This is a genomic window from Amaricoccus sp. (genome assembly GCF_047602525.1).
GTDB lineage: Bacteria > Pseudomonadota > Alphaproteobacteria > Rhodobacterales > Rhodobacteraceae > Amaricoccus.
The window spans coordinates 2,715,241-2,771,218 of the sequence record NZ_JASGHB010000001.1; the positions used below are offsets into that span (position 1 = coordinate 2,715,241).

Here is a 55,978-nt window from a genome sequence, read left to right on the forward strand (position 1 = left end):
TGCAGGGCGTCACCACGTTTGATGGACAGGACGGGCTCGCCGCGGTGAAATCCGCGCTCGGCATCTGAGGCGGTAGCGGGGGCGCGGCGCGATGGAGTGGATCGAAGGCACGAAAATTCCGGTCGGCAAGTGGGCGGGGCAGGCGGTCGACTGGCTGACCGACCACGGCGCGTGGTTCTTCGACGGGCTCGCTGACATCGTGAACGCGTTGATCGACGCAATCCTCTGGACGCTGCAGACGCCGCCGGAATGGGTGGTGATCGCGGTCTTCGCGGTTCTCGCCTGGTTCCTGCAGCGCAGCTGGACCGTGGTCGCCCTCGTGCTGATCGGCTTTCTCTACATCCTGAATCAGGGCTACTGGCAGGAAACGACCGAGACGCTGACGCTCGTGCTGTCCGCCGTCATCGTCTGCATGGGCATCGGCGTGCCGGTCGGCATCGCCGCCGCCCATCGCCCGCGGCTCTATGCCGCCATGCGCCCCGTGCTCGACATGATGCAGACGCTGCCCACCTTCGTCTACCTGATCCCGGCGATCGTGTTCTTCGGCATCGGCATGGTTCCGGGCCTGCTCGCGACGACGATCTTCGTCATTCCGTCGCCGATCCGGCTCACCTACCTCGGCATCACCACGACGCCGAAGGAGCTGAAGGAGGCCGGCCTCGCCTTCGGCGCCACGCCCGGCCAGCTGCTCCGCAAGGTCGAACTGCCCTGGGCGATGCCGCAGATCATGGCGGGCCTCACCCAGACCATCATGCTGTCGCTCTCCATGGTGGTGATCGCCGCCCTCGTCGGCGCCGACGGCCTCGGGGTGCCGGTGGTGCGCGCGCTCAACACCGTCAACACCGCGCTCGGATTCGAGGCGGGCCTCGTCATCGTCGTGGTCGCGATCGTGCTCGACCGTGTGTTCCGCAGGGAGGGCTGAGAGATGGCCGCTACCGACGCCATGATCGAGTTCGACAATGTCTCGATCGTCTTCGGATCCGACCCGCATTCCGCCCTGCCTATGATGGACCGCGGTCGTTCCCGGGCGGAGGTCCAGCGCGAGACGAGCCAGGTTCTCGGCGTCCACAACTGCACTCTCACGGTGCAGAAGGGCGAGATCTCCGTGCTGATGGGCTTGTCCGGCTCGGGCAAGTCCACCCTGCTCCGGGCGGTCAACGGCCTCAACCCGGTGATCCGCGGCAGCGTGCGCGTCCGCGGCAAGAACGGCGCCCTGGTCGATGTGGTCGCCTGCCCGCCGAGCGAGCTGCGCGCGCTGCGGCGCGGCGGCGTCGCGATGGTGTTCCAGCAGTTCGGCCTGCTGCCGTGGCGCACCGTGGTCGAGAACGTCGCCCTCGGCCTCGAACTCGCGGGCATGCCGAAGGAGACCCGTCTCGCCAAGGCCCGCGAGGTGCTCTCCACCGTCAACCTGCAGGACTGGGCGGACAAGCGCGTCTCCGAGCTGTCCGGCGGCATGCAGCAGCGCGTCGGCCTCGCGCGCGCCTTCGCCACCGACGCCGAAATCCTGCTGATGGACGAGCCGTTCTCCGCCCTCGACCCGCTGATCCGCAACCGCCTGCAGGACGAGCTGCTGCAACTGCAGGAAAAGATGCACTGCACCATCGTCTTCGTCTCCCACGACCTCGAGGAGGCGGTGAAGCTCGGCAACACCATCACCATCATGGAGGGCGGCCGCATCGTGCAGAGCGGCGCGCCCGATGACATCGTGCTGAAACCGGCCAATGGCTACGTCGCCGATTTCGTGGCGCACCTGAACCCGCTCAGCGTCCTCACCGCCGCCGATGCCATGGTGCCCGACGCCGGCCCGGGCGATCCGGCCCGCAGCCTCGCGCCGGGCGCCTCGCTGCGTGACGCCCTGCCGCTCTTCGCGGCCTCCGAGGCGCCGGTCTGGGTCGCGGTCGACGGCACGACCACCGGCCGCATCACGCCGCAGGCGGTCTGCGCCCTCCTCGCCCCCGGCGCCGCGGCGGCCTGAGGCCACATCCGACAGCCTGACGCGGCCGGCACCGGCTGGCCGCCACATGTGTCATATTGACGCTCCCGACCACAGCGGCCATGTACGGCCTGTCCGTGGCGACCCACCGAAGATCAGGCAGGCAGCCCCCCCCCCGAACTCTCCGAGGGACTCCCATGCATCGCCTCCTCGTCGGCACCGCCCTGCCCCTGCTTCTCGCCCTTGCCTCCGCCGGCCGCGCGCAGGACGCCGCGCAAGACGCGGACGAGGGCCTGGTCCTGCCCACCCTCAACGTCGACGCCGTTGCGGATGCCGGCATGGTGCCGCTCTCGTCCGCCATCGCCACGAAGACCGACACGCCGATCGAGCGCATCCCGCAGGCGGTGTCGATCATCACCCAGGAGTCCCTCGTCCAGCGCCGGCCGCAGACGCTGGAACAGGCGGTGTCCTACGCCCCCGGCGTCGTCCCCTCGCCATGGGGACAGGACGACCGCTTCGCCGAGTTCCTGATCCGCGGCTTCGACATCGGCACCTACGGCGTCTATCGCGACGGCCTGCCGCAGAAGGTCATCGGCTTCTCCGGCTTTGCCATGGACCCGTGGAGCCTCGACGGCATCGACGTGCTGAAGGGCCCGAACGCGGTGCTCTACGGCGAGACCGATCCGGGCGGCATCGTCAACGCCACCACCAAGCGCCCGACCTTCGACCCGCTGCGCAAGGGCTTCGTCGCCTACGGGCCGTTCGACACCTGGCAGGGCGGCCTCGACGTCGGCGGCCCGGTCGGCGAGGACGGCACCCTCGCCTGGCGCCTGACCGGCCTCTACCGCGGCGGCGAGACCGGCTTCGCCAACTCGTTCAACGACCGCCAGTTCATCGCCCCGGCGCTGACCTGGCGCCCGGATGCGGCCACCGAGATCACCGTCCTCACCAACATCCAGAAGGACAAGACCACGCCCGCCCTCAGCCTGCCGGTGGCGGGCGAGGACTATCCTGCCGCGTCGGGCGCGCTGCCGGACTGGATGTGGCGCACCAACCCGGATGAAAGCTACTACAAGGCCGACATCGCCTCGGCCGGCTATCTCTTCTCGCACGAGTTCTCGCCGACGCTGACCGTGCGCCAGCAGACCCGCGTCGCCCGGCAGGAAACCGACTACCGCGAGTTCTACTTCAACGGCATGTCTTCCGACACGGAGATGAACTATGCCGACTTCACCGTGAACGAGACGGCGAAGACCGCCGCCGTCGACACGCAGGCGCAGATCGACTTCGACGTCGCCGGCCGGCCGAGCACGCTGCTCCTCGGCGTCGACTACAGCCGGGCGGAAGCGGACTCGGCCTATGGCTTCGATGACAGCTACACGATCCCGATCGCCGACCCGGACGTGTCGTTCACCCGGCCGCGCCCGGCGATCTACTACGACGGCGTGCAGACCGTGGAGCAGTACGGCCTCTACGCCCACAACCAGATCTCGCTGACCGACCGGCTGTTCGCCAGCTTCGGCCTACGCCAGACCTGGGTCGAGAACCGCTTCGACGACCACCTCGGCACCGACGACACCTCGCAGGACGACCACAAGCTCGTCTGGGACGTCGGCGCCACCTACGACCTCGACCACGGCATCACGCCCTACGCGAGCTATGCCACCGGCTTCGTGGTCAACACCGGCGCCGACTTCGACGGCAACCTCTACAAGCCGACCGAGGCGGAACAGATCGAGGTCGGCGTGCGCTGGCGGCCCGAGACGGTCAACGCGCTGATCTCCGCCGCGCTCTACTCGATCGACAAGACCAACGTCCTGACCACCGACCCGGATCACAACAACTTCTGGGTGCAGACCGGCGAGGTCCGCCACCGCGGGCTCGAGTTCGAGGCCAACGTCGACCTCGACGGCGGCTTCTCGGCGGTGGCCGGCTACAGCTACATCGACGCGAAGATCACCTCGAGCAACGACGGCGACGAGGGCAACCGCCCGGCGCTCGTCCCCGAGCACGAGGCCTCGCTCTGGGGCAACTACGCCTTCCAGTCCGCCAGCCTCGACGGCCTCAGCCTGGGGGCGGGCGTGCGCTACGTCGGGTCGAGCTTCGGCGATTCGACCAACACCCGCGAGACCCCGGCCCACACCCTCGTCGACGCCGCCCTGCGCTACCGCCGCGGCGCGGTCGAGGGGGCGCTCAACGTGACGAACCTCCTCGACAAGCAGTACTACGCGATCTGCCGCGCCGGCGGCGGCTGCGCGCCCGGCGACGAGCGCGAGGTCCAGCTGACGGTCAGCTTCGACTTCTGACCTGCCCTCCGGGACGCGGCGAGGGCCCGCGGAGGCCGCCGCCGCGCTCCCCTCGGGCCGCTCGCGCGACCCGACGGGTCTTCATACGGCCTTGAAACCTGGAGAGCAGGCGTTTTCCGGCAACAGCCGGAAAACCGGAAAAGAAGACTGCGCGCACCAGCGCGCTCCTTGTCGCGGCAAAGGCCGCGTCCCGCCCGTCGATCTCCCGGGCGCGCGAGACGCGAACCGCTCAGCCCGCCACGTACTGTCGCCAGTCGTGCTCCTCGCGAAACCCGAGCATCCGGCGGATCTTGGCGTTCGAGAACAGCGCCTCGTTCTCGCCCATCGGCCGCGTCACCGGCACGCCGGGGAAGAACCGCTCGATCAGCTCCGCCGTCGGTATGTTCATGCCGTTGGTGTCGTTGCCGGCGTTGAACACCTGATAGCCGAGCCCATCGGTCTTGAGGCACCTGTCGACGATCTGCCCGAGATCCCGCGCGTCGATGTAGCAGAACGCGTTGCGTCGCCGCACCTCCGGCGCCGCGAAATAGCCCGGGAACAGCGTCGCATACTCGTGCGGCTCGACGACGTTGCCGATCCGGAGCGAATAGATGTCGATCCCCGAGCGGCGCTGGAAGCTGCGCGCCGTCACCTCGTTCACCACCTTGGAACAGCCATAGCTGTCCATCGGGTCGACGTCGTAGTCCTCGTCCAGCGGCAGCGCCTTGGGATCGGTGATGCCGTCGGAGAAGCAGATGCCGTAGGTGGTCTCGGACGACGCGATCACCACCTTGCGGATCCCGAGCTTCACCGCCGCCTCGATGACGTTGTAGGTGCCGATCGTGTTCACCCGGAACGTCTCGTTGTCCGGCTTGATGAGGATGCGGGGGATCGCCGCGAAGTGGACCACCGCGTCGAACCGCGGCACGCCGGTGCCCGCGTCAAGCTCGCCGAGATTGCCGTACGAGGTCAGCACGTCGAAGACCTGCCCCGAGTCGGTGATGTCGGCCGAGAGGGTGTCGACCCCCGGCACGTCGAGCGGCGCCAGGTCGACGTTTACCACCTTCCAGCCCGCGGCAACGAGATAGGGCACAACGTGTCGCCCGGCCTTGCCCGAACCGCCCGTGAACAGCACCCGTCTGCCCGCCATTTCCATCCTCCCGAAGCAAGACCGTTTTGCCGTGCATGGCCGACTTCCGCGCCGGGGTCCAGCCGGGCAATCCGCTGTGCAGAAACCTTCATTGAAGGCTTGCATTCCGCCGCCCGCCGGCGTATCTCGCGCCCCGACGGATTGGTAGCTCAGTTGGATAGAGCACTTGACTACGAATCAAGGGGTCGGGGGTTCGAAATCCTCCCCAGTCCGCCAAACCTACGCTATTGTGCGCCAGACTATCCGGCCCTGGCTGGCGATACGATGCGGTTGCCGCTTGGCGCCGTCCGCACGCAAGACAGCGTAGGGGGGATAAGCAAGCTACTTGGACTGTTCGGCCTCGCGGGTAGCAACTGTCATTGCTGCAACGGTCACGACTATCACGGCTTCGGTAACGTCGTCGCAACGGACCAATGCCTCGTGCGCAAGCTCTGCGAGGCTATTGGCCGATTCGGGAGACTGAGGCCGCCATTGAACCTTCGCCAACTGTGTATCAACCATTTTCGACTTCACCTCGTCGATCAACTGGAGGATGCGGACAACAGTTTCGAGTGGGTTTGATACGCCCATTTGACCTCCCGATAGAACGACGCTTGACAAGTGGCGGAGACCTCACGCTAGAGCTTCTACTACTATAGTAGCGCTATAGCGTAAACGTAGTGATCATCATTGTCGGTCGCGACCCGCCACTTCCTCCCAGCGACATCTCTGAACGCGTAGCTACGCCGTCCCCGGGCGGAGGCGCGCGCGTGCATCAGCGACTCGCCCGGCGGGCTCCGCTGCGCATTTTCCCGATGCGGGTGTCCCCGACCCGTGCCGGTGTCGGCACGGGTCGGGGATCGAGGCTCAGAACTTCAGGGCCTTGGCCTGACGGATCTGCGGCAGCGTCGCGAGGGCCGCGAGCGCTTCCGGGGCGACCGCCTCGTCGACGCCGAGGAGCGCGATCGCCTCGCCGCTCTTCTGCTCGCGCCCCAGGGCGAAGGTCGCGATGTTGATGCCGAGCGAGCCGAGCTTCGTCCCCAGCGCGCCGATGTAGCCCGGCGTGTCGGTGTTGGTGGTATAGAGCATGAACTTCATCGGCTCGGCTTCGAGGTTGATCCCCTTGATCTGGATGAACCGCGGCTTGCCGTCGGAATAGATCGTGCCGGCCACCGAGCGGGTCATCGTCTCGGTGGTGACGATGAGGCGCATGTAGGAGCCGAAGGCGCCCTGCGCGTCCTTGCGGCTCTCGGTGATGAGCACGCCGCGCTCGCGGGCGACGACCGGCGCCGAGACCATGTTGACCCCGCCCTCGCCGACCAGCGGCTTCAGCAGGCCCGCGGTCAGCGCCGCAGTCAGCGGCTTCAGGTTGAGCTGCCCGACCTCGCCGACGAACTCGATCTCGATTTCCTTGATCGGGCTGTCCGTCACCTGCCCGGCGAAGCTGCCGAGCATCCCGGCGAGGTCGATCCACGGCTTCAGGATCGGCGCTTCCTCGGCGGTCACGGAGGGGGCGTTGATCGCGTTCGAGATGGCGCCCGCCATCAGGTAGTCGGACATCTGCTCGGCGACCTGCAGGGCCACGTTCTCCTGCGCCTCGGTGGTCGCGGCGCCGAGGTGCGGCGTGCAGACGACGTTGGGCGCGCCGAAGAGCGGATTGGTCTTGGCCGGCTCTTCCGAGAACACGTCGAAGGCGGCGCCGGCGAGGTGGCCCGACTTCAGCGCCTCGGCGACCGCCGCCTCGTCGACGAGGCCGCCACGGGCACAGTTGATGAGGCGCGCGCCCGGCTTCATCTTCGCGATGCGCTCGGCCGACAGGATGTTGGCGGTCTTCTCGGTCTTCGGCACGTGCAGCGTCACGAAGTCGGCCCGCGCGAGCAGGTCTTCGACCTCCTCGATGCGCTCGATGCCGAGCGCCTGCGCGCGCTCGGCCGAGAGGAACGGATCGTAGGCGATGACCTTCATCTTCAGCCCGATGGCGCGCGCGGCGACGACGGAGCCGATGTTGCCGGCGCCGATCAGGCCGAGGGTCTTGCCGGTGATCTCGGTGCCCATGAAGCGCGACTTCTCCCACTTGCCGGCCTGGGTCGAGGCGTCGGCGGCGGGGATCTGGCGGGCACAGGCGAACATCATCGCGATGGCGTGCTCGGCGGTGGTGATCGAGTTGCCGAACGGCGTGTTCATCACCACGATGCCCTTGGCGGAGGCGGCGGGGATGTCGACGTTGTCGACGCCGATGCCGGCGCGGCCGATCACGCGGAGGTTGTCGGCCTTGGCCAGCAGCTCGGCCGTCGCCTTTGTGGCGGAGCGGATGGCGAGGCCGTCGTAGTTGCCGATGATCTCGGCGAGCTTCGCCGGATCCTTGCCGAGCTTCGGCTGGAAATCGACCTCGACGCCGCGATCCCTGAAGATCTGCACGGCGGCATCCGACAACTCGTCGGAGATGAGAACCTTGGGCATGGGTATGGCTCCACGATCGGCGGGCACGCACGGCCCGCCGTTGTCAGGGGATAGGGTCAGGATCAGGCGCGGGCGGAGGCGAAGGCCCAGTCGAGCCACGGGCCGAGCGCCGCCACGTCGGCGGTATCGACCGTCGTGCCGCACCACACGCGCAGGCCCGGAGGGGCATCGCGATAGCCGGCGATGTCGTAGGCCACGCCCTCGGTCTCGAGCAGCTTGACGAGCTTCTTCACGAAGTCGCGCTGCGCCGCCTCGTCGAGCGCGGCGATGGCCGGGTCGACGATCTTCAGGCAGACCGAGGTATTGGAGCGCGCGGCCGGATCGGCGACGAGGTTCTCGACCCACGCCGTCGCGTCGACCCACTCCTGGATCGCCGTGAAGTTCGCGTCGGCGCGCGCCCGGGTGGCCTCGAGACCGCCGAGCTTTTCCATCCACTCGAGCGCATCCACCGCGTCGGCGACGCAGAGCATGGAGGGGGTGTTGATCGTCTCGCCGGCAAAGACCCCGTCGATGAGCTTGCCGCCCTTGGTCAGGCGGAAGATCTTCGGCAGCGGCCGCGGCGGGGTGAAGGTCTCCAGCCGCTCGACGGCGCGGGGGCTGAGGATCAGGATGCCGTGACCGCCCTCGCCGCCCATCGCCTTCTGCCAGGAGAAGGTGGTGACGTCGAGCTTGGCCCACGGCAGGTCCTGCGCGAACGCCGCGGACGTGGCATCGCAGAAGGTGAGCCCTTCGCGGTCGTCGGCGATCCAGTCGCCGTTCGGCACGCGGGCGCCGGAGGTGGTGCCGTTCCAGGTGAAGCAGACGTCGGCGTCCCTGCGCACCTGCGCGAGGTCCGGCAGCTCGCCGTAGGGGGCGGTCAGCACGCGCGCGTCGGCGAGCTTCAGCTGCTTCGTGGCATCCGTGGCCCAGCCCTGACCGAAGCTCTCCCAGACCAGCATGTCGACCGGCCGCGCGCCCAGCATCGACCACATCGCCATCTCGAAGGCGCCGGTGTCGGACGCCGGCACGATGCCGACGCGATAGCCGGCCGGCACGCCGAGCACGCGCGCGGTGCGCTCGATCGCATCCTTGAGCTGCGCCTTCGGCTTCGCGGCGCGGTGGCTGCGGCCGAGGAAGGCGCGCGCGGCGACCGCTTCGGCGGTCCAGCCCGGGCGCTTGGCGCAGGGGCCCGAGGAGAACTCGGGACGGACGGGGGTTGCGCTGGGTTTGGCGGGCGCCGTGAGCACGGCGGCCTCGGGATCGCTCATCCTATGAGCTCCACTGTCAGGGCGATGTTCCTGAGTGCGCCCCGCTCGCCCTCATCGGGAACGCGCCCGGGGCCCGGATAGGCGATTTCCGTGCGGCTGTGAAGGGGGTCTGTTCCGAAATCCCGCCGCGGTGATCGCCGACGCCGCGGGCGCGTCTAGGACCGGGCGTCCGGGTCCGCCGCGTCGCCGGCCTCGCGCGCACCCTCTGCGGGACCGTCCTCGTAGTGGCTGTGCAGGTGCACGGGCTTGTTCTTGTGGCGATACAGCATGTTGATCGACTCGATGAAGACCGAGAAGATCATCGCGGTGTAGATGTAGCCCTTCGGGATATCGACGCCGAAGCCCCCCGCGACCAGCGCCATGCCGATCATGATGAGGAACCCGAGCGCGAGGATCTTCACCGTCGGATGTGCCTCGACGAACGCGGCCACCGGCCCGGAGGCGACCATGAGCACGATCATCGACAGGATCACCGCCACCGCCATCACCCAGAATCTCGTTCGCCATGCCGACCGCGGTGACGATCGAGTCGATCGAGAAGACCAGGTTGATGAGCGCGATCTGCACCACCACCGCGGTGAAGCTGCCCATGACCCGAGCGCTGCCGTCGCCTTCGTCGCCCTCAAGCGCCTCGTGGATCTCCATCGTCGCCTTGTAGATCAGGAACAGCCCGCCCGCGGCGAGGATCAGGTCCTTGCCGCTCACGTCGTGGCCGAAGGCATGGAACAGCGGCTGGGTCAGGCCGATGATCCAGCCGATGAACACGAGCAGCACCAGCCGCGGCACCAGCGCCAGCGTCATGCCGGTGTAGCGCGCCGCCGCCTGCCGCTCCTTCGGCAGCTTGCCGACGAGCACCGCGATGACCACCAGATTGTCGATGCTGAGCACGACCTCCAGCACGGTCAGGGTCAGGAGGCTCGTCAGGGCATCAAGCATGGGGTCGTCCCGTTGGTTCGGAGAGCGCCGGCGCGGGGTGTCATGGCGCCTGCCGCTCCGCCCCGTCGCGTGATAGTCCCCGGCGGGCCGGCTGGGCAAGGCCGGGCGGCATCTGGACAAGCCGACGGCGCGGCGATAGTGCGGCGCACATGAGCGATCTCACCGAAGGCCGCCGCATCTACGCGATCGGCGACATGCATGGCCGTCTCGACCTCGTTTCGGCGATGTTCGACCGGATTCGCCGCGATCTCTCGCGCCGGCCGCACCCGCAGCCGCTGGTGATCTGCCTCGGCGACTACATGGACCGCGGCCCCGAATGCCGCGGCGTGCTCGAGGCGCTGATGGCGCTGCGCGATTCGGCCCTGCCGGCGCGCTTCCTTCTCGGCAACCACGACAGCTACGTGAGTGCCTACCTGCGCGATCCCGACTGGTACGACCGGACCTATCACTGGCTGCACGACGCCATGGGCGGCAACGCCACCCTCGCGTCCTACGGCGTGCCCGACGCCAGCGACCTGCATCCGGCGGCGACCCGCGACGCCTTCGCCGCGGCGTTCCCGGCCGAGCACATGGCATTTCTCGACGCCTGCGAGCTGGGGTTCCAGATCGGCGGCTATTTCTTCGTCCATGCCGGCATCCGCCCGGGCGTCGCGCTCGACGCGCAGGAGCGCGACGATCTGATCTGGATCCGCGAGCCGTTCCTCTCCTCCAGCGCCGACTTCGGCGTGAAGGTCGTGCACGGCCACACCATCGTGCCCGAGGTCGAGCACCATCCCAACCGCATCGCCGTCGACACCGGCGGGTTCCGCACCGGGCGGCTCTCCTGCCTGCTGCTCGAGGGCGAGGAGGTCGGGCTGCTGACCGAGGCCGGGCCCGAGCCATTGCCGGTCAACGCCGGCAAGCCCGGCTGGCGCACCCTCTGGATGCGCCGCTGACGCGTCAGCCGACGATGAGGTGCGCCGGGCCGTAGGGGAAGCCGGTGATGTTGCGATTGCCGTCCTCGGTGAGGACGAGGATGTCGTGCTCGCGATAGCCGCCGGCGCCGGCCGTCCCCTCCGGGATGGTGATCATCGGCTCCATCGACACCACCATGCCGGGCTCCAGCACCGTCTCGCAGTCCTCGCGCAGCTCGAGCCCGGCCTCGCGGCCGTAGTAGTGGCAGAGCACGCCGAAGGAATGGCCGTAGCCGAAGCTGCGGTACTGCAGCAGGCCCTGTGCCGCATACATCTCGTTCAACTCGCGGGCGATGTCGGAACAGCGGTTGCCGGGCACCAGCAGCTGCTTGCCGCGATCGTGGACCGCACAGTTGATTTCCCACAGCCGGATCGCCTCGTCCGTGGCCGTTTCGGCGAACAGCGTGCGCTCCAGCGCGACGTAGTAGCCCGCGACCATCGGGAAGCAGTTGAGCGACAGGATGTCGCCCCGCTCGATCCGGCGCGAGGTGACGGGGTTGTGCGCACCGTCGGTGTTCAGGCCCGACTGGAACCAGGTCCAGGTGTCGAGCAGCTCGGCGTGCGGCCAGCTCCGCGCGATCTCGCGCACCATTGTCGCCGTCGCGTGCAGCGCGACCTCGTGCTCCGGCGTCCCGACCCGCGCCGCCTCGACACAGGCGGCGCCGCCGAGGTCGGCAATGCGCGCCATCTCGGTGATGTGGGCGATCTCCTCGGCCGACTTCACCATGCGCAGCCGCATCGCGGGCGCGGCGATGTCGACGAACTCCATGCCCGGGAACTCGGCCTTGAGCAGCGCCAGCGTGTCGATGGTCACGTGGTCGAACTCGATGCCGAGCCGGCGGACGCCGCCGGTCAGGCCGCGGATGGCGTGGAACCAGTTGTCCTTCTGCCAGTCGGTGTAGGTGACGTTGCCGCCGAAGGTGCGCCGCGCCGGCTGGCCGCCGTCGATGCCGGCCGAGATCGAGGTGGCCGCCTCGGGCGTCACGACGAGGCCATAGCGACGGCCGAACGAGCAGTAGAGGAAATCCGAGTAGTAGTTGATGTTATGGTAGGACGTGAACAGCGCCGCGTCCGCGCCCACCGCCGCGACGGCGCCGCGCACCGCGTCGAGCCGGCGCCGCATCTCCGCCGCCGAGAACGTCGGCGTCACCTTCGGGCCATTGCGGGTGAAGTCCTGAAGGCGGGCGCGGGGGAGCAGGCTGCCGTCCATCGTCGTGGTCTCCTGTCGGGGAATGGGCCGGAGTGTCGCGCGGAGGTGGGGTCTTGTCAAAAGACCTCTTCTCGCGCCAGCATGAGCTGGCCTCATGGAGAGCCGCCATGTCCCAAGCCCCGCTCGGCGCGCTGCGCGTGCTGGAAGCCGTCGCGCGCCACGGCAGCTTCAGCCGAGCAGCCGACGAGCTCTGCGTCACGCAGTCGGCGGTGAGCCATCAGGTGCGCGGCCTCGAGGACTGGCTCGGCGCGCCGCTGTTCGAGCGAAGCGGCAACCGCGCCACGCTGCGGCCGCACGGCGCCGAGCTGGCGGCGGCGCTGTCTCGGGCGCTGGGCGAGATCGACGCCGCCTGTCGCCGCGCCCGCCGCGCGGGCGGGCCGCCGTCGCTGACGGTCGCGGTCATCCCCTCGGTGGCGATCTGCTGGCTGATCCCGCGGCTCGGCGGCTTCCGGGCGCTGCTGCCGGACGTGACGGTGCGGATCGTCTACGCCATTCATGGCCAGCCGGTCGATTTTCGCGACGCCGATCTGGCCGTGGTCTTCGCCGAGCGGCCGCTGGACCCGCCGGGGATGGCCGTGGCGCGGTTCCTGCCGGGCCGCACCGTGCCGGTCGCGGCCCCTCACCTCGGGCGGCCGGAGACACCCGCGGCGATGCTGGCGGCCGGGCTGCTGCACGACACCGACCTCTCCGGCTGGCGCGGCTGGCTCGACGCGGCGGGCGCGGCCGCCCTGCCGGTGGCCCCCGGTCCGGTGTTCGAGGATTTCAACCTCCTGCGCGCCGCCGCCCTCGCCGGGCAGGGCGTGGCGCTCTGCCCACTCGCGATCATCGCGGACGACCTGCGCGAGGGGCGCCTCGGGCAGCTCTCGGAGATCGCCGTGCGCGACACGTGCGGCTATTACCTGCTGTCATCCCCCGCACCCGCCGCCGACCGGGCCCCGGCGGTCGCGGCGTTTCGCGACTGGCTGCTCGCGACGGCGGGTGAGCCCCCTTCCCTCGCCCCCGGCGACTCGTCTAGAGGTTGCGCATGACCATCGGTGTGTTCGACAGCGGCCTCGGCGGCCTCACCATCCTCTCGGCGCTCGCCCGGGCGCTGCCGGGGCAGGATTTCGTCTATCTCGGCGACAACGCCAACGCCCCGTACGGCTGGAAGGCGCCGGCCGAGATATACGAGCTGACCATCGCCGGCGTCGAAAGACTGTTCCGCGAGGGGTGCGGCCTCGTCGTGCTGGCCTGCAACACCGCCTCGGCGGTTGCCCTGCACGACCTGCAGGTGAACTGGCTGAACCCCGCCACCCACCGCGTGCTCGGCGTCTTCGTGCCGGTGATCGAGCACCTGACCCGGCGCGACTGGGGCGACAATACGCCGCCGACCCACACCGGGCTGCGCGACGTCGCGCTCTTCGCCACGCCCGCAACGGTGCGGAGCGGCGCCTTCCCGCGCGAGCTGCGCTTTCGCGCGCGCGATGTCACGGTGGTGCCGCAGGCCTGCACCGGGCTGGTCGAGGCGATCGAGGCGGGCGAACTCGACCGGGCCGCCCGTGTCGCGCGCGAGCATGTGGCGGCCCTGCTCGCCCGGTTGCCGGCGCCGCAGTCGGCGGTGCTGGGCTGCACCCATTATCCGCTGGTCGAGGCCGCCTTCCGCGCTGCCCTGCCCCCGGCGACCATGCTCGTGTCTCAGCCCGAGCTGATCGCCGCGAGCCTCCGCGACTACCTGAAGCGCCACCCGCGCTTCGCCGGCGGCACCGGCAGCGCGCGCTACCTCACCACCGGCGACCCGGCGACCGTGGGCGCCCGGGCGGCGGTCTTCACCGGCACCCCCCTGCCGTTCCAGGCCGCCTGATCGGACGGCGATCGGTCAGAGCACCCCGCGCCGCCGCACGTCGAGCGTCGCGAGCACCCCGAGGACCGCACTCGCCAGCATGAGCCAGACGAGGCCGAGCGCGCCCGCGCTCGCCCCCACGAGCGCACCGGCCGCGACGGAGAGCAGTGCCCCGCCGCCAATCATCAACCCCCCGGCGAGCCCGGACGCCGAGCCCGCGAGGTCGGGCCGGACCGAGACGACGCCGGCGTTGGCCGACGGCAGCACGAGACCGTTGCCGACGCCGGTGAGCACCATCACGGAGAAAAAGCTGAGCGGTCCCGCCACATCGGCGAGGAACAGCCACGCAGCGATCACCACGCCAACCAGCGTGACGACACCGCCCGCCAGCATCATGCCGCCGAGCCCGACGCGGCTGGCGTAGCGCCCGGAGAGGAAGTTACCGACCAGATAGCCGAAGGCCGGAAAGCCGAAGTGCAGCCCGAGCCCGGCCGGCGACATGCCGAGCACCTCGCGCGCCACCCACGGGCCGCCGCCGAGAAAGGCGTAGAACACCCCGGCCCCGAAGGTCGCGGTGAGCGAATAGCCCCAGAACGGCCGCGAGCCCAGAAGCGCCGGATACTGGCTGAACTGCGCCGCCAGGCTCTCGCTCGGCCGCGCGTTGGTCTCGCCGAGGTCCGCCCAGACCAGCGCGAACACCGCCGCGCCGGAGACGAGACTGAAGACGAAGACCGAGCGCCATCCGAACGTCTCGTCGAGGATGCCGCCCAGCATCGGCGCCACCATGGGGGCGAGCGACATGCCCATCGTCACGTAGCCGAGCAGGCTGGCGGCCTGCAGCGGCGGCACCATGTCACGCACGATTGCCCGGCTCAGCACGAGCCCGGAGGCGACGGCAGCCTGCGCCATGCGACAGGCGAGGAAGACCGCGATGTTCGGCGCCACGGCGCAGCCGAGGGAAGCAAGCAGGAAGATCGCGCCCGTCACGAGCAGGACCGGACGCCGGCCGTAGCGGTCGGACAACGGCCCGAGCCCGAGCTGCAGGACGCCGGTCAGCCCGAGATACCCGGAGACCGCGGTGGCGACGAGGGCATAGTCGGCGCCGAATTCCGCGGCGATGCTGGGCAGGGACGGCAGGATGACGTTGAGGCTGAGCGCGGCAATGCCGGCGATCGACACCACCGTGACGATGTGGGGCGGCGTCCTGCGGTCCAGCCAGACCCCGGCTGCGGACGTCGCCTCCCCCTCGGCCTGCATGCGCCTTTGCCTTCACCCGAACATGAAAAGCCCGGCGCGCTCCGTGGGAGCCGCCGGGCGCGCTTGCCGGGCACCGTCAGGCGCCCCGCAGGTTCACCGAACCAGCGTGATCGACCCCGCCGAGGTGCGGCCGTCGCGACCGGACTCGAGCTCGTAGTTGATCTTCTGGCCATCGGCGATCGAGCTGAGGCCCGCGCGCTCCAGAGCAGACACGTGAAGGAAGATGTCCTTACCGCCCGCGTCGGGCTGGACGAAGCCATAGCCCTTGGTCGCGTTGAACCACTTCACCGTTCCGGTCGCCATGCATCACTCCTTGGCAACTCCCGCCCGCGAGAGTGCGGCGGCTCGGGTAGGGTCGTACCAGGATCGAGAGGCCGACCGGTCGTAAGACGTGGAGCAGACCGAAGGGGCAACACTACCGCCGGAGGCCATACGGCAAGATCGGCGAGAGAACAAGCCGTGTCGTGCTCGCCCCGCGCGCCTCCCCTTACTGGCCGCCGCTCTGCTGCTGTTCGTCGGCGAGGCGCCGCCGGCGCCGGACGCGCTCGCGCCAGAACACGCTCAGGCGCCGCCGGCTGCGGATCGAGTTGGCGGCCACCGTCGGACGGATGAAAGGCACGTCGACCGCGAGCAGCATGATCCCGAGCGGCAGCATCCAGATGCCGAGCACCGGCAGGAACGAGAAGCACCCGCCCAGAATCAGCACGAAGGCAGCAGGCAGGCGAACGACCCGCATGCCATCCCTCAAAAGCCGTTCGGTCACGGGCCGGGTCACGGGCATGGCCCGGGCCAGAGCCTCGAACTGACGGTGCAGCCGTCGCTTGTCCTTGAGCACGCTTCTAAGCATCTCCCCCTTGACCGGGAAGGTGATACCATTGCCGGCAATCATCAAGGCTTTCTCACGAGGCCGCGACCATTCGGTGAATCGCCTCTCAATCGGATTGGCGCACGATGTCGATCAGCGGCTGAAATGCGTACATCGCCGCCCGCCTCCCCGCGCCTGGCGCCACCTGGACGAGCAGGCCGGCATCCCGCAGCTTGCGCGTGATATCCATCGTCACGTGCGACGGGATCCCGCTCGACGCCGTGAAGCGGTTGTTGCGGAAGGCAGGCTTTCGGGCGAGATCGGCACAAAGGAGATCGACCGCCGCCGGCTGTCCCCGATGTAGTTCTGCTGGCTCTTGTATGAGCCGGGCTCGAGGCCGGCTCCGCGGCCGAACGACAGCAGGATCTGATGTGCGCTTCGGATCAGGAATTCCGAGAGCGGTTGCCCGTCCGCCATCTGGAGCTGAATCCGGCGCATTGCACGGGCATGGAGGAAGGTCTCGACGGCTTCCGATCTGGCGTTGGAGAATGCCTCCTTGTCACCGGCATCTTCTTCCCCCTCGATCCGCAGGATCTCCTCCAGCGTGGAAATCGTCCCCTCCATGCGCGACGATACAACCGCCTCCTGGCTGCGGAGGGGCGCGAGCAGGATCTCACCGTCGTGCATCGAGGTCGTAGCGCGCGAGTTCTCGGGAGCTTGAAGCACATCAAGACCGCTCGCCGTATCCGAAAGCGCCTCCCGACAACGACAAAGCCCCGCCAGTGGCGGGGCCTTGCCTTACCTCAGGTGAGGTTCGCCCGGCGGATCACTCCGCGGTGGCGTCCGCCTCGGCCTTCTCCTTGCCGGTCTCCTGGTCGACGACCTTCATGGAGAGGCGAACCTTGCCGCGCTCGTCGAAGCCCATCAGCTTCACCTTCACGGTCTGGCCTTCCTGCACCACTTCCTTCGGGTGGCTCACCCGCTCGCTCGAGAGCTGGCTGACGTGGACGAGCCCGTCGCGCTTGCCGAAGAAGTTCACGAAGGCGCCGAAGTCCATGATCTTCACCACCTTGCCGGTGTAGATCTTGCCGATCTCCGGCTCGTCGACGATGGCGCCGATCAGCTCGCGCGCCTTCTCGATCGCCGCGGCGTTGGCCGAGGCGATCTTGATGGTTCCGTCGTCGTTGATGTCGACCTTCGCACCCGACTCCTCGACGATCGAGCGGATGACCTTGCCGCCCGAGCCGATGACTTCACGGATCTTGTCGACCGCGATCTGCATCGTCTCGATGCGCGGGGCATGGGCGGAGAACTCGGTCCGGCCGCTGGTCAGCGCGTTCGCCATCTCGCCGAGGATGTGCATCCGGCCGTCCTTCGCCTGGGCGAGGGCCTGCTCCATGATCGCGGGCGTGATGCCGGCAACCTTGATGTCCATCTGCAGCGACGTGATGCCGTTGGCCGTGCCCGCCACCTTGAAGTCCATGTCGCCGAGGTGATCCTCGTCGCCGAGGATGTCGGTCAGCACCGCGAACCGCTCACCCTCGAGGATCAGGCCCATGGCGACGCCCGCGACCGGCGCCTTCAGCGGCACGCCGCCGTCCATCATCGAGAGCGACGAGCCGCAGACGGTGGCCATCGAGGACGAGCCGTTCGACTCGGTGATCTCCGACACGACGCGGATCGTGTACGGGAAATCCGTCGCGGCGGGCAGGACCGCCTGCAGCGCGCGCCACGCCAGCTTGCCGTGGCCGATCTCGCGCCGGCCGGGCGAACCCATGCGGCCGGTCTCGCCCACCGAGAACGGCGGGAAGTTGTAGTGCAGCAGGAAGTTCGAGCGATACGTCCCGTGCAGCGCGTCGATCATCTGCTCGTCGTCGCCGGTGCCGAGCGTGGTGACGACCAGCGCCTGCGTCTCGCCGCGGGTGAAGAGCGAGGAGCCGTGCGTGCGGGGCAGCACGCCGACCTCGGAGACGATCGGGCGGACGGTGGTGAGATCGCGCCCGTCGATGCGGCGGCCGGCATCGAGGATGTCCCAGCGCACGACGTCGGACTCGAGCTTCTTGATGACGCCATCGAGCGCGGGATCGGCCCGCTCGTCGTCGGAGAGGCCGGCCTTGATCTGGTCCTTGGCGGCCGAGACGGCGGCCTGGCGGTCCAGCTTGTCGCGGATGCCGAAGGCGGCGCGCATCGCCTCGCCACCGGCGGCCTTGGCCCGCTCGTAGAGCGCGGCGGTGTCGGCCGGCTGGAAGGCGAAGGGTTCCTTCGCGGCCACCTCGGCGAGGTCGATGATGAGGTCGATCACCGGCTGCATCTGCTCGTGGCCGAACTTCACCGCGCCGAGCATCTCGGCCTCGCTGAGCTCATAGGCCTCGGACTCGACCATCATGACCGCGTCCTTGGTGCCCGCCACGACGAGATCGAGCCGCTGCTCGGGGTTCTCGCGCAGCTTCTCCATGTCGTCGACGGCCGGGTTCAGCACGTAGGAGCCATCGACGAAGCCGACGCGGGCGGCGCCGATCGGGCCCATGAACGGCGCGCCGGAGAGCGTGAGCGCGGCAGAGGCGGCGATCATCGCGACGATGTCCGGGTCGTTCTCCATGTCGTAGGAGAGCACGGTGGCGATGACCTGGACCTCGTTCTTGAAGCCCTCGACGAACAGCGGCCGGATCGGCCGGTCGATCAGGCGCGAGGTCAGCGTCTCCTTCTCGGAGGGGCGCGCCTCGCGCTTGAAGAAGCCGCCGGGGATCTTGCCGGCGGAATAGGTCTTTTCCTGGTAGTGCACGGTCAGCGGGAAGAAGTCCTGGCCGGCCTTGGCCTTCTTCTCGTAGACGACGGTGGCGAGCACGCTGGTCTCGCCATAGGTGGCGAGCACGGCGGCGTCGGCCTGGCGCGCGATCTTCCCCGTCTCGAGCGTGAGCGTGTCATGGCCCCACTCGATGGATTTCTTGACTTCGTTGAACATATCTCTTCCTTCGGTCTCGGCGATCGGACCCCCTGGTCCGGGCCGTGCAACGCGGGGGATCATTTCCCGCGGACCCCGCTGCTTCTCGGACAAGGGCGCTCCCTTGGGGTCGGAGGGGCCCGGCGGACATGGATGGCTTTGGGGTCGTCGGCGCACCATCCCGGCGCCGGACGCGAAGGGCGCGCCCCTCGGGGGAGCGCGCCCTCTTTCGTCAGCGGCGGATGCCGAGGCGGCCGATCAGCGACTGGTAGCGCGCCTCGTCCTTCTTCTTGACGTAGTCGAGAAGCTTGCGGCGCTGGGACACCATCTTCAGGAGACCACGGCGCGAGTGGTTGTCCTTCTTGTGGGCCTTGAAGTGCTCGGTCAGCGTGTTGATGCGGCTGGTCAGGATCGCGACCTGCACCTCGGGCGACCCGGTGTCGCCGGCCTTGGTGGCGTAGTCCTTGATCAGCTGCTCTTTCACGTCGGGCGTGATCGACATCGGGAAATTCCTTCTCGTGAGCTTTGCGAAACCGCCGCTTTCACTGGCGCCAGCCGGGATGTCGTCCAGCAGGGTCATGAAAACACGGACCGGCCGGGACGGATCCCAGCCGGCGGCTGGCATATAGACGGTTCGGGCGCTGATGGGAAGAGCCTCGCGCGGAGCGGGTCGGCCGCCACCCGGCGGGGCAGAAGCGTCCCTGGCCTCAAATATCCTGATTCGACGGCAGGATCACCAGATCCCGGATCGTCACGTTGGCCGGCCGCGTCAGCATGAACAGCACCGCGTCCGCCACGCCCTCGGAACGCAGGCCCTCGCGGGAGGCCACCTTGGCGTCGATCACGGCCGGGTCGGAATATCCCCAGAGCTCGTTCAGCACCACGCCCGGCGCCACGGCACCGACGCGGACGTTGGCGGGGCCGACCTGCCGGCGCAGGCCGTGGACGAACGACTGGATGGCGTGCTTCGAGGCGGAATAGATCGGCTCCCACTGGATCCCTGGTGGCCGGAGACCGACGAGGTGACGATGATGTCGCCGTCCTGCCGTGCGACCATCTCGGGCAGCACCGCACGGACGAGGCGGAAGATGGCGTTCACGTTCACCGTCAGCAGTTCGTCCCACTCGTCCGGGTCACCGTCGGCCACGTCGCCGGGGATGTGGAGGCCGGCGTTGGCGAAGAGGATGTCGATCTGCCCGAGCGCGGCACGCGCCCGCTCCACGGCACCCTCGGCGGCGCCCGTCCGCGTCAGGTCGGCCGGCACGACGACCGCGCCGTTGCCCGCCTTCATCGCCACCGACTCGAGCCGCTCGCGCGAGCGCGCCACCCGGGCACCGGCCGTCGCCAGCGCCAGCGCCGTGGCCCGGCCGATCCCCGAACTGGCGCCGGGACGAGCGCGGTGCGGCCCCTCAGCGGCTTGTCCGACACCTCATCCCCCGATCATCAGCTTCACCACCTCGTCGTGGGTGGTCTCGGAGATCTTGCGCTCGCCGGCCTTGATGCCACGGCGCATGACGATGATCCGGTCGGACACCGCGAAGATGTCCTGCAGGTTGTGCGAGATGAAGATGATCCCGCGGCCCTGCGCCTTCAGCTGATGAATGAGCGAGATCACCTTGCGCTGCTCGGGCACGCCGAGCGCCGCGGTCGGCTCGTCCATGATGAGGATCTGCGCGTTCCAGTGCACCGCGCGGCCGATGGCCACCGCCTGCCGCTGGCCGCCGGAGAAGTTCGAGACCGGCGCGTCGAGGCGGGAGACGTGGAAGTCGAGCAGCGCCATCGTTTCCCGCGCAGCCTCGCGCATCGCCTTGCGGTCGAGCACCGGCAGGAAGCCGAACTTCTTCGTCATCGGCTCGCGACCGAGGAAGATGTTGGCGCCGATCGACAGGTTGTCGGCGAGCGCGAGGTCCTGATAGATCGTCTCGATCCCCTTGTCGCGCGCCTCCTGCGGCGTCTCGAAGCTGACCGGCTGGCCCGCCAGGCGGATTTCGCCCGCGGTCGGCTGGAAGACGCCGGAGATCGTCTTGATCATCGTCGTCTTGCCGGCGCCGTTGTCGCCGGCGAGCGCCACGACCTCGCCGCGGTGGATCGTCATGTCGAAGTCGTTCAGGGCGCGGATCGCACCGAAGTGCTTGGAGAGGCCGCGGACCTCCAGCAGGGCTTCACTCATCGACCCGGCCTCCCGAAAAGCGGCGCTGCGCCTGGTCGATCAGCACCGAGATGATGATGACGACGCCGACCGAGATGAACTGCCAGAACGGCTCGACGTTCACGAAGACGAGCCCGTACTGGATGACGGCGATGACGAAGGCGCCGGCGACGGTGCCGAGGATGGTGCCCGAGCCGCCGAAGAGGCTCGCCCCGCCGATGACGACGGCGGCAACGCAGTCGAGGAGCAGAGGCTCGCCCGCCTGGGCGGCGCCGGCGTTGAAGCGGGCGGCGTAGAGCACGCCGGCAAGCCCGGCGCAGGCGGCGGACAGGACATAGAGCCGGAACAGGTGGCCCTTCACGTCGATGCCGGCACGGCGGGCGGCCTGGACGTTGGCGCCGATCGCATAGTTGTGCTGGCCGAATTTCGTCTGGCTGAGCAGGTAGTGCATCCCGAGCATGAACACCGCGGTGATGAGCACGATGTAGGGGATGCCGAAGACGCGACCGTTGCCGATGACCGCGAACAGGCTGTTGCTGATCGGCACGGTCGTGCCGCCGGCGAGCAGGAAGGCTGTGCCGCGCGCCACGCCGAACATGCCGAGCGTGCCGATGAACGGCGGCACCTTCAGCCGCGAGATCAGCAGGCCGTTGATGATGCCCGGGCCGCAGGCGACGAGCACGCCGACGATGAAGCCCGAGAGCACGCCGACGAGCAGGCCGGCGCCGGGGGTGACGAAATTGATCGTATGAGCGGCGACCACGGCGGCGAGCCCCATGATGAAGCCCATGGAGAGGTCGATGCCGCCGGAGATGATGACGAAGGTCTGCCCAGTGGCGAGCAGCAGCGGCGCGACGGCGAAGATCGCGATCGACTGCAGGTTGAAGGTGTTCAGGATGAACGTACCGCCAAAGGCCACCCGCGCCCAGATCTCGAAGCCGGCGATCAGCGCGGCGAGAAACAGCCAGGCGCGCAGGTCGGCGATGCGCTGGACAATGGTGCGGGCCTGATCGGCATGGTCGGCCTGGGGCTTGCCGTGACCGGAGGTGGTACTGGAGTTCGATGGGTGTGGACATGCGGCAAAATCCCCTGCGCTGCACGGCCCGGGGGGATCGCGCGGTGAGTGGCGTCGGGCGGACGGCGCCCGCGGTGAGGCGGGCGCCGGGGGACGGGATCAGTTGGAGTAGATGTACTTCGCGACGTTCGGGTCGCCGACATTGTCCTTGTCGATCACCGTGAAGCCGGTGCCGATGGCGGTCGGGATCGACTGGCCGGTCAGGTGGGCGACGGCCGAGACGACGCCGTAGTAGCCGATTTCCGCCGGATGCTGGGCGATCGCCACGTCGACGAGGCCGCTGTTGATGTTGTCGACGATCGAGGTGGGCGCGTCGAAGGCGACGACGCGGACCTTGCCGGTCTGCCCCGCCTGCTGCACGCCGTTGCCGGCGCCGAGCGCGGAGAAGAGGTTGGCGCCGAACACGCCCTTCAGGTCGGCGTTGCGGGCGAAGACCGCCTGCAGCTGGCTCGCCGCCTTGTTGGCGTCGTTGTCGTTGAACTGGGTTTCCAGCACGGTGACCTTGGGGAAGTTCTCGGCCATCTCGGCCTTGAAGCCTTCCTCGCGCTGGTCGGTGGTGGAGATGCCGGGCTTCACGTTCGAGACGTAGACCTTGCCCTCGCCGCCGATCGCCTCGGCCAGCGCACGGGCCGCCATCCGGCCGCCGAGCACGTTGTCGGAGGCGATGTAGGACAGCGGGAAGTCGGCATCGCCGGCCCCGGTCTGGTACTTGCCGGTGCCGATGAAGGTGTCGACGGTGATGACGGGGATACCCGCCTCGGTCGCCTTGCGCAGCGGCTCGACCAGCTGGGTCGTGTCGGTCGGCGCGATCAGGATCGCGTCCGGCTTGCGGGCGATGACCGCGTCGAGCACCGGCACCTGCAGCACCGGGTTGAAGTCGGGCGCGCCCTGGAACACGAGGTTCACGCCGAGCGCGTCGGCCGCGGCCTGCGCGCCCTTGCGCATGGTGATGTAGAACGCGTCGGTGGTCAGGCCCGGAATGAGGGCGATGGTCTTCTTGTCCTGCGCGTGCGCGGGCGCCGCAACAAGACTGCCGAGGCCGATGGCGATCGCAAGGCCAGACGCGGCAACGGTCTTGAGGATGGAACGGCGGTTCATGTGTCCTCCCAGGAGCAGCGCCTTGGCTTGATGCCGGCGCTTGGCGGCGATCAAACGCGCGCGGTGCCATTCCGTCAAGAGAAATTTGTTCCTGAAACTTATTTCTATGGTTTGTTTGAGCTTGCCGGAGGCGTGGCGCCCCGGCGCGGTTCCCTCTGCCCAAGGCGAGGATGGAATTGCTCCAAGTCTGCCGGGTTTTCCCGAGCCGTGCCCGACCGCGCCGGCCGCATCCGCCTCACTTCGCCGGCTCCCGCCCCAGGACCGCCTCGGCGGTGCGGGCGTCGGTGACGAGGGCCGTGACGAGGCCGGCGCGGACGGCGCCGAGGATCGCCTCGGCCTTCTCCGGGCCGGCGGCGATGCCGACGACGAGGCCCGCGCGGCGCAGCTGCTTCGGCGAGGCCGCAATCATCCGGCGCTCGCCCTCCCAGTCGACCGGCGCGCCGGCGGCGTCGAAATAATGGCGGATCACATCGCCGGCGGCATGGACCAGTGCCTGTTCGTCGGGGGTGGCGGCGCTCGCCTCCGGCGAGCCTCTGGGCGTGCGGCAGGCCGATGCCCACCAGCGCCACATCGATTCGGTCCCAGAGCGCGACGCTCGCCGCGATGGCGGCATCGGTGAGGAAGGCCTCGCGGGTGCCGGCGGACGGCAGGTAGGGCGCATGGATGAAGTTCGGCGTGCCCCCCATCTGCTCGGCCGCGAGGCGCACGAACTCGTTCACCTGGAAATGCGGCAGGTGCTGCTGCATCCCGCCGGTCGCCGAGACGGTGAGCACGCCCGGCACCGGCGGCAGACCGGAATCGAGCATGGCGCGAATCGCCCGGCCCCAGCCGATCGCCACGACCGAGCCGACCCCGAGCCCGGCCGCGAGCAGGAGTTCGCCGACGGGCGCGGCCAGCGCCGGCAGCGGCGCCGCGGGCGGCGCCTCGACGACCCGCGCCGCCCGAAGCCCGAGCCGCTTTGCGAGCGCCGCGGCGAGATCGTCGGCGGCCACCAGCTCGGCAATCTCGATGCGGACGATTCCGTCGGCGCGCGCCCGCTGCAACAGGCGCGAGACGGTTGCGGTCGACACGCCGATGCGCTTGGCGATATCCACCTGGCTCATGCCCGCCTCGTAGTGCATCCGCGCCACGCTGTGCAGCAGCGCGCGGGTTCCCGCCGGGTCGGACGCTGGGGGTTGAGGCATGTTGCAATTCCTTTCTGAAATATGCTACACGACACGCAGAGGAAACGCTAGCACGCGCCGGGGCGTCGGGCACCCACCGCGTTGCAGGGAGAGGACAACGCCATGACTGCCATGACCACCGCCGAGCGTCGCGGCTACCAGCAGATCTGCGGACCGGACGGCGCGATGATGGTGATCGCCGCCGACCAGCGCGGCGGCATGCGCCAGGCGCTGACCTCGGACCCGGCGGAGCAGAAGACGATTTCGAACGCGATGCTCGGCGAGACCAAGGCCGACATCACCCGCTATCTCGCCAGCGTCGCGGGCTGCATCCTGGTCGATCCGCTGTGCGCGGTGCCGATGCTGGTCGACGATGGCGTGCTCGACCGGCAGACCGCGCTCCTGATCGGCCTCGACGCCTCGGGCTGGGACACCTCCGCCGAGGACTACCGCGTCTCGGTGATGTGCGAGGGCATCACCGCCCGCCGCGTGCGCGAACTGGGCGGCACCGGCGGCAAGATCATGATCTACCTCCGCTCCGACACGCCGGCCGCGAACGTCGAGAACCTCGCGACCCTCGACGCGGTGGTGGCCGACTTCGCCGCCGAGGACATGCTGCTCGTGGTCGAGTTCCTCACCTACCAGCTCGAGGGCGAGAGCAAGGAAGACTACAAGGCCAGGACCGCCGAGCTGATCGAGGGGGGCTCGCGCCTCTGCCTCGAGCACGGCGCGAAGCTGCTGAAGATCCCCTACCCGGGGTCGGCCGAAGCCTGCGCCGCGATCACCCGGCTTTCGGGCATCGTGCCCTGGGCGGTGCTCTCGGCGGGCGTCGACCACCAGACGTTCCTCGGCCAGGTCGAGATCGCCATGGCGAACGGCGCCTCGGGGGTCATCGCGGGCCGTTCGCTCTGGAAGGACTGCATCTCGCTCGACCGCGCCGTGACCAGGGAGCGCCTGACCACCATCGCCGTGCCGCGCCTGCGCGAGATCCAGGCGGTGATCGCCCGGCACCGGGTCGCCGCCGCAGCCTGACGCGCATGTCGAGCGCCCTTGCCGCAACCGCCATCGGCATCGACATCGGCGGCACCAACCTGCGCGCCGCCCGTGTCGCAGCCGATGGCACGATCCTCGCCCGCGGCCGCGCCGCCAGCGACCGCGACCCCGGGGTGGTGCTCGACCGGCTGATCGCGCTGATCGAGGATCTCGACGACCCGAGCGTCGCCGCGATCGGTATCGGCGTGCCCGGCCGCGTCGACTTCACGCGCCGCGCGATCCTGTCGGGCGGCTATGTCGACCTGTCGGGCATCGCGGTCGCCAGCCGGCTGGAAGCGCGCTTCTCCCGGCCTGTGGTGGTCGACAACGACGCCAGCATGGCGCTGGTGGCCGAGGCCCGCATCGGCGCCGGCAGGGGCGCGCGGCACCTCGCGCTCCTGACCATCGGCACCGGCATCGGCGGCGGCCTGATCGAGGACGGCCATGTCGTCCGCGGCCGGGCCACCGCGGGCCAGCTCGGCCACATTCCCGTGGATCCCGCCGGCCCCCCCTGCCTCTGCGGCCGGATCGGCTGCGTCGAAGCCATGAGTTCCGGCACCGCCCTCGGCCGGCTGATCCGCGACGCCGGCCTGCCCCCGGGCACCACCGCCGCCGACCTGCTCGACGGCCGGGTCGACGGCGCCGAGACGGTGCTGGCCGCCTGGGCGACGCCGCTGCGGCGGGCGGTCGACGCGCTCACGGTCAGCCTCGACTGCGAGCGCGTGATCCTCGGCGGGGGCCTCGGGTGCGAGGCGGCCGAGGCGGTGTCGCGGCTGCCGGAGCTGTCGCGCTGGTATCGCAGCGAGGTTGTGGCCGCAGCACTCGGCGACGACGCGGGCGTGATCGGCGCCGGCTTTGCCGCGCTCGACGCCCGCCCGCGCGGCCGGCGGGTGGTACTGGTGAACGGCGTCCCTGCCAGCGGCAAGAGCGGTGTCGCCACCGCCCTGTCGGGCCTCACCGGCTGGCCGGTCTACGCCCTCGACACGGTGAAGGAGCCGTTCCTCACCGAGATCGCCGCCGCGCAGGGGCCCGTCGAGCGCCCGTTCAACCGGGTGCTCGGGCGTGCCAGCTACAAGGCAATCTTCGCCCTTCTCGCCGCCGCGCCGGCGGGTACGACGGCGATTGTCGACGCCTGGTTCGGCTTCCAGCCGCGCGAACTGCTGGCCGAGCTGCTCGCCACCGCCGGGATCGACGAGGTGATGGAGATTCGGTGCGCCGCGCCGCCCGAGACGGTGGCGGACCGCTACCGCGCCCGTGCCGCCGTTCGCCTGCCCGGCCACCCCGGCGCGGGCTACGCCGACGAGCTGCGCGTGCTCGCCGCCCGCGCCGGGCCGATGCGGGTCGGGCCGGTGCTTGAGGTCGACACGACCGTGCCGTTCGACGCCGCCGCCGCCGTCGCGTTCGTCACCGGCTGCCGGGCCTGACCCGCCGCCGGCGTCAGCCTCTGGAGAGGCGGCCGAAGTCGGGCGCGGCGGTGTCCTGCCCCGCGTCGATGATGCCGCGGCGGATCGCCCGCGTGCGGGTGAAATAGGCGTGCAGGTGCTCGCCGTCGCCGAGCCGGATGGCGCGCTGCAGCGCGAACAGCTCCTCGGTAAAGCGGCCGAGAATGTCGAGCGTCGCCTCCCGATTGTTCAGGAACACGTCGCGCCACATGGTCGGGTCCGAGGCCGCGATGCGCGTGAAGTCACGGAATCCGGCGGCGGAGTAGTTGATGACCTCCTGCTCCGTGACCCGGCGCACATGGTCGGCGACGCCCACCATGGTGTAGGCGATGAGGTGGGGCACGTGGCTCGTCACCGCGAGCACCAGGTCGTGGTGGTCGGCGTCCATGCAGTCGACGCGCGCGCCCAGCGCCCGCCAGAACTCCTCCAGCGCCTCGACCACCGCCGGCGCCGAGCCGGGCAGCGGCGTCAGCAGGCACCAGCGGTTGTCGAACAGCGTGGCAAAGCCCGAACCAGGCCCCGAGTGCTCGGTTCCGGCCAGCGGATGCCCGGGGACGAAATGCACGCCGTCGGGCAGGTGCGGCGCCACCGCGTCGATCACCGCGCGCTTCACCGAGCCCACGTCCGAGATCGTCGCGCCGGCGGCGAGGTGCGGCGCGATCTCGGCCGCGACGCTCGCCATGGCTCCCACCGGCACGCAGAGGATCACCAGATCGGCGCCCTCGACCGCCTCGCCGGCGGTCTCGAAGATCGTGCCGAGCCCGAGCCGCGCCGCTTCCGCCCGGGTCGAGCCGCTGCGGGCATAGCCGCGGACCTCGACCGGCGCGCCGGTGCGGCGGATGGCGTGCGAGATCGACGAGGCGATGAGTCCGAGGCCGATGAGCGCGACGCGGCGGTAGCGGATCATGCCTTCACCCGCAGGAAGTCGGCGACCGTGGCGGCGACGCGGGCGCAGGCGGCGGCATCGCCCACGGTGATGCGCAGCCCCTCGGGAAAGCCGTAGCCCGCCACGCGGCGCACGATGATGCCGGCGTCGCGCAGCGCCCGGTCGCACGCCTCGGCCTCCGCCGGGCTGGCGAAGCGGGCCAGCACGAAGTTCGCCTCGCTGTCGTCGCAGGCCACGCCGCTCGCGCGGAGCGCGGCGGTCAGGGCGGCGCGGTTCGCGGTGTTCTCCGCGAGGCAGCGCGCCGTGAAGCCGGTGTCGCGGATCGCCGCCTCGGCCGCGGCAAGCGCCGGGGCCGAGACGTTGAACGGCCCGCGCACCCGGTTCAGCACGTCGACCACGTGCGCCGGCGCATAGCCCCAGCCGACCCGCAGGCCGCCGAGCCCGTGGATCTTCGAAAAGGTGCGGGTCATCACCACGTTGTCGCGCGCGTCGACCAGGCCGGCATGCCCGTCGAAGCCCGCGACGAACTCGGCATAGGCGCCGTCGAGCACCAGGAGCGCCTGCGGCGGCAGCCCCGCCGCCAGCCGCGCCACCTCGTCCGCCCCGATCATCGTGCCGGTCGGGTTGTTGGGGTTGGCGATGAAGACCAGCGCGGTGCGCTCGGTGCAGGCGGCAAGGATCGCGTCGACGTCGGTGCATCGGGCGCGCTCGCGCACCTCGACCGGCGTCGCGCCGGCCGCGAGCGCCGAAATGCGGTACATGGCAAAGCCGTGCTCGGTGTGGACGACCTCGCGGCCCGGCCCGGCATAAGCCTGGGTCAGGAGGGCGATGATCTCGTCCGAGCCGTTGCCGCAGACGATGCGGCCGGCGTCGAGCCCGTGCACCTCGGCGATCGCGGTCCGCAGCGCGCGGTGGTCGGTGCTCGGATAGCGATGGAGGCTGACCCCGGTCGCGCGGTACGCCTCGATCGCCCGCGGCGAGGCGCCTGCCGGATTTTCGTTCGAGCTGAGCTTCAGCACCTCCGCATGACCCGCGAGGCTCGCGTCGCCGCCGACGTAGAGCTCGATGTCGAGGATACCGGGCTGCGGGCGGATCGTCGGGTGCTCGGACATGTCAAATGGCTTTCGGTTCCGGTCCCGCGCGTCTCTATCCCGCAGCGGGCGCGAATGCCAGCCGCTTCCGGCCGCGCGCATCGGTTTCAGCCTCGCGGGAATGTGCCGTTGCCGGAACGGGTTCTGCCGGGATAAGACACGCGCGCGCCCCCGGAGTGGGCCAGCCAGAAAACGAGGAGCAGATCAATGCGGATGGCAACCCTGAAGAGCGTGACGCTCGCGATACTCGGCGCGGCCGCCCTCGCGGCCTGCGCGCAGCCGAGCGGCAATTCCGTCTCGGCGAACCAGGCGCAGACGGCGCAGTCGGTGCAGTTCGGCACGGTGATTTCCAGCCGCAACGTCACCGTTCAGGGCGGAACGGGCGCCCAGACCGCGGGCGCGGTGGTCGGTGGCGTCACCGGCGCGGCGCTCGGCCAGAACATCGGCGGCGGCACCGGCCAGGTGCTCGCGACGGGTGCGGGTGCGACCGCGGGTGCGGCCGCCGGCATGGCCGCCGGCAACGCAATGGGCAGCCATCAGTCGATCGAGTGGACCGTGCGCCTCGAGAGCGGCCAGACGATCTCGGTCATCCAGGCCTCGCCGACGTTCGCCGTCGGCCAGCGCGTGCAGGTGATCGGTGGCGGCAACAACACCCGGCTCGCCCCGGCCTGACCGACAGACGCGAGGGGGTGCCCGGCACCCCTTCGCGACCGCCGGGGACCGACGCGGACCGCGCCTGCATCGACCCGACGACAACCTCTGATGCGCCGGCTGGACGGGCGGCCTCCGGGCAAGCGGATGCCCGGCCGGAGGCGCCCTCAGAAAAAGCTCTGCGGATCGACGTCGACCGTCACCCGCACCGATCCCGGCAGGGGCACGGCAGCGATCCAGGCGCGCAGCGCCGGCTGCAACGGGACGCCTTTCGCCGCGCGCACCAGCAGGCGGACCCGGTGGCGGCCGCGCACCCGCGCGATCGGCGCCGGCGCCGGACCCCAGACATCGGCCCCGAGCGTCCGCAGCGGACCGGCGTCGCGGGCGAGCGCCCGGGCCACCTCCCAGGTCCGCGCCTCGTCGCTGCCGGTGGCGATCACCCCGACCAGCCGGCCATAGGGCGGCATTCCGGCACGCCGCCGCTCGCCGGCCTCGGCCTTCCAGAAACCCTCGTCATCGCCGGAGAGGATCGCCTGCAGCGCCGGGTGCTCCGGCTGGTGCGTCTGCACCAGCGCAAGGCCCGGTCGCTCGGCGCGGCCGGCGCGGCCCGCCACCTGTCGCAGGAGCTGGAAGGTCTTCTCCGCCGCGCGCAGGTCGCCGCCCTGCAGGCCGAGGTCGGCGTCGACGACCCCGACGAGGGTCAGCGCCGGAAAATTGTGGCCCTTGGACACGATCTGCGTGCCGACGATGACGTCGGCGCCGCCGGCGGCGATCGCCTCGATCCGCGCCTTGAGCGCGCTGGCGCTCTCGGCGAGGTCGGAGGACAGGATCTCCACCCGCGCCTCCGGCCAGAGCGCCATCGCCTCCTCGGCCACCCGCTCGACGCCGGGGCCGAGCGCCGTCATCTTGCCCGCGACGCCACAGGCCGGGCACGCCTCCGGGATCGGTTTCGTCGCGCCGCACTGGTGGCAGACGAGCCGGCGGCGAAACCGGTGCTCGACCATGCGCGCATCGCAGTCGTCGCAGCCGACCTGATGGCCGCAGGCGCGGCAGATCGTCAGGGGCGCATAGCCGCGGCGGTTCAGGAACAGGAGCGACTGCTCGCCCGCGGCCAGCCGCTCGGAGACGGCGGCGGCGAGCGGCGGCGAGATCCAGCGGCCCTGCTCCGGCGCGTCGCGGCGCAGGTCGATCGCACGCATCTCCGGCAGTTCGGCGACACCGAACCGCTCGGGCAGGTCGAGGCGGGCGTACTTGCCCGCGTCGGCATTCGCCCAGCTCTCGAGCGACGGGGTGGCGGTCGCGAGCACAACCGCCGCCCCCTCGATCGACGCCCGCAGCACGGCCATGTCGCGGGCGTGGTAGCAGGCGCCGTCCTCCTGCTTGTAGGAGCCGTCGTGCTCTTCGTCGACGACGACGAGGCCGAGGTCGGCGAACGGCAGGAACAGCGCCGAGCGCGCGCCCACGACCAGCCGCGCGTCGCCGGCGGCGACCGCCATCCAGGCCCGGCGCCGCGCGGCTTGGGTCACGCCCGAGTGCCATTCCGCCGGGCGGGCGCCGAAGCGGGCCTCCACCCGGTCGAGGAAGGCCCCCGACAGCGCGATCTCCGGCAAGAGCACCAGCGCCTGCCGGCCCCGCGCCAGCGCCTCGGCCACCGCCTCGAGATAGACCTCGGTCTTGCCCGAACCAGTCACGCCCTTCAGCAGCGTCGTGCCGTAGCCTCCGGCGCGCACCGCTCCGCGCAGCTGCTCCGATGCCGCCGCCTGCGCCGGAGACAGCGGCCGGGGCGCGCGGCCGGGGTCGAGCCCGGGATAGGGCGCGTCGCGCGCCGCCGCCTCGCGCGCCAGCACGCCCTGCGCCTCGAGGCCGGACACGACCCCGGACGAGACGCCGGCGAGCGCGGCGAGCTCGCCCGGGCCGAAGCCGAGGTTGCCGTACTCGGCGATCGCGGCCAGCACCCGCGCCCGCGCGTCGGTCATCCGGTCGGGCTGCCGGCCCGTCGCCCGCAGCACCGGGCGCGCCGAGGGCGGCGCCCCGAGGCCCGGCGCCCGGGTCGCGAGGCGCAGCATCGCGGTCAGCGGCGTCAGGGTGTAGTCGGCCGCGCGCTCCAGGAACGCCCGCATCGCCTGCGACAGCGGCGGCGCGTCGAGGACGCGCGCAACGTCGCGCAGCCGGCTTGCGTCGCACCCCTCGCCCGGCCCCCACACCGCCCCGAGCACCCGGCGCGGCCCGAGGGGCACCTCGACGAGATCGCCCGCCCGCGCGCCGCCCGCGGGCGCGCGATAGTCGAGTCGCCGGTCGAGCCCCTCGGCGGTCAGCACCGAGACCGGCTCGCCGGCCGCGAAGACCCTGGCGGAATCGGGAGGGGCGAGATGTTCCATCGCCCCACAGATTGCGCCAGCCGGCCCTGTTGCCACAAGGGCTGTCGCCGGGCGCGCCGGCACAATCCTGCGCGACGGTGAATTGCCACACCGGGGCGGCAGCCGCGCGCGACCTGCGTCAAATTTCTGGCACCATGCGGATCGCGCTCATAAGATCGCCCGGCACCCGCTTCCCGCCGAGGATCCCATGACCGAGACCCCCGCATGATCGAGATGCCCGCATGACCGAGACCACGGAAGCCGCCGACATCCGCGCGCTGATCCTGCGCGACCCCGACCTGATCCTCGAGGATCAGGCGCTGATGCAGGCGCTGCTCGCCGCCGACAGCAAGGCCTACGGCCGCAAGGTCGTCGACCTGCGCGGCGTGGTGGTCGAGCGGCTGGAGGAGCGGCTCGACCGGCTGCAGGACACCCACCGCGAGGTGCTGGCCGCCGCCTACGACAACGTTGCCGGCATGAACCAGGTGCATCGCGCCTGCCTCGCGCTGCTGGAGCCGGCCGATTTCGAGGGGTTCCTCGCGGTGCTGACCCGCGACGTGGCGCCGATCCTCGCGGTCGAAGTGATCCGGCTGGCGCTGGAGATGCCCGGCACCGATGCCGGCGCCGGCGTCGGGCCCGGGGCGCTGCGCGACGCGGTCGTCGGGCTGCCCGCGGGCGGGATCGACGCCTATCTGACGCTGGGGCGCAACGTCGCGCCGCGTGCCGTCACCCTGCGCCGCGCCACCGCGCCGCTTGCCGACGTCTACGGCGCCCATGCGGGGCGGGTGCAGTCCGAGGCCCTGCTGCGGCTCGACCTCGGGCCGACCGGCCCGGTGGGGGTGCTGGCGCTCGGCGCCGGCGACGCCCGGCGGTTCAACGCCGATCAGGGCACCGACCTGCTCGCCTTCCTTGCCGGCGTGCTCGAGCGGACCCTGCGCCGCTTCGTGGGATGACGTCCGCCCTGCCCTCGGGGGGCGCGCTGGCGCTGCTCGAGGACTGGCTCGCGCAGATGGGCGCCGTGCGCGGCGCCAGCCAGAAGACGCTGATCGCCTACCGCCGCGACGTCGCCGGCTATCTCGGCTTTCTCGCCGGGCACTGGGGCGGACCGGCGGGAGAGGTCGCGCTCGCCGCGGTCTCGACCTCCGACCTGCGGGCGTGGATGGCGCACGAGCGCGGCCGTGGCCTCTCGGCGCGGTCGGTCGCACGCGCGCTGTCGGCGGTGCGCTCGTTCCACGGCTGGCTCGCCGAGGCGCGCGGCACGATCGCGCCCGCCGTCACCGCGACGCGCGGGCCGCGGGTCAAGCCGCGGCTGCCGCGCCCCGTGGCGCCGGACGCGGCGCGGGCGCTGATCGCCACGGTCGAGGCGCAGAGCCTCGAGCCGTGGGTCGCGGCCCGCGACGCCGCGGTGGTGACGCTGCTCTACGGCTGCGGCCTGCGCATCTCCGAGGCGCTGGGGCTGAAGCAGGCGGCGGCGCCGATGGGCGACATGCTGCGGGTGCGCGGCAAGGGCGGACGCGAGCGGCTGGTGCCGGTGCTGCCGGTCGCCGCCGCCGCCGTCGAGGCCTATCGCCGGCTGATGCCCTTCCCGCCGGATCCGGCGGCGCCGCTGTTTCGCGGCGTGCGCGGCGGCGAGCTGAACCAGCGGCACGTGCAGCAGATGATGGCGAACGCCCGGATGCAGCTCGGCCTGCCCGCGACCGCGACGCCGCACGCGCTGCGCCACTCGTTCGCGACCCACCTGCTCGAGGCCGGCGGCGACCTGCGCACCATCCAGGAGCTGCTCGGCCACGCGACGCTGGCGACGACCCAGATCTACACCGGCGTCGATCAGGCCCGCCTGATGGAGGTCTATGCCGCAGCGCACCCAAAGGCGCGCTGAGGCCCCTTGCAATCCCGGCCCATCGGCCCAGTTGCCCGCCCGACCGAGCGCGGCCGCCCGCGGCCGCCGGACAGGACCAGGAGACGGACAATGACCGCGAAGCTCTTCACGCCGCTCGAGGCCGGGGCACTCCGGCTGCGCAACCGGGTGGTGATGGCGCCGCTCACCCGCAACCGCGCCACGCCGGACGGCGCGGTGCCGGGGCCGCTGGCGCCGGACTACTACGGCCAGCGCGCCGGGTTCGGCCTCATCATCTCGGAGGGGACGCAGATCAGCCAGCAGGGCCAGGGCTATGCCTCGACCCCGGGCATCTTCAGCACGGCGCAGGTCGAGGGGTGGCAGCCGGTGACAGAGGCGGTCCACGCCCGCGGCGGCACCATCGTCGCGCAGATCTGGCACGTCGGCCGGGTGTCGCACACCTCGCTGCAGGCGGGCGGCGCCGCGCCGGTCGCGCCGTCCGCGCTCCGGGCGGAGTCGAAGACCTATGACGGCACCGGCTTCGTGCCGGTCTCCGAGCCGCGCGCCCTCGGGATCGACGAGATCCCCAAGGTGCTCGCGGACTATGCCCGGGCGGCACGCAATGCCCGCGCGGCGGGCTTCGACGGCGTCGAGATCCACGGGGCGAACGGCTACCTGATCGACCAGTTCCTGCGGCCGAGCGCCAACGTGCGGACCGACGCCTATGGCGGATCGGTGGAGAACCGCACGCGCTTTCTCGAGGAGGTGGTCGAGACGGTGGCGGGCGCGATCGGCGCCGACCGCGTGGGACTGCGCCTCAGCCCGTTCTCGCCGGCGAACGGCGTGGTGGTCGACGAAACGGCTTCGGAGACCTTCGCGCGCGGCATCGAGCGGATCGCGCCCTACGGCCTCGCCTTCCTGCACATGGTCGAGGGCACGACCGGCGGCTCGCGCGACCTGCCCGCGGGCGCCTCGATCGAGGCGCTCCGCACCCTCTTTCCCGGCGTCTACATCGCGAACAACGGCTACGATCGCGAGACGGCGATCACGGCCGTCGAGACCGGGCGGGCCGACGCGGTGGCCTTCGGCAGGCTCGCCATCTCCAACCCCGACCTCGCGGAGCGGCTGCACCTCGGCGCGCCGCTGAACGAACCCGACCGCGCGACGTTCTACGGCGGCGGCGCGGCGGGGTACATCGACTACCCCACGCTCGAGGCCGCCTCCGCCTGATGCCCCCGAAGGCTCGGGTCGGGGACGGCTCATGTCGCAGACGGTCGCCGGGGCGGCGGAAACTCTCGCTCCGCCGCCCCGCCGCGGGATAGGCTCGCGGCATCAGATCCGGCGGGAGGACTTCGGATGAGCGACACGGTCGAGGCGACCCCGACGCGGCGCGGTCGTGGCGGCGGCGCCGCACGTCGGGCGGAGCGCACCGCCGTCCGCGTCGAGGCCGCGCCGTTCATCCTCCGGCGCATCCCGAACTACGAGATCCTCGACGAGGACGGACTCGCGCTGATCGAGGCGAACGCCGAGACGGTGCTCGAGGAGATCGGCGTCCGATTCTCCGAGAACCCCGAGGCCCTGAAGCTCTGGCGCGATGCGGGTGCGGACGTGAAGGGCGACCGGGTGCATCTGCCGAAGGGGCTGGCGCGCGCGCTCTGCGCCACGGCACCGCGCAGTTACGTGCAGCGGGCGAGGAACCCGGAGCGCGACGTGACCGTCGGCGGCAAGGGGCTGGTGCTCGCGCCGGTCTACGGGCCGCCGTTCGTGCGCGACATGGAGGGCGGGCGCCGCTATGCGACGATCGAGGATTTCCGCAACTTCGTGAAGCTCGGCTACATGTCGAAGTGGGTGCACCACTCGGGCGGCACGCTCTGCGAGCCGACGGACGTGGCGGTGAACAAGCGGCACCTCGACATGCTGCACGCCCACATGACGCTGTCCGACAAGCCGTTCATGGGCAGCGTCACCGCGCCGGAGCGGGCAGTGGATTCGGTCGAGATGTGCCGCATCCTGTTCGGCGCCGACCGGGTCGGGCCGGAGTGCTTCCTGACGAGCCTCATCAACATCAACTCGCCGCTCAGCTTCGACGCGACGATGATGGGCGCGCTCGAGGTCTATGCCCGCGCCGGACAGGCGACGATCGTCTCGCCGTTCATCGTCGGCGGCGCGATGGCGCCGGTCAGCGTCGCGGGCACCCTGACGCAGGTGCTGGCGGAGGCGATGACCGGCATCGCCTACGCCCAGCTGGTCAATCCGGGCTGCCCGGTGATCTTCGGCGCGTTCGTGACCTCGATCGACATGAACTCCGGCGCGCCGACGTTCGGCACGCCGGAGGCGAGCAAGATCCTCTGGGGCGCGGGGCAGCTCGCCCGGCGGCTGAACCTGCCGTTCCGCTCCGGCGGGGCGCTCTGCGGCTCGAAGCTGCCGGACGCGCAGGCCGCCTACGAGAGCGCCAACACGCTGCAGGCGGCGCTTCTCGGCGGCGTCAACTTCATGCTGCACGCCTGCGGCTGGCTCGAAGGCGGGCTGGTCTCGGGGTACGAGAAGTTCGTGCTCGACGCCGACCAGCTCGGCGTCCTGCACTCGCTCGCCGAGGGGATCGACCTCAGCGAGAACGGGCAGGCGCTCGACGCGATCCGCGAGGTGGGCCCGGGCGGGCACTATCTCGGCTGCGCGCACACGCAGGCGAACTTCAAGGAGGCGTTCTGGCGGACGCAGGTGCTTGACTACCGCCCGTTCGAGGCCTGGGCGGAGGCGGGCTCGCCCGACTCCGCGACCCTGGCGAACGCGCGGGTGCGCAAGATGCTGGCCGACTACCAGGCGCCGGCGATCGACCCGGGCGTCGCGGAGGCGCTTCAGGCGTACGTGGCGCGGCGCAAGGCGTCGGAGCCGGACGCGTTCGGCTAGGTCGCGCCGAACCGGGGCAGGAGCAGAAGCCCCCGCCCTACTGCACCACGAACTCGGCGTGCAGCGCGCCGGCGGCCTTGATCGACTTCAGGATGTCGATCATGTCGCGGGCCGAGACGCCCAGCGCGTTCAGGCCAGACACCACCTCGGGCAGCGACACCGAGTTGTCGACGATGGCGAGGCCGTTGCCCGGCTCCTCCTGGATCTGCGCGTCGGTGCGCGGGATCACCACCGTCTGCCCATCGGCGAACGGGTTCGGCTGCACCACCAGCGGCTGCTCCTCGACCCGCAGCGTCAGGTTGCCCTGCGTCACCGCCACGCGGCTGATCCGCACGTCGGAGCCGAGGATGATCGTCCCCGACCGCTGGTCGACCACCACGCGGGCCTTGGTCGAGGTCTGCACCTCGAGGTTCTCGATCTGCGCCATCAGCCGCGCCGGCTGGTCGACGCCAACGCGGTTCAGGTCCAGCTCCACCGTGCCGGGATCGACCATCCGCGCGATCTTGGCACCGACATCGCGGTTGATGACCGCCTCGATGCGGGCGGCCGTGGTGAAGTCCGGGTTGCGGAGCGCGAGGCGGATGTCGCGCACCTGGGTGAAGTCGAAGGCGACCTCCCGCTCCACCCGCGCACCGGACGGGATGAGGCCGGCGGTCGGCACGCCCTGCGTCACCGTCTCGGCCTGGCCTTGGGCGACCATGCCGCCGGCGATGATCGAGCCTTGCGCCACCGCATAGATTTGCCCGTCGGCGGCGTTGAGCGGGGTCATCACCAGCGTGCCGCCGAGCAGGCTCTTCGCGTCGCCGATCGCCGAGACCGTCACGTCGACCTGGCTGCCGGCGCGGGCGAAGGGCGGCAGCGTCGCGGTGACGAGCACGGCCGCGACGTTCCTCGCCCGGATCTGCTCGCCGGTGACGTTGACGCCGAGCCGCTCCAGCAGATTGACGATGGCGTCCTCGGTGAACGGCGAGTTGCGCAGGGAGTCGCCGGAGTTGTTGAGGCCGACCACCAGACCATAGCCGAGCAGGTCGTTGCCGCGCACCCCGTCCACCTCGACCAGATCCTTGATTCGCGCCGGCGAGGCCTCGGCCGGGGCGGCGAGACCCGCGACCCAGAGGACGAGGAGCGGCAGCAGGACGAGGGCGCGCAGGATCATCGCATGTAGTCGGTAAAGCGCAGGTCGGCGAGCCGCGCGGTCACGGTGAAGATCGCGTCGAGCTGGCTCTGGAGCGCCTGATACGTCGTGGTCGACGTCTCGTAGTCGGCTTCGACCATGCTGGCCCGGGCGAGCGAAAGGGTGTTCGACTCCGCGGTGCGCGACGCCTTGGCGTTCTCCAGCGTCTGCTGATCGAAACCGATCTCGTAGCTCAGGCTCTGCGCGCCGTCCTTGGCCGCGATGAGCTCCGACCCGGCGGCGGAGAGCAGCGCCATCTTGTCCTCGTTGCTGCCGGGATAGCTGTCGCTGCCGGCGACGGCGGCCTTGGCCTGGGCCTTCAGCACCGCGACGATCCGGTCATCGGCGGCGGTGACGCCGTAGTCGAGCCGCTGCCCCTCGCCGACGTCGACCGGGGCGAGCCCGTCGGAGGAGCCGAGGTAACCCGTGGCGAAGAAGCCGCCCGACGGGCTGGTGAAATAGGCGTCGATCGCGGTCAGCGCATCCGCCGCCGTCGCCGAGCCCGCGGCCAGCGCGTCGAGGGCGGCGAGGATGTCGTCGCCCGAGGCCACGGCGGCCTGGTCGGTGGCGGTACCGGCAAAGATCGACTGGCCCGAGACCTGGACGTTGAGCTTGGCGAGCGTATCGACGAGATCGCCGCGCGCCTGCTTGGCAAGCCGCGTCGAGCTGGCCACGTCGCCCTTCGGCACCGTCTCGTTCAGCGCGACCGCGAGCGAGTTCGCGGAGTTGGCGATCGACGTGACGGTCGACTGCATGGTGTCGAGGCGCAGCTCGGTCAGCGAGATCGTCGAGGAGAACGCGGCGTTGCGCGCCAGCGAGCGGTCGAGCGAGATGAGCCGCGTGAGGTTGCCGCCGGTGGCGGCATAGCGGTCGGTCGTCTCGCCCGTCGACATTTCCTCGCCGGCCGTGTCCATCCGCTCGCGCGTCTGGGTCGCATGGCGCTGCAGGCGCTGCAGGCGGGAGAGGTCGGATCCTCCGGAAACATACATCGGATCAGTTCTCCAGCAGCAGCTGCATCAGGTCGTCGATGACGGACAGCACCTTGGCGTTGGCGGCATACGCCTGCTCGACCAGGGTCAGCGACTGCAGCTCCGAGTCGCTGTCGACGCCGGTCGCGCTCGATTCCTGCTCGGCAAGCGTCGCCTGCCGGGCGCTGAGATAGGCGCGATCCTCGTCGCTGCGCGCCCCGCGCGAGGCGAAGAACGAGGTGATCTCCGAGGCGAGCGCCGCCGCGCCGCCGCTCGACGTGGTCGAGGCAAAGCCGGTCGCGGCGCGCGACGTGGTGAAGGCGTCGGACAGCGCCTGCAGCGTGGTGCCGTCGCCGACGTTGCCCTCGCTCGTCGCGGCGAGCCCGTCGCGGAGCCGCCAGACCGCACCGCCGGACGACGGATCGACCGCGGCATTGACGGCGAGGCGGCCGGCGAGCCCGGTCTGCGTGCCCGACGCGGGGTCGACGAACAGACCGTTGCCCGAGGCGTCGAGCGCGCTCGACGGCATCAGCGACTGGAAGCGGTCGATGATATCGGCGGCATAGCCGTCCATCTCGCCCTGTACCTGCGGCGCGATGGTGTCGCGCAGCTCGAAGAGCGCGCCGAGGGTGCCGCCGTCGAAGAGGCCCGCGCCGGTGCCGGCCGTGACCGCGACCGGCCCGGTCAGCGCGCCCACGTCCTGCGACAGGCCCGAGAGGCCGGAGCCCACCGTCATGTCGGCGGTGACGGCGGTGCTGGCCGGCGTGAACGACAGCTCGTAGACCCTGCCGTCGAGCAGCGCGCCACCGTTCTGGGTGAACAGCGCCACCGCGCCGCCGTCGCGGTTCGCGACCTTCACCGGCACGACCGCCGACACGCTGTCGATCAGCTGCGCCCGCTGGTCCTCGAGGCTCGTGGTGTCGCCACCAGTGGCCGCGAGCGTCTTGATCTTGTCGTTCAGCGTGTCGATCTTGTTCAGCGCGGCGTTGACCTGCGTCACCTGCCGGCCGATCTCGGCATCGGCCTCGGTGCGCAGCGAGGCCGTCTCGTCGGAGACCCGGTTGACCGCGGAGGCCAAATCCTTTGCCACCGACACGGCGTTGTTCAGCGCCGTGGTCGACTGCGGCGACGACGTGGCCGTCATCAGCGCCGTCTCGAGCTTGGTGGCCATCGAGGCGACGGACGTGTCGCTCGACGTGTCGCCGATCGCCGTCAGGATCCGGTCGTAGGCGTCGGACCGCGTGCCGCTCGCCCCGAGCGCCGCGTCCATGGCGCGGCGCTCTGCGGTCAGCGTCGCGTTCCCGGCCCGGGTGGTACCCACCACGGTCACACCTTGGCCATAGCCGCCGAGCGCGACGGAGCTGAGCTCCGTCGTGCGGCGGGCATAGCCGGGGGTGAGGGCGTTCGCGACGTTGTTCGAGATCGTCTCGGCGAGGCGCGACTGGGCCGCGAGCCCCGAGGAGGCGTTGTTCAGTGCGCTCGAGATGCTCATCGGCGGTCCTCGTGCTGGCGGTGTGGGGGAGGGCTCAGCGCTTGAGGTTGGTGGTTTCCTGCAACATCTCGTCGACCGTCTGGATGATCTTGGCGTTCGAGGAATAGGCGCGCTGGGTCTGGATGAGCTGGGTCAGCTCGTCGGCGATGTCGGTCGTCGACTGCTCGAGGGAATAGCCCTGGATGCTGCCGGCCGGGCCGCTGCCCGAGTCCCAGAGGTAGAGCGGGCCGGAGGCGCGGGAGATGGCGAACGACTGGTTGTCGAGCACTGTCAGGCCGTCCATGTTCGGGACGTCCGCGACCGGGATCTGATAGATCGGCCGGGAGTAGCCGGTCGAGTAGACCGCCGAGAGGATGCCGTTCTCGTCGATGGTGAGGCCCGAGAACGTGCCGGCGCCGACGCCATCCGAGGTGATGCTCGTCTGGTTGAAGGCCGAGGTGAGCTGCGTGAGGTTGGTCTGGCCGCCGGGGATGCCGATGTCGACCGAGATCGCCTGGTCGCCCAGGTTCATGCTGATCTTGCCGGTCGTGGCGTCGAACGTCGAGGACGCGGGCGACGTGCCGCCGCTCAGCTGCGTGACCGAGAGCACCTGGCCGGGATTGGTCGACGTGTTGTTGAAGACCACCTGATAGCTGCCGGCCGAGACGCCGGTGGCCTGGTCGACGATGTTGAGCGTCCAGGTGTTCGAGCCCGTGCCCGAGGTGGGCACGGTCGGGGTGAACTCGAAGGACATCGTCTGCGACGCGCCGAGGTTGTCGAAGTACTCGGTCGTCGCGGTGCGCACGGTGCCGTCGCTGCCGACATGGGTCTCGTCGGCGGGCAGGTTGACCTTGAGTTCGATCTTCGACGTCGGGTCCGACGCGACGCTCGACATGTTCACCTTGACCGGGGTGAGACCCGAGGAGGCGTCACGCGGATAGTCCGGGATGGTGCCGTCGGCATTCGCCGCCCAGCCGAGCAGCGTGAGGCCGGAAGACGTGCGCAGGTAGCCGTTCGCGTCGGTGTCGAACGAGCCGGTGCTCGTCAGCATCAGCGGCATCTCCTGGCCGGTGTCATCGACCGAGGCGATCGACGTGACGGGCAGCAGGCCGCGACCGGAGATCGCGATGTCGGTCGAGTTCGACGTGGTGGCGAGCTGGCCCTTCTGCTCGATGTCCCACACCGCCGAGGTGCGCACGCCGCCGGCAGTGAACCACCGGCCACCACCGATGGTGTTCGGGGTCGAGTTGTCCGAGACGGCGAGCGACGAGAAGTCGACGTCGGCGCGCTTGTAGCCGGTGGTCTGCGAGTTCGCGATGTTGTCGGAGATGGTCGCGAGCTTGTTCGCATTCGCGTTGAGGCCGGAGACGCCGGCGTTCAGCGACGAGGAAATGCCCATGCTCAGTCCTTTTCCCTGGGGGGTCGACGATCCGGGGAGGGGGAACGGATCGCGGGGTCGGGTCTGGTGCAGACATGGACCGCAGGGATTTAAGAACCGCCTAACGGCAACCGCCCCCAGGCCGCCGCGTGGGCGGGGATGGGGGCGGGACACGGGGGAGGTTCGATCAAATACCCGGGATATTGCCGGGCGGCCCTCACTCCGGGAAGTGGCGGAGCAGGGTGATCTCGATCCGGCGGTTGCGCGAGTCGTGCGGGTCCTCGGTCGCCGGGCTGCGGTCGGCCTTGCCGGTGACGCGGGCGAGGCGGGCGTCGTCGACCCCGGCCGCAACCAGGCTCGCCCGGGCGAGCTGCGCCCGATCCGACGACAGGCGCCACGGGTCCGGCCCGCCGCGGCCGGTGTCGCCCTTCGCGAGGTTGCCGGTGATGGCCACCGGGTTTTCCGTGCGCGACAGCACGCGGCCGATCATCCCGACCAGCCGGCCGAAGATCGGGTTCGGCACGGCGCCGTCGGCGGCGAAAAGCGGCGAGCCGGGCGTGTCGAACACCTCGACGATCAGCCCCTCGTCGGTGACGCGGGTGCGGATGTGCTCCAGCATCGGGTCGGCCTGCATCGCGTCGCCGCTGCCGCCGAGCAGGGCCTGCTCGACGTCGTAGAGGCTCGCGTCGCTGCCGTCGGCCTTGGAGCCGGCGAGCGAGTCCTTCGCCGGGTCGCCCTTCTGCCCGGTCTCGTCGCGCTTCAGCGTGTCCTGGCTCAGCACGCTGTCGCCCTCGAACGGGGCGTCGCCGCCGCTGCGGCTGTCGCTGATCGGGATCGTCGGGCTGAAATAGTCGGCGAGGCCGAGCTTGGTCTTCTCGTCCGTGGTCGAGAGCAGCCACATGAGCAGGAAGAAGGCCATCATCGCCGTCACGAAGTCGGCGTAGGCAACCTTCCAGGCGCCACCGTGATGCCCCCCGGCAATCACGTTCTTGCGCTTGACGATAATGACGTTGCCGCCCTTCTCCATGGCCCCCGAGCCCCCCGATTTACCCCACCCGCGAGTTAGGCGGGGAAGCCTGAAGCCGGGGTTATCGCGGGTCTCCAAGTGTCGGGGATTTGCGGCAAATCCTGCGATCATGGGACCGGCGACGGGGCGATTGCCGCGCGCTCAGAGCTCGCACCAGCAGGGCAGCCGGTTGCCCGGTTGCGGGCGGGCGGCGAAGACGCCGCGGCAGATGGCGCGGGCGAGGCAGGCCGCCGCCGCCTGCCCGAGCTGCAGCTCGTCGAGCGGCGTCCCGACCGGGCGCGCGCCGGTCGAGACGGCGAAGATCAGGTCGCCGTCGAAGGGCGTGTGCGACGGGTGGATGGCGCGGGCAAAGCCGGCGTGCGCCATCTCGGCGAGGCGACGCGCGCCGGCCTTGTCGAGCGCGGCGTCGGTCGCGACGATGGCGATCGTGGTGTTGGTGCGCGGATCCGCCGGTCCCGGCTTGCCGAAGGCGAAAGGCTCGAGCGGCATCGCCGCGCCGGAGGCACCGAGGCCGCCGAACTCGTCGCCGACCTCCAGCGCGCCCGCGAGGAAGTGCCGGCTGCCCGGGACGAGCACGCTGCCGACGGCGTTGACCGCGACGAGCGCGCCGACGGTGGGACCGTCCGGCAGCACGAACGAGGCCGAGCCGAGGCCGCCCATCACCCGCATCGTCATCGGCCCCGTGCCGGCACCGGCCGAGCCGAGGGCAAAGTCCTCCGAGGCGGCGTCGAAGGCGGCGGCGCCGAGGCCGCGGTAGGGATTTTCCGTCCAGTCCTTCGCCCCGCCGTTCGCGAGGTCGAAGAGGATCGCCGCCGGCACGATGGGGACGGACGGAACCCCCGCCGCCACGAAGAAGCCGCGGCCCGCCGCGTGCAGGCGGTCCACCACGCCCGACGCCGCGTCGAGGCCGAAGGCCGAGCCGCCCGAGAGGACGATGGCGTCGACCTGCGACACCAGCCGGCCGGGCGCGAGCAGGTCGGTCTCGCGCGTGCCCGGCGCGCCGCCGCGGATGTCGACGGCGGCAACGAAGGGCCGGTCCGCCGTCAGCACCGTCGCGCCCGACTTCAGCCGCGCGTCGCCGGCGTTGCCGACCTTGAGGCCGGGCACGTCGGTGATGGCGTTGCGGGCCCCGGGCTGGATCATGTGGCCTCCAGCACCGGCGCGGCGGCAAGGAGCGCGCGGGTGCAGGGGTGGCGCGGGGCGGCGAAGATCGCCTCGGTCGGCCCCTGCTCGACGATCTCGCCGGCCTGCATCACCATCACCCGGTCTGTGATCGCGCGCACCACCGTCAGGTCGTGGGTGACGAAGAGATAGGCGAGCCCGTGCCGCCGCCGCAGGTCGGCCAGCAGGTCGAGGATGCGGGCGCGCACCTGCACGTCGAGCGCCGAGACCGCCTCGTCGAGCACGATGAGCTTCGGCCGCAGGATCAGCGCGCGGGCGATGGCGAGCCGCTGGCGCTGGCCGCCGGAGAACTCGTGCGGGTACTTGTCGGCGTCGGCGGGGTCGAGGCCGACCTCGGTCAGCGCCTGCGCCACCGCCTCGGCGCGGGCCGCGCCGGTGGGCGGCCGGTCGAGCAGGTGGAATGGCTCGGTGACGAGCCGGGCGACGGTCTGGCGCGGGTCGAAGCTGCCGTAGGGGTCCTGGAACACCGCCTGCATCGTCCGGCGCAGCGCGCGGGGCGTGCGCGCGCCGGCGTCGACGGCCACGCCGTCCAGAACGACGCTGCCCGCGTCGGGCCGGTCGAGGCCGAGGATGGCCCGGGCGAGCGTCGACTTGCCCGAGCCGCTCTCGCCGACCAGCCCGAGGCTTTCACCGGCGCAGAGCGTGAAGCTGACGTCGCGGACGGCGGCCGTGCCCGGCCCCGCGCGGCGAAAGCCACGGGCGGGATAGCTGCGGCAGAGGCCCTGCACGCGCAGGAGCGGCACCTCGGCCGGGGCGGGGCCGAGCGCCGAGCGGTGGCCGGAGGCGAGGATCAACGCGCGGGTGTAGGGATGCCGCGGCGCGGCCAGCACCTCCGCCGTCGGGCCGCTCTCGACCACCTCGCCCGCGCGCATTACCGCGAGGCGATCGGCAAGGCCCGCGACGACGGCGAGGTCGTGGGTGATGAAGACCAGCGCCATGCCGTCCTCGTCGACCAGCCGGCGGAGCAGGTCGAGGATCTGCGCCTGGGTCGTCACGTCGAGCGCCGTCGTCGGCTCATCGGCAACGAGCAGCTTCGGCCGCAGCGCGATCGCCATGGCGATGCCGACGCGCTGGCGCTGGCCGCCGGACAGCTCGTGCGGATAGCGCGACGGCGGCACGTGCAGGCCGACGCGCGTAAGGGTGGCCGCGGCGAGGGCTGCGGCCTCGCGGCGGCTGGCGCCACGGTGGATGCGCACCGTCTCGGCCACCTGCGCGCCGATGGTCTGCAGCGGGTTCAGCGCCGTCATCGGCTCCTGGAACACCATCGAGACGGCGGCGCCGCGCAGGCGGCACATCGCGCGCTCCGGCAGGCCGACCAGCTCGGTGCCATCGAGCCGGATCGAGCCGGCGACCTCGGCCCCATGCGGCAGCAGGCCGAGGATCGACAGCGCCGTCATCGACTTGCCCGATCCGCTCTCGCCGATCACCCCGAGGATCTCGCCCGCGTCCGCCTGCATCGAGACCGCGCGCAGGATCGGTGTGCCGTGGATCGCGACGTCCAGTCGGTCGACGGCGAGCAGGCTCACCGCTCGCGGGCCCAGAGAAACAGGCCGGCCGCGTTCGCGGCGGCGACCGTGGCGGCGTGATCGAGGATCATCACGCCGCCCGCCTCGACGACGACGCCGGCCAGGCCCGCCTTCGCCGCGGCGGCGAGCGTGCCGGGGCCGATCGCGGGAAAATCCATCCGGCGGTCCTGAGCGGGCTTCGGGCCCTTGTAGAGCACGCCCCGCGCCCGGGGCCGCAGGCCGGGGTCCGTGGCCGCGACGAAGCCGAGCATCGCATCCGTCCCCTGGATCGATTCAAGCCCGAGGCAGATGCCGCCGGCGACCACAGCGGCCTGCCCGACGTCGGCCGCGCCCATCGCCGCGACGATGGCGGCCGCCCGCGCGGCATCGGCGCGGTCGGCGTCGGAGGGCAGGACGTCGCCATGAACGCCGGGGGTTGCGGGCAACTCCGGCAGGATGTCCTGCGCCGCCTCGACCCGAAGGCCCTCGGCCTCGAAGATCTGCGCGACGAGGCGCAGCGTGGTGTCGTCGCCCGCCCGGATGCCCTTGAGCAGCCGGGGGGCGAGGCAGAGCATCTTCAGGTCGAAGGCGAGCGGGCGGATCGCGGGGCGGGCGAGACCGCCGGCGAACACCACGGCCTCCATGCCGGCCTCGCGCAGCGCGGCGAACAGGCGGCCGGGCTTCTCGAACCGGGCGGCGATCGACGGGTGGCCGTCGAGCCACGCCAGCTCAACGCCCTCGAACACCACCACCCGGTAGGGCCGTCCGCGCGTGGCGCAGGCTTCGGCCAGCAGGCGGGGCAGCTCGCCACGGCCGGCGACGATGGCGAGTCCGTCGCGTCCCGCGACCAGCGCGGGTCCGCCGCATCCCGCGGGTGGCGCGAGCCCGGCCACGGCGCTCAGGCGGGCGTGGTAAAGCTGCGCGCGCTCTCGGTGGTGACGAAGCGGGCGACCTCCTCGACGAGCGGATTGCCGACGTGCTTCGCCGCCACCCGCGCCACGCGCTCCTGCAGGTTGCCCTCGCCGTCGAACATCTCGGCGAAGGCGCTGCGGAGCCCGTGGATTTCCGCCCGCTCCGCCCCGCGCCGCTTCAGTCCGACGAGGTTCAGGCCGGCGAGATGCGCGCGCTCGCCCATCACCGAGCCATAGGGGATCACGTCGGCGACCACGCCGGCCATGCCGCCGATCATCGCGCCCCGGCCGATCCGTACGAACTGATGCACCGCGGCGAGCCCGCCCACCACGACGTTGTCCTCGATCACCACGTGGCCGCCGAGCGTGGCGTTGTTCGCCATGATGACGTTGCTGCCGATGATGCAGTCGTGCGCCACGTGCGTCGCCATCATGAACAGGTTGCCGTCGCCGATGCGGGTGATGCCGCCCCCTGCCCCGGTGCCGGGGTTCATCGTGGTGTGCTCGCGGATCGAGTTGCGCGCCCCGATGACGAGCTCCACGTCCTCGCCATGGAATTTCAGGTCCTGCGGGACGTGGCCGATGGAGGCGAACGGGAAGATCCGCGTGGCCTCGCCGACGCTCGTGCGGCCGGCGACCGCGACGTGGCTTTCCAGCACCACGTTCGGGCCGAGCGTCACCCGGGGGCCGACGACGCAGTACGGGCCGATCCGCACGCCCGGCCCGATCTCGGCGCCGTCCGCGATGATCGCCGTCGGGTGGATCTCGGCGGTGGAGTCGATCGCCATGGCTCAGCCCTTCGCCTTCGCTTCGTCCTTGGACAGGATCATTGCCGCGAACTCCGCCTCGGCACAGATCGTGTCGCCGACCCGGGCCTCGCCGGTGAACTTCCAGATCTTGCCCCGCCCGCGCGCCACGGTGACGTGCAGCTCCAGCACGTCGCCCGGCACCACCGCCTTGCGGAACTTCGCGTTGTCGATCGACATGAAGTAGACGAGCAGATCCTGGTCGATCAGGTCCAGCGTCTCGACCACCAGCACGGCAGAGGTCTGCGCCATCGCCTCGACGATCATCACGCCCGGCATCACCGGCAGGACGGGGAAGTGTCCCTGGAAGTGCGGTTCGTTGACGGTGACGTTCTTCAGGCCGATGGCAAAGCGGTTGACCTCGATGTTCACCACCTTGTCGATCATCAGGAACGGATAGCGGTGCGGGATCATCCGCTGGATCCTGGTCACGTCCGCCTGGGGCAGGCTCGGGTCGATCGCGAGCGCCATGTGGTCAGTTTCCTCCCTGTTCTTCCGCGGCCGGGTCGGACGGCACCGTCGCGGGTGCCGCCGGGGCCGTCGCCTCGGGCGCGCGGGCGTCGATCTCGGCGATGACCGCCTGGGTGATGTTGAGCGACTGGTCGGCGAGAAGCACGCTTGCCTCGTCGAAGATCGCCCGCGCCCCGTAGCGGTCCATCAGCGACACGAGCACCGGGGCGACCTGAGCGTAGAATTGCCGGCGGCGCTGGTCAAACTCCTGCGCCAGCTGCGCGGCGCGACTGTCTTGATCGCGGCGCGCCTGCACCACGCGCGCGTCGAACGCGTCCGACAGCTTGCGGAACTCCTCTGCCGGCAGCGTCGGCCGTTGGTCGGTCAGGCGGCGCTCCTCGTCCTCGAACGACTTGTCGAGCGCCCGCGCCTCGGAGCGCAGGGCATCGCGCTGCCGGTCCTCCTCGGCAAGGATCGCCTGCCCGGACCGGGAGTCGGTGAGCAGGCGCTCCTGGTTGATGAACAGGAAAGGCAGCGGCGTGCCCGGCTCGGGGGTCGTCACCTGCGCCGGCGACAGGCCGAAGTCCGGCCGGACAGCCGGCACGGCGGTGGGCGGCACGGTGGGCGCCGGGCGCGCCAGCGGGCCGTCGTCGTCGTCCTGCGCCACGGCGGCCGTGCCGAACAGCATCAGCGCGACAACCAGCGCCGGAGCCGCCGGCCGACCGATCGGCCGCGGCATGTCAGAACCGGGTCTGCAGCGTGAAGCGGAACCGCTCGGTCTCGTCGTAGTCTTCCTTCTGGATCGGGAAGGCGTAGTTGAACCGCAGCGGCGCGAACGCGGTGTCGATGAACAGGCTGATGCCCACCGACGAGCGCATGTGGAAGGCGTCGTCCACCGTGCCCATGCTGCCCGCCGTGTTGTCGAGCAGCCAGAGCGAACCGGCATCCGCAAACACGCCGCCGTAGATGCCGTACTGCTCCGGCAGGCCGAGCGGGAAGCTCGCGTCGAGGCGCAGCACGCTGTAGGCGTTGCCGCCCAGCCCCTCGTTGACGTCTTCGTCGTCCGGTCCCCGCACGCACGCGCCGGCGTCGCAGAAGTCGCGCGGGCCGAGGCCGTTGCGAGCGAAGCCGCGGAAGCTGTCGCCGCCGGTGGTGAAGCGGTCGGTGATCCGGGTGCCGTCGGTCGCGTAGATATAGCCGCCCTCGAGCTCGGCGGAGAGCACGACGGCTTCCTCGAACAGGCTCTTGTAGAGCTTCGCGTTGCCCTGGGTCTTGGTGTACCGCGTGTCGCCGCCGAGGCCGGCAAACTCCTGCGTCAGCGTCAGGATGAAGCCCGCGGTCGGATCGACCACCGAATTCCGCCGGTCGTAGGCATAGGTGAAGCCCACCGCGGAGGTGATCATCGCCCCCTGCTCGTCCCGGATGATCTGCGACGAGCTGTCGAGCACGTTGTAGATCTCGTCGTCGGAGATTCTGGTAATTCACCGTCAGGCGGCCGTTCTCGCTGAGCGGGAAGCCGATCTTCGGCTCGAAGCCGATGCTCTTGGTCTGGAACGACTGCTCGTTGAAGTCGCGCTTGCGGAAATAGATGTTGAACCCGGCCAGCAGGTCGCGGTCGAAGAGCGCCGGCTCGAAGAAGCCGAACTCCAGGTTGCCGAACTGGCTCGAACCGGAGAACGAGGCGGTGACGGTTTGGCCGCGGCCGAGGAAGTTGCGCTCCGCGATGCTGATCTGCGCCGACAGGCCCTCGCCCGAGGAGAAGGCGCCGCCCAGAGTCAGGCTGCCGGTCGGCTGCTCCTCGACGGCCACGTCGATCACCGCCTTGCCGGGCTCGGAGCCCTGCTTCACGTCGATCTTGGCGGTCTTGAAGAACTGCAGCCCCTCGATGCGGTTCTGGGCGTCGCGGACCTCGCGGGCGTTGAACGCGTCGCCCTCGACCACATGGAACTGCCGCCGGATCACCCGGTCGAGGGTGCGGTCGTTGCCGTGGATGTCGATACGCTCGATGAACACCCGATCGCCTTCGACCACCTGGAAGTTGATGTCGACGGTGTGGGTGGCCGGGTTCTTCGTCACCTGCGGCCGGATCTCGACGAAGGCATAGCCCTGCTGCCCGGCCTGGTAGTTCATGCGCTGGACGACGCGGTCCACCTGCTTGACGTTGTAGACGCCGCCCCCCGTCACCTCCGACAGGAACGGCTGGAACTCGGTCGCGGGCAGGCCGGGGATCGACGAGCTGACCGACATCTTGCCGAAGTTGTACTGCTCGCCCTCGCTGACGCTGAACGACAGGAAAAAGCCGTTGCGCTCGCGGGCGATGTCCGCGGTGGAGGACAGGACCTGAAAGTCGATGTAGCCGCGCTGCAGGTAGAACTGCCGCAGCATCTCCTTGTCGACTTCCATCCGGTCGGCGTCATAGCTGACATTGCCGAACAGCCAGGACAGCCAGTTGGTCTGGCCGCTCTGGATCGCCCGGCGCAGCTGCCGGTCGGAATACGCCTCGTTGCCGATGAAGTTGATGCGCTGGACGTTGGTCGGCCGGCCTTCCTCGATCTCGAACACCAGGTCGACGCGGTTTTCCGACTGGCGGATGATGACCGGGTTCACCGTCGCGCCATAGCGGCCGGCCTTCTGGTAGGCATCGACGATGCGCTGCGCGTCGGCCTCGGCCGCGACGACGGAGTAGGCGAGCCGCGGGCGCAGCTGGACCACTTCGTTCAGCTTGTCGTCGTCGAGGCTGTCGTTCCCCTCGAAGGCGATCCGGTTGATCGTCGGGTTTTCCTTGACGGTGATGACGAGGCGCCCGGCCTCCGGCATCACGTCGACGCTCTCGAACAGCCCGGTGTCGTAGAGCTTGCGGACGGCGAGGTTGATCTGTTCGGGCGTGACCGGCTTGCCCGGCTCGATGCCGGCGAACACCCGCACCGTGTCGGCCTCGATGCGCTGGTTGCCGGCGACGTCGACGCGGCTGAACACCGCCGTCCCCTGCGCCAGCGCCGATGAGGGCGCAAAGGCGAGCGCGAGGCTCGCCAGCAAGACGATGACCGGGATCACTCGGGAGAATCCCCGAATCCACTGACGCTGCACCATCGGCGGCTTGCCCCTCTGCCCGCGGGGCGGTTCGCCGCCCCTTTTCTCAACTCACCATTCGCATGATGTCGTTGTAGGTAGCGAATACCATCAGCAGCAGGATCAAGCCAAGACCAATCGACATCGCCACCTGCATGACGGCCGGGCTTGGTGGCCGTCCGCGCACAGCCTCGATGCAGAACCCCACGAAATGCCCGCCGTCGAGCACCGGGATCGGGAAGAGGTTCAGCAGGCCGATCGCCGTCGAGATGATCCCGATCAGCCCGATGAAGTCCGCGAGCCCCTGGCTGGCGGTCTCGCCGGAGATCTGCGCGATGCCGAGCGGCCCCTGCAGATTGTTCGCGCCGATCGCGCCGGTCAGGATGCTCTTCAGCCCGAACAGCGACTGGCTGATGATCATCACCATGCGCTCCGCCCCGTAGGCCAGCGCCGTCCACGGTGCCGGGGTGACGGTCGCGGGCATGTAGAGCGAGGCGCCGGCAACGCCGATCATCACCCGCTTCTCGAAACCACCGTCGGCCGCCTCGGCGTCGCGCTCGACCGGCGTGATCGGCAGCACCACCCGGACGCCGCCGCGCCAGACCTCGAGCGGAATGCTGCGCCCGCCCGAGGCGAGCACCATCTGCCGCAGATCCTCGAACGAAGCGAGCGGCTTGCCGTCGGCCTTCAGGATCACGTCCCCGGCCTTCAGCCCCGCGGCGCTCGCCGGCGACAGCGGTTCGACCCCCTGCACCAGCGGCGGCAGCGGCCACGGCGCCGCCACGTCGAGCGTGCCGCCGTCCCGCTCGACCGTCACCCGGATCGGCCCCGGCGCCGGCATCTTCAACGCGATCGCCAGCATGTCGCCAAACGCCGCCACCGGCTCGCCGTTCACCGCCAGCACCACGTCGCCCGGACGCAGCGTCTGTTCGGTCTGCGGCAGCGTGGCGATCGAGCCGATCGTCGGCCGCTCGGTCGGCACCCCCTGCCAGGTGACGAGCCCGGCGAAGACCACGATGGTCAGCAGGAAGTTGAACGCCGGCCCGGCCAGCACGGTCAGCATCCGCCGCCAGACCGCCGCGCCGTGGAAGCTCTCGGCCCGCTCCGCCGCGGTCATCCGCTCGATCGCCCTGGCATCGGTCCGCGAGCCCGCGTCCGCATCGCCGACGAACTTGACGTAACCGCCGAGCGGCAGCGCCGCGAGCTGCCAGAGCGTGCCGCGCCGATCGCGCCGCGACCAGATCACCGGCCCGAAGCCGATCGAGAACACCTCAGACCGGATCCCGCACCAGCGCGCGACGATGTAGTGGCCGAACTCGTGGACGAACACCACGATGCCGAGCACCACCACGAAGGGGATGACGGTCGAGAGGAAGCCGCCGAAGACGGGGATGCTCGCAAGGGTGTCCATGGTCAGTTTCCGCTGAAGGCCGCGACCCACAGGCCGGCGAGGCGGCGCGCCTCGGCATCGGCCGCCGTCACTGCGTCGAGATCATAGCCCGGCCCCTCGGCGGCGGCCGCGGGCCCGGCAGTTTCGAGGACATGCTCCACGAGCACAGCCATATCAAGAAATCCGATCGCGCGCATCAGGAACGCGTCGAGCGCCGCCTCCTTGGCGGCGTTGAACACCGCCCCGGCCAGCCCGCCCATCGCCATCACCTCGCGCGCCAGCCGCAGCGCCGGGAACCGGACCGGGTCGGACGGCTGGAAGTCCAGCCGGCCGAGTGCCGCGAAATCCAGCCGGTCGAGCGGCAGGCGCCGCCGCTCCGGCCAGTTCAGCGCAAACCCGATCGGCCCGCGCATGTCCGACGGCCCGAGGTGCGCCATGATCGACCCGTCGCGAAATCCGACCATCGAATGCACGATCGACTGCGGATGCACGACGACCTCGATCGCGTCCGGCGCCACCTCGAACAGCGCCCGCGCCTCGATCACCTCCAGCGCCTTGTTGAACATGGTGGCGCTGTCGATCGAGATGCGCACCCCCATGCTCCAGTTCGGATGCGCCTTGGCCTGCTCGGGCGTCGCGAACGCCATCTTCTCGGTGGTCCAGTCGCGGAACGGCCCGCCCGAGGCGGTCAGGATGATCCGCTCCACCGCATCGGCCGCCTCGCCGCGCAGCGCCTGAAAGATGGCGCTGTGCTCGCTGTCGACCGGCAGCAGGTCGGTGCCGCACGCCGCGCACGTCCGCCGCAGCAGATCCCCGGCACAGACCAGGCTTTCCTTGTTGGCGAGCGCCAGCACCCCGCCGTGCTCGGCCAGCCGCAGGCCGGGCGCGAGGCCCGCGACGCCCACGATCGCCGACATGCCCCAGTCCACCGGCTCGGCGGCGGCGTCGACCAGCGCCCCCTGCCCCGCCGCCGCCTCGATGCCCGAGCCGGCGAGCTCCGCGCGCAGCGCCCCGAGCCGGCCCTCGTCCGCCGTCACCGCGATCCGCGCGCCCAGCGCCTTCGCCTGCTCGGCCAGCAGCGCGACGTTCTCCGCCCCGGAGAGCGCGACGACCTCGAACGCCTCCGGGCCGCCCGCCGCCTGCAGCAGCGAGACGGTGTTCTGCCCGACCGATCCGGTCGACCCGAAGATGCTGACCCGGCGCCGCATCAGTGCCCGATCGCGCCCATGCCGAGGCTGTGGCAGATCGCAAAGAACCAGATGCCGCCCACGATGCCGTCGAGCCGGTCCATCACCCCGCCGTGCCCCGGGATGAGCCGGCTCGAATCCTTCACCCCGAACCGCCGCTTCACCGCGGACTCGAGCAGGTCGCCGAGCTGCGAGCAGACCGCGATCCCGAGGCTGAGCAGCCCGACCCGCACCGGCGACCAGCCGACCGCGAGCCCGAAGGCGAGCCCCGTCGCGCCGGCGAAGATCAGCCCGCCGACCGCGCCCGACCAGGTCTTGCCGGGGCTGACCGCCGGCCAGAGCTTCTTGCCGCCCACCCGCCGGCCGACGAAATACGCCCCGACGTCGGCCGCCACCACCACGAGCACCAGCCAGAGGATGAGCATCACCCCCTCCGGCTCGCGGTTGCGGAAGACGAGCAGGGCGCCCATGCCGAGCGTCATGTAGAGAAAACCCGCGACCAGCCAGCCACGCCGGGCCGCGCCCACCAGCGCCACCAGCGCCGCGCCGACCGCCAGCGTGCCGAGCCCGGTCGGAGTGCCCCAGCGCACCGTCGCGATCACCGCGACGACACCCGCGACGCACGGCACCAGCAGGGACGGGTCGGCCAGCGCCTGCGAGCCGGTGGCCATGCGGTGGAATTCCCAGATCATCAGCACCAGCGCGAGGCAGATGAATGCCGCGGCCCATGCCCCACCGGCCCAGAGGTTGAGCAACGCCAGTACGGCAAGGACGAGCCCAGACGCGACCCGCAGGCCGAGATCCGCGAAACGGACCGGCCGCGGCGGCACCTCGCTCATTGTGCGACGGCGCCGAACCGTCGCTCGCGCTTGCCGAAGCCGCGCACCTGCGCCGCGAACATCTCCGCGGTGAAGTCGGGCCAGCGGGTATCGACGAACGAGAACTCGGAATAGGCTGCCTGCCACGGCAGGAACCCGGAAACCCGGTACTCGCCCGACGTGCGCAGCACGAGGTCGGGGTCGGGCAGGCCGGCGGTGTCGAGATGATCCTCGATCGTCTCGGGCGTGATGTCCTCGGCGCGCAGCGCGCCGGTGCGCACCGCCTCGGCGACACGGCGGGTTGCGCGCAGGATCTCGTCGCGGCCGCCGTAGTTGATCGCGACCGTCAGGTGCAGCTGCTCGTTGGTCCGCGTCTGCGCCTCCAGCCCGGCCATCAGCGCCTGCAGGTCGGCGTCAAGCCGCTCGCGCCCGCCGATGAAGCGCACGCGCACCCCTTCGGCGACCAGCCGGGCGCCCTCCTTCTTGATGTAGCGCCGGAACAGCCGCATCAGCCCGATCACCTCGAGCTCCGGCCGCTTCCAGTTCTCGGTGGAGAACGCGAACAGCGTCAGGTGCGTGATCGCGAGATCGGGGCAGCTCTCGACGATCTCGCGCACCCGCTCGGCGCCGCGCTTGTGTCCAGCGAGACGCGGCAGCCCGCGGCTCGAGGCCCAGCGGCCGTTGCCGTCCATGATGATGGCGACGTGGCTCGGACCGGGCGCGGTCGTCGGAGCTTCCTTGCTGAACATCGCGTAAACTACCACCTCGTACCCTGGCCGGAACTCCCGCGCCGTCTGTCAGACCTGCATGATTTCGTCTTGCTTCGCACCGAGCGCGCCGTCGATCTTCTTGATCGCCGCGTCGGTCAGCTCCTGAATCTCGTCGTGCCAGAGCTTCTCGTCATCCTCGGCCATGCCGGCGGCCTTGGCCTTCTTCAGCTGGTCCATGCCATCGCGCCGCACGTTCCTGACCGCGACCCGGGCATGTTCGGCGTACTGGCCCGCCACCTTCGCGAGATCGCGGCGGCGCTCCTCGTTCAGCTCCGGGATCGGCAGGCGCAGGATGGTGCCGTCCATCTGCGGGTTGATCCCGAGGCCGGAATTGCGGATGGCCTTGTCGACGGCATTCACCATCGACTTGTCCCACACGTTGACCAGCACCATCCGCGGCTCGGGCACCGTGATGGTGCCGAGCTGGTTGATCGGCATGCTGGAGCCATATGCGTCGACCGTCACCGGATCGAGCATCGAGGCCGAGGCCCGGCCGGTGCGCAGCGAGGCGAACTCGTTGCGCAGCGCGCCGAGCGCCCCGTCCATGCGCTTCTCCAGCGCATCCATGTCGATCTCGAGCTCAGACATCTCCGCCTCCTTCGCCGGCCCCGCCATCGTCAGCTGGGCTCGACCGTGGTGAAGCGGCCCTTGCCCTGCACGATCCCGGCGAGCCCGTTGGGCTCGTCCAGCGCGAAGACGACGATGGGCAGCGCATTGTCGCGCGCGAGCGCGATGGCGGCGGCATCCATCACCTTGAGGTTCTTCATCAGGACCTGATCATAGCTGATACGGTCGTACCGGCGGGCCGCCGGGTTCTTCTTGGGGTCGCTGTCATATACCCCGTCGACCTGCGTGCCCTTGAACAGCGCCTCGCAGGACATTTCCGACGCGCGCAGCGTCGCCGCGGTGTCGGTGGTGAAATACGGGTTGCCGGTGCCGGCGGCGAAGATCACCACGCGGCCCTTCTCCAGATGCCGCACGGCGCGGCGGCGGATGTAGGGCTCGCACACCTGGTCCATGGGAATCGCCGAGACGACTCGGGTGTTGATCCCGAGGTTCTCGATCGCCGACTGCATCGCGAGGGCGTTCATCACCGTCGCGAGCATGCCCATGTAGTCGGCCGTGGTACGTTCCATCCCCTGGGCGCTGCCCTGCAGCCCGCGGAAGATGTTGCCGCCGCCGATCACCATGGCGATCTCGACGCCGAGG

General features: G+C 70.6%; 52 protein-coding genes, 1 tRNA gene and 4 pseudogenes (2 of these 57 running past the window's edge). 15 read left to right on the forward strand and 42 right to left on the reverse strand.

Going from position 1 to position 55,978, the window contains the following annotated elements; translation table 11 throughout:
• The 4 genes from QM699_RS13955 to QM699_RS13970 form a co-directional block, all read left to right on the forward strand.
• On the forward strand, positions 1-68 hold the final stretch of the coding sequence (locus QM699_RS13955; RefSeq protein ID WP_415011696.1) for a choline ABC transporter substrate-binding protein. Its footprint begins 868 nt before the window's first position; 68 of the gene's 936 nt are visible here — the last part of the coding sequence; its start codon lies beyond the left edge, outside the window; it ends in the stop codon at positions 66-68.
• Between the two features lie 23 nt (positions 69-91).
• Positions 92-922, forward strand: a complete 831-nt coding sequence (gene choW, locus QM699_RS13960) for a choline ABC transporter permease subunit (protein WP_415011697.1) — start codon at positions 92-94, stop codon at positions 920-922.
• Positions 923-925: 3 nt separating this feature from the next.
• Positions 926-1,975, forward strand: a complete 1,050-nt coding sequence (gene choV / locus QM699_RS13965) for a choline ABC transporter ATP-binding protein (RefSeq protein WP_415011698.1) — start codon at positions 926-928, stop codon at positions 1,973-1,975.
• A 155-nt stretch (positions 1,976-2,130) separates the two neighbouring features.
• Complete coding sequence (locus tag QM699_RS13970; protein WP_415011699.1) at positions 2,131-4,239, forward strand: TonB-dependent siderophore receptor; 2,109 nt, start codon at positions 2,131-2,133, stop codon at positions 4,237-4,239.
• A gap of 229 nt (positions 4,240-4,468) precedes the next feature.
• Here QM699_RS13970 and QM699_RS13975 read toward each other — a convergent pair whose 3' ends face one another.
• Positions 4,469-5,368: an NAD-dependent epimerase/dehydratase family protein gene (locus QM699_RS13975; protein WP_415011700.1), complete on the reverse strand. Its 900-nt coding sequence runs from the start codon at positions 5,366-5,368 to the stop codon at positions 4,469-4,471.
• A gap of 138 nt (positions 5,369-5,506) precedes the next feature.
• On the opposite strand from QM699_RS13975, the gene QM699_RS13980 reads away from it, so the two are divergent.
• A tRNA-Arg gene (locus QM699_RS13980) sits at positions 5,507-5,584 on the forward strand.
• 105 nt (positions 5,585-5,689) lie between these two features.
• Here the strand turns inward: QM699_RS13980 and QM699_RS13985 are convergent.
• From QM699_RS13985 to QM699_RS14005, 5 genes and pseudogenes are all read right to left on the reverse strand, one after another.
• The gene (locus QM699_RS13985) at positions 5,690-5,938 is read right to left on the reverse strand and encodes a hypothetical protein (protein ID WP_415011701.1); all 249 of its coding nucleotides are present in this window, start codon (positions 5,936-5,938) and stop codon (positions 5,690-5,692) included.
• 276 nt (positions 5,939-6,214) lie between these two features.
• Positions 6,215-7,807 carry a phosphoglycerate dehydrogenase gene (gene serA / locus QM699_RS13990; RefSeq protein WP_415011702.1) on the reverse strand — a complete coding sequence of 531 codons (1,593 nt, stop codon included), beginning with the start codon at positions 7,805-7,807 and terminating at the stop codon, positions 6,215-6,217.
• Positions 7,808-7,869: 62 nt separating this feature from the next.
• Complete coding sequence (locus QM699_RS13995) at positions 7,870-9,054, reverse strand: phosphoserine transaminase (RefSeq protein ID WP_415011703.1); 1,185 nt, start codon at positions 9,052-9,054, stop codon at positions 7,870-7,872.
• Positions 9,055-9,209: 155 nt separating this feature from the next.
• Positions 9,210-9,539, reverse strand: a complete 330-nt coding sequence (locus QM699_RS14000) for a TerC family protein (protein WP_415011704.1) — start codon at positions 9,537-9,539, stop codon at positions 9,210-9,212.
• Between the two features lie 67 nt (positions 9,540-9,606).
• Positions 9,607-9,990 (reverse strand): annotated as a pseudogene (locus QM699_RS14005) (TerC family protein); the annotation flags it as partial.
• A 149-nt stretch (positions 9,991-10,139) separates the two neighbouring features.
• Between QM699_RS14005 and QM699_RS14010 the strand changes: the two are divergent.
• Positions 10,140-10,925: a metallophosphoesterase gene (locus QM699_RS14010; protein WP_415011705.1), complete on the forward strand. Its 786-nt coding sequence runs from the start codon at positions 10,140-10,142 to the stop codon at positions 10,923-10,925.
• Positions 10,926-10,929: 4 nt separating this feature from the next.
• On the opposite strand, the gene QM699_RS14015 is transcribed toward QM699_RS14010, so the two are convergent.
• Positions 10,930-12,153 (reverse strand): aminopeptidase P family protein, encoded by a 1,224-nt coding sequence (locus tag QM699_RS14015; RefSeq protein ID WP_415011706.1) that lies wholly within the window; start codon positions 12,151-12,153, stop codon positions 10,930-10,932.
• 107 nt (positions 12,154-12,260) lie between these two features.
• On the opposite strand from QM699_RS14015, the gene QM699_RS14020 reads away from it, so the two are divergent.
• Both QM699_RS14020 and QM699_RS14025 read left to right on the forward strand, forming a co-directional pair.
• Positions 12,261-13,181, forward strand: a complete 921-nt coding sequence (locus QM699_RS14020; RefSeq protein ID WP_415011707.1) for a LysR substrate-binding domain-containing protein — start codon at positions 12,261-12,263, stop codon at positions 13,179-13,181.
• On the forward strand, positions 13,178-13,993 hold the full coding sequence (locus QM699_RS14025; RefSeq protein WP_415011708.1) for a glutamate racemase: 816 nt from the start codon (positions 13,178-13,180) through the stop codon (positions 13,991-13,993). Before QM699_RS14020 ends, QM699_RS14025 begins: the two co-directional genes overlap by 4 nt.
• 15 nt (positions 13,994-14,008) lie before the next feature.
• Here QM699_RS14025 and QM699_RS14030 read toward each other — a convergent pair whose 3' ends face one another.
• The 13 genes and pseudogenes from QM699_RS14030 to QM699_RS14090 all read right to left on the reverse strand — a co-directional run.
• A complete protein-coding gene (locus QM699_RS14030) occupies positions 14,009-15,229 on the reverse strand; it encodes a multidrug effflux MFS transporter (RefSeq protein WP_415011709.1) in 1,221 nt (406 codons plus the stop codon).
• Positions 15,230-15,322: 93 nt separating this feature from the next.
• Positions 15,323-15,532: a cold-shock protein gene (locus QM699_RS14035; RefSeq protein ID WP_415011710.1), complete on the reverse strand. Its 210-nt coding sequence runs from the start codon at positions 15,530-15,532 to the stop codon at positions 15,323-15,325.
• Positions 15,533-15,716: 184 nt separating this feature from the next.
• A complete protein-coding gene (locus QM699_RS14040) occupies positions 15,717-16,121 on the reverse strand; it encodes a tryptophan synthase subunit beta (RefSeq protein ID WP_415011711.1) in 405 nt (134 codons plus the stop codon).
• Positions 16,122-16,161: 40 nt separating this feature from the next.
• Positions 16,162-16,290: a hypothetical protein gene (locus QM699_RS14045; protein WP_415011712.1), complete on the reverse strand. Its 129-nt coding sequence runs from the start codon at positions 16,288-16,290 to the stop codon at positions 16,162-16,164.
• Complete coding sequence (locus tag QM699_RS14050; RefSeq protein WP_415011713.1) at positions 16,287-16,721, reverse strand: Fic/DOC family N-terminal domain-containing protein; 435 nt, start codon at positions 16,719-16,721, stop codon at positions 16,287-16,289. The genes QM699_RS14045 and QM699_RS14050 overlap by 4 nt, the downstream gene beginning before the upstream one ends.
• Before the next feature lie 139 nt (positions 16,722-16,860).
• A complete protein-coding gene (gene pnp / locus QM699_RS14055) occupies positions 16,861-18,996 on the reverse strand; it encodes a polyribonucleotide nucleotidyltransferase (RefSeq protein ID WP_415011714.1) in 2,136 nt (711 codons plus the stop codon).
• Between the two features lie 211 nt (positions 18,997-19,207).
• Positions 19,208-19,477: a 30S ribosomal protein S15 gene (gene rpsO, locus QM699_RS14060; RefSeq protein WP_415011715.1), complete on the reverse strand. Its 270-nt coding sequence runs from the start codon at positions 19,475-19,477 to the stop codon at positions 19,208-19,210.
• A 205-nt stretch (positions 19,478-19,682) separates the two neighbouring features.
• Positions 19,683-20,302 (reverse strand): annotated as a pseudogene (locus QM699_RS14065) (SDR family oxidoreductase).
• Positions 20,303-20,404: 102 nt separating this feature from the next.
• Positions 20,405-21,145 (reverse strand): ATP-binding cassette domain-containing protein, encoded by a 741-nt coding sequence (locus QM699_RS14070; RefSeq protein WP_415011716.1) that lies wholly within the window; start codon positions 21,143-21,145, stop codon positions 20,405-20,407.
• Entirely contained in the window at positions 21,138-22,043 is a 906-nt protein-coding gene (locus QM699_RS14075) for an ABC transporter permease subunit (RefSeq protein ID WP_415011717.1), read from the reverse strand. The genes QM699_RS14070 and QM699_RS14075 overlap by 8 nt, the downstream gene beginning before the upstream one ends.
• Positions 22,044-22,298: 255 nt before the next feature.
• Positions 22,299-23,297: an ABC transporter substrate-binding protein gene (locus QM699_RS14080; protein ID WP_415011718.1), complete on the reverse strand. Its 999-nt coding sequence runs from the start codon at positions 23,295-23,297 to the stop codon at positions 22,299-22,301.
• A 235-nt stretch (positions 23,298-23,532) separates the two neighbouring features.
• A complete protein-coding gene (locus QM699_RS14085) occupies positions 23,533-23,868 on the reverse strand; it encodes a sugar-binding domain-containing protein (protein ID WP_415011719.1) in 336 nt (111 codons plus the stop codon).
• 22 nt (positions 23,869-23,890) lie between these two features.
• Positions 23,891-24,481: pseudogene (locus tag QM699_RS14090) on the reverse strand (sugar-binding domain-containing protein); the annotation flags it as partial.
• A gap of 102 nt (positions 24,482-24,583) precedes the next feature.
• Between QM699_RS14090 and QM699_RS14095 the strand changes: the two are divergent.
• On the forward strand, positions 24,584-25,492 hold the full coding sequence (locus QM699_RS14095; protein WP_415011720.1) for a tagatose-bisphosphate aldolase: 909 nt from the start codon (positions 24,584-24,586) through the stop codon (positions 25,490-25,492).
• Positions 25,493-25,497: 5 nt separating this feature from the next.
• The gene (locus tag QM699_RS14100; protein ID WP_415011721.1) at positions 25,498-26,916 is read left to right on the forward strand and encodes an ROK family protein; all 1,419 of its coding nucleotides are present in this window, start codon (positions 25,498-25,500) and stop codon (positions 26,914-26,916) included.
• 13 nt (positions 26,917-26,929) lie between these two features.
• Here QM699_RS14100 and QM699_RS14105 read toward each other — a convergent pair whose 3' ends face one another.
• Together QM699_RS14105 and hisC are read right to left on the reverse strand one after the other, a co-directional pair.
• Complete coding sequence (locus tag QM699_RS14105) at positions 26,930-27,841, reverse strand: prephenate/arogenate dehydrogenase family protein (RefSeq protein WP_415011722.1); 912 nt, start codon at positions 27,839-27,841, stop codon at positions 26,930-26,932.
• Positions 27,838-28,932, reverse strand: coding sequence for a histidinol-phosphate transaminase (gene hisC / locus QM699_RS14110; RefSeq protein ID WP_415011723.1), 1,095 nt, complete (start codon positions 28,930-28,932; stop codon positions 27,838-27,840). The genes QM699_RS14105 and hisC overlap by 4 nt, the downstream gene beginning before the upstream one ends.
• 186 nt (positions 28,933-29,118) lie before the next feature.
• Between hisC and QM699_RS14115 the strand changes: the two genes are divergently transcribed.
• Positions 29,119-29,583: a hypothetical protein gene (locus tag QM699_RS14115; RefSeq protein ID WP_415011724.1), complete on the forward strand. Its 465-nt coding sequence runs from the start codon at positions 29,119-29,121 to the stop codon at positions 29,581-29,583.
• A gap of 146 nt (positions 29,584-29,729) precedes the next feature.
• Here QM699_RS14115 and QM699_RS14120 read toward each other — a convergent pair whose 3' ends face one another.
• A complete protein-coding gene (locus QM699_RS14120; RefSeq protein ID WP_415011725.1) occupies positions 29,730-31,940 on the reverse strand; it encodes a primosomal protein N' in 2,211 nt (736 codons plus the stop codon).
• A gap of 221 nt (positions 31,941-32,161) precedes the next feature.
• Here QM699_RS14120 and QM699_RS14125 point away from each other — a divergent pair, with 221 nt between their 5' ends.
• The 4 genes from QM699_RS14125 (at position 32,162) to QM699_RS14140 (ending at position 36,663) form a co-directional block, all read left to right on the forward strand.
• Entirely contained in the window at positions 32,162-32,872 is a 711-nt protein-coding gene (locus tag QM699_RS14125; RefSeq protein WP_415011726.1) for a DUF484 family protein, read from the forward strand.
• Positions 32,869-33,798 (forward strand): tyrosine recombinase XerC, encoded by a 930-nt coding sequence (locus QM699_RS14130; RefSeq protein WP_415011727.1) that lies wholly within the window; start codon positions 32,869-32,871, stop codon positions 33,796-33,798. The genes QM699_RS14125 and QM699_RS14130 overlap by 4 nt, the downstream gene beginning before the upstream one ends.
• Positions 33,799-33,888: 90 nt before the next feature.
• Entirely contained in the window at positions 33,889-34,986 is a 1,098-nt protein-coding gene (locus QM699_RS14135) for an alkene reductase (protein WP_415011728.1), read from the forward strand.
• Positions 34,987-35,112: 126 nt separating this feature from the next.
• Positions 35,113-36,663, forward strand: coding sequence for a trimethylamine methyltransferase family protein (locus tag QM699_RS14140; RefSeq protein ID WP_415011729.1), 1,551 nt, complete (start codon positions 35,113-35,115; stop codon positions 36,661-36,663).
• 37 nt (positions 36,664-36,700) lie between these two features.
• Here QM699_RS14140 and QM699_RS14145 read toward each other — a convergent pair whose 3' ends face one another.
• The 19 genes and pseudogenes from QM699_RS14145 to pyrH all read right to left on the reverse strand — a co-directional run.
• Complete coding sequence (locus QM699_RS14145) at positions 36,701-37,798, reverse strand: flagellar basal body P-ring protein FlgI (protein ID WP_415012759.1); 1,098 nt, start codon at positions 37,796-37,798, stop codon at positions 36,701-36,703.
• A 17-nt stretch (positions 37,799-37,815) separates the two neighbouring features.
• Complete coding sequence (locus QM699_RS14150; protein WP_415011730.1) at positions 37,816-38,826, reverse strand: hypothetical protein; 1,011 nt, start codon at positions 38,824-38,826, stop codon at positions 37,816-37,818.
• Between the two features lie 4 nt (positions 38,827-38,830).
• Complete coding sequence (gene flgK, locus QM699_RS14155) at positions 38,831-40,297, reverse strand: flagellar hook-associated protein FlgK (protein ID WP_415011731.1); 1,467 nt, start codon at positions 40,295-40,297, stop codon at positions 38,831-38,833.
• A 34-nt stretch (positions 40,298-40,331) separates the two neighbouring features.
• Positions 40,332-41,675: a flagellar hook protein FlgE gene (locus QM699_RS14160; protein ID WP_415011732.1), complete on the reverse strand. Its 1,344-nt coding sequence runs from the start codon at positions 41,673-41,675 to the stop codon at positions 40,332-40,334.
• A 196-nt stretch (positions 41,676-41,871) separates the two neighbouring features.
• A complete protein-coding gene (locus tag QM699_RS14165) occupies positions 41,872-42,681 on the reverse strand; it encodes a flagellar motor protein MotB (protein WP_415011733.1) in 810 nt (269 codons plus the stop codon).
• Between the two features lie 141 nt (positions 42,682-42,822).
• Positions 42,823-43,821, reverse strand: coding sequence for a P1 family peptidase (locus QM699_RS14170; protein ID WP_415012760.1), 999 nt, complete (start codon positions 43,819-43,821; stop codon positions 42,823-42,825).
• Entirely contained in the window at positions 43,821-45,389 is a 1,569-nt protein-coding gene (locus tag QM699_RS14175; protein WP_415011734.1) for an ABC transporter ATP-binding protein, read from the reverse strand. Before QM699_RS14175 ends, QM699_RS14170 begins: the two co-directional genes overlap by 1 nt.
• Complete coding sequence (locus QM699_RS14180; protein ID WP_415011735.1) at positions 45,386-46,261, reverse strand: LpxI family protein; 876 nt, start codon at positions 46,259-46,261, stop codon at positions 45,386-45,388. Before QM699_RS14180 ends, QM699_RS14175 begins: the two co-directional genes overlap by 4 nt.
• Positions 46,262-46,266: 5 nt before the next feature.
• Entirely contained in the window at positions 46,267-47,067 is an 801-nt protein-coding gene (gene lpxA / locus QM699_RS14185; RefSeq protein ID WP_415011736.1) for an acyl-ACP--UDP-N-acetylglucosamine O-acyltransferase, read from the reverse strand.
• Positions 47,068-47,070: 3 nt separating this feature from the next.
• Positions 47,071-47,556 (reverse strand): 3-hydroxyacyl-ACP dehydratase FabZ, encoded by a 486-nt coding sequence (gene fabZ, locus QM699_RS14190; RefSeq protein ID WP_415011737.1) that lies wholly within the window; start codon positions 47,554-47,556, stop codon positions 47,071-47,073.
• 4 nt (positions 47,557-47,560) lie between these two features.
• A complete protein-coding gene (locus QM699_RS14195; RefSeq protein ID WP_415011738.1) occupies positions 47,561-48,274 on the reverse strand; it encodes an OmpH family outer membrane protein in 714 nt (237 codons plus the stop codon).
• 1 nt (position 48,275) lies between these two features.
• Positions 48,276-48,983, reverse strand: coding sequence for a BamA/TamA family outer membrane protein (locus QM699_RS14200; protein WP_415011739.1), 708 nt, complete (start codon positions 48,981-48,983; stop codon positions 48,276-48,278).
• 85 nt (positions 48,984-49,068) lie between these two features.
• A pseudogene (gene bamA, locus QM699_RS14205) lies at positions 49,069-50,625 on the reverse strand (outer membrane protein assembly factor BamA); the annotation flags it as partial.
• A gap of 46 nt (positions 50,626-50,671) precedes the next feature.
• Positions 50,672-52,015 (reverse strand): RIP metalloprotease RseP, encoded by a 1,344-nt coding sequence (gene rseP, locus QM699_RS14210; protein WP_415011740.1) that lies wholly within the window; start codon positions 52,013-52,015, stop codon positions 50,672-50,674.
• A gap of 2 nt (positions 52,016-52,017) precedes the next feature.
• Complete coding sequence (gene dxr, locus QM699_RS14215; protein ID WP_415011741.1) at positions 52,018-53,202, reverse strand: 1-deoxy-D-xylulose-5-phosphate reductoisomerase; 1,185 nt, start codon at positions 53,200-53,202, stop codon at positions 52,018-52,020.
• A complete protein-coding gene (locus QM699_RS14220; protein WP_415011742.1) occupies positions 53,202-54,020 on the reverse strand; it encodes a phosphatidate cytidylyltransferase in 819 nt (272 codons plus the stop codon). The genes dxr and QM699_RS14220 overlap by 1 nt, the downstream gene beginning before the upstream one ends.
• A complete protein-coding gene (uppS, locus tag QM699_RS14225; protein WP_415011743.1) occupies positions 54,017-54,748 on the reverse strand; it encodes a polyprenyl diphosphate synthase in 732 nt (243 codons plus the stop codon). The genes QM699_RS14220 and uppS overlap by 4 nt, the downstream gene beginning before the upstream one ends.
• A gap of 48 nt (positions 54,749-54,796) precedes the next feature.
• Positions 54,797-55,357, reverse strand: coding sequence for a ribosome recycling factor (gene frr / locus QM699_RS14230; protein ID WP_415011744.1), 561 nt, complete (start codon positions 55,355-55,357; stop codon positions 54,797-54,799).
• A gap of 29 nt (positions 55,358-55,386) precedes the next feature.
• A protein-coding gene (gene pyrH, locus QM699_RS14235) for a UMP kinase (protein ID WP_415011745.1) crosses the window boundary here: on the reverse strand, positions 55,387-55,978 show its 3' portion. The gene runs 161 nt beyond the window's last position; 592 of the gene's 753 nt are visible here — the last part of the coding sequence; its start codon lies beyond the right edge, outside the window; the stop codon is at positions 55,387-55,389.

Bases quoted from the DNA above. Each gene is read 5' to 3' on its own strand.
- choV (WP_415011698.1), top strand. From the start codon at position 926: ATGGCCGCTACCGACGCCATGATCGAGTTCGACAATGTCTCGATCGTC.
- serA (WP_415011702.1), bottom strand. From the start codon at position 7,807: ATGCCCAAGGTTCTCATCTCCGACGAGTTGTCGGATGCCGCCGTGCAG.
- pnp (WP_415011714.1), bottom strand. From the start codon at position 18,996: ATGTTCAACGAAGTCAAGAAATCCATCGAGTGGGGCCATGACACGCTC.
- QM699_RS14070 (WP_415011716.1), bottom strand. From the start codon at position 21,145: ATGAGTGAAGCCCTGCTGGAGGTCCGCGGCCTCTCCAAGCACTTCGGT.
- QM699_RS14015 (WP_415011706.1), bottom strand. From the start codon at position 12,153: ATGGACGGCAGCCTGCTCCCCCGCGCCCGCCTTCAGGACTTCACCCGC.
- QM699_RS14125 (WP_415011726.1), top strand. From the start codon at position 32,162: ATGACCGAGACCACGGAAGCCGCCGACATCCGCGCGCTGATCCTGCGC.
- QM699_RS14160 (WP_415011732.1), bottom strand. From the start codon at position 41,675: ATGGGCATTTCCTCGTCGCTGAACGCCGGCGTCTCCGGCCTCAACGCG.
- QM699_RS14220 (WP_415011742.1), bottom strand. From the start codon at position 54,020: ATGAGCGAGGTGCCGCCGCGGCCGGTCCGTTTCGCGGATCTCGGCCTG.
- QM699_RS14035 (WP_415011710.1), bottom strand. From the start codon at position 15,532: ATGGCGACCGGAACGGTGAAGTGGTTCAACGCGACCAAGGGCTATGGC.
- uppS (WP_415011743.1), bottom strand. From the start codon at position 54,748: ATGTTCAGCAAGGAAGCTCCGACGACCGCGCCCGGTCCGAGCCACGTC.
- QM699_RS14150 (WP_415011730.1), bottom strand. From the start codon at position 38,826: ATGTATGTTTCCGGAGGATCCGACCTCTCCCGCCTGCAGCGCCTGCAG.
- QM699_RS14135 (WP_415011728.1), top strand. From the start codon at position 33,889: ATGACCGCGAAGCTCTTCACGCCGCTCGAGGCCGGGGCACTCCGGCTG.
- choW (WP_415011697.1), top strand. From the start codon at position 92: ATGGAGTGGATCGAAGGCACGAAAATTCCGGTCGGCAAGTGGGCGGGG.
- QM699_RS14020 (WP_415011707.1), top strand. From the start codon at position 12,261: ATGTCCCAAGCCCCGCTCGGCGCGCTGCGCGTGCTGGAAGCCGTCGCG.
- QM699_RS14030 (WP_415011709.1), bottom strand. From the start codon at position 15,229: ATGCAGGCCGAGGGGGAGGCGACGTCCGCAGCCGGGGTCTGGCTGGAC.
- QM699_RS14130 (WP_415011727.1), top strand. From the start codon at position 32,869: ATGACGTCCGCCCTGCCCTCGGGGGGCGCGCTGGCGCTGCTCGAGGAC.
- lpxA (WP_415011736.1), bottom strand. From the start codon at position 47,067: ATGGCGATCGACTCCACCGCCGAGATCCACCCGACGGCGATCATCGCG.
- QM699_RS14120 (WP_415011725.1), bottom strand. From the start codon at position 31,940: ATGGAACATCTCGCCCCTCCCGATTCCGCCAGGGTCTTCGCGGCCGGC.
- QM699_RS13985 (WP_415011701.1), bottom strand. From the start codon at position 5,938: ATGGGCGTATCAAACCCACTCGAAACTGTTGTCCGCATCCTCCAGTTG.
- fabZ (WP_415011737.1), bottom strand. From the start codon at position 47,556: ATGGCGCTCGCGATCGACCCGAGCCTGCCCCAGGCGGACGTGACCAGG.
- QM699_RS14195 (WP_415011738.1), bottom strand. From the start codon at position 48,274: ATGCCGCGGCCGATCGGTCGGCCGGCGGCTCCGGCGCTGGTTGTCGCG.
- QM699_RS14050 (WP_415011713.1), bottom strand. From the start codon at position 16,721: ATGCACGACGGTGAGATCCTGCTCGCGCCCCTCCGCAGCCAGGAGGCG.
- QM699_RS14000 (WP_415011704.1), bottom strand. From the start codon at position 9,539: ATGGCGGTGGCGGTGATCCTGTCGATGATCGTGCTCATGGTCGCCTCC.
- QM699_RS13995 (WP_415011703.1), bottom strand. From the start codon at position 9,054: ATGAGCGATCCCGAGGCCGCCGTGCTCACGGCGCCCGCCAAACCCAGC.
- QM699_RS14085 (WP_415011719.1), bottom strand. From the start codon at position 23,868: ATGTGGCGCTGGTGGGCATCGGCCTGCCGCACGCCCAGAGGCTCGCCG.
- QM699_RS14140 (WP_415011729.1), top strand. From the start codon at position 35,113: ATGAGCGACACGGTCGAGGCGACCCCGACGCGGCGCGGTCGTGGCGGC.
- hisC (WP_415011723.1), bottom strand. From the start codon at position 28,932: ATGTCCGAGCACCCGACGATCCGCCCGCAGCCCGGTATCCTCGACATC.
- frr (WP_415011744.1), bottom strand. From the start codon at position 55,357: ATGTCTGAGCTCGAGATCGACATGGATGCGCTGGAGAAGCGCATGGAC.
- QM699_RS14165 (WP_415011733.1), bottom strand. From the start codon at position 42,681: ATGGAGAAGGGCGGCAACGTCATTATCGTCAAGCGCAAGAACGTGATT.
- flgK (WP_415011731.1), bottom strand. From the start codon at position 40,297: ATGAGCATCTCGAGCGCACTGAACAACGCCTCCTCGGGGCTCGCGGCC.
- QM699_RS14095 (WP_415011720.1), top strand. From the start codon at position 24,584: ATGACTGCCATGACCACCGCCGAGCGTCGCGGCTACCAGCAGATCTGC.
- QM699_RS13970 (WP_415011699.1), top strand. From the start codon at position 2,131: ATGCATCGCCTCCTCGTCGGCACCGCCCTGCCCCTGCTTCTCGCCCTT.
- QM699_RS14105 (WP_415011722.1), bottom strand. From the start codon at position 27,841: ATGATCCGCTACCGCCGCGTCGCGCTCATCGGCCTCGGACTCATCGCC.
- dxr (WP_415011741.1), bottom strand. From the start codon at position 53,202: ATGCGGCGCCGGGTCAGCATCTTCGGGTCGACCGGATCGGTCGGGCAG.
- rseP (WP_415011740.1), bottom strand. From the start codon at position 52,015: ATGGACACCCTTGCGAGCATCCCCGTCTTCGGCGGCTTCCTCTCGACC.
- QM699_RS13975 (WP_415011700.1), bottom strand. From the start codon at position 5,368: ATGGCGGGCAGACGGGTGCTGTTCACGGGCGGTTCGGGCAAGGCCGGG.
- QM699_RS14115 (WP_415011724.1), top strand. From the start codon at position 29,119: ATGCGGATGGCAACCCTGAAGAGCGTGACGCTCGCGATACTCGGCGCG.
- QM699_RS14100 (WP_415011721.1), top strand. From the start codon at position 25,498: ATGTCGAGCGCCCTTGCCGCAACCGCCATCGGCATCGACATCGGCGGC.
- rpsO (WP_415011715.1), bottom strand. From the start codon at position 19,477: ATGTCGATCACGCCCGACGTGAAAGAGCAGCTGATCAAGGACTACGCC.
- QM699_RS14025 (WP_415011708.1), top strand. From the start codon at position 13,178: ATGACCATCGGTGTGTTCGACAGCGGCCTCGGCGGCCTCACCATCCTC.
- QM699_RS14010 (WP_415011705.1), top strand. From the start codon at position 10,140: ATGAGCGATCTCACCGAAGGCCGCCGCATCTACGCGATCGGCGACATG.
- QM699_RS14080 (WP_415011718.1), bottom strand. From the start codon at position 23,297: ATGAACCGCCGTTCCATCCTCAAGACCGTTGCCGCGTCTGGCCTTGCG.